Source organism: Oribacterium sp. oral taxon 078 str. F0262 (assembly GCF_000160135.1).
In the GTDB taxonomy this organism is placed as follows: Bacteria; Bacillota; Clostridia; order Lachnospirales; family Lachnospiraceae; genus Oribacterium.
In genome coordinates this window covers 1,121-58,791 of the sequence record NZ_GG729937.1, presented here as the reverse complement: position 1 = coordinate 58,791, position 57,671 = coordinate 1,121, and the positions used below count along the sequence as shown (strand labels likewise).

The 57,671-nt window shown below is 56.7% G+C and carries 41 protein-coding genes, 1 other RNA gene and 1 pseudogene (1 of these 43 cut by a window edge); 33 read left to right on the top strand and 10 right to left on the bottom strand.

Annotated features, from left to right (window positions below):
- The 6 genes in view from GCWU000341_RS11160 to GCWU000341_RS11135 are tightly spaced (at most 42 nt apart) and all read left to right on the top strand, a layout consistent with a single transcriptional unit that may run on beyond the window.
- Window positions 1–770: the 3' portion of a CotH kinase family protein gene (locus tag GCWU000341_RS11160; protein WP_009216135.1), read on the top strand. Its footprint begins 838 nt before the window's first position; only the last 770 of its 1,608 coding nucleotides appear in the window; its start codon lies beyond the left edge, outside the window; it ends in the stop codon at window positions 768–770.
- Window positions 771–3,041, top strand: coding sequence for a glycosyltransferase family 2 protein (locus tag GCWU000341_RS11155; protein WP_009216134.1), 2,271 nt, complete (start codon window positions 771–773; stop codon window positions 3,039–3,041).
- A 42-nt stretch (window positions 3,042–3,083) separates the two neighbouring features.
- Complete coding sequence (locus tag GCWU000341_RS11150; protein ID WP_009216133.1) at window positions 3,084–4,100, top strand: glycoside hydrolase family 5 protein; 1,017 nt, start codon at window positions 3,084–3,086, stop codon at window positions 4,098–4,100.
- Window positions 4,101–4,106: 6 nt separating this feature from the next.
- On the top strand, window positions 4,107–5,480 hold the full coding sequence (locus tag GCWU000341_RS11145; protein WP_009216132.1) for a serine hydrolase domain-containing protein: 1,374 nt from the start codon (window positions 4,107–4,109) through the stop codon (window positions 5,478–5,480).
- Window positions 5,481–5,512: 32 nt separating this feature from the next.
- Window positions 5,513–5,761 carry an acyl carrier protein gene (locus GCWU000341_RS11140; RefSeq protein ID WP_009216131.1) on the top strand — a complete coding sequence of 83 codons (249 nt, stop codon included), beginning with the start codon at window positions 5,513–5,515 and terminating at the stop codon, window positions 5,759–5,761.
- Window positions 5,758–7,281, top strand: coding sequence for a class I adenylate-forming enzyme family protein (locus GCWU000341_RS11135; protein ID WP_009216130.1), 1,524 nt, complete (start codon window positions 5,758–5,760; stop codon window positions 7,279–7,281). The genes GCWU000341_RS11140 and GCWU000341_RS11135 overlap by 4 nt, the downstream gene beginning before the upstream one ends.
- Window positions 7,282–7,537: 256 nt before the next feature.
- Here GCWU000341_RS11135 and GCWU000341_RS11130 read toward each other — a convergent pair whose 3' ends face one another.
- A complete protein-coding gene (locus GCWU000341_RS11130; protein WP_009216129.1) occupies window positions 7,538–8,890 on the bottom strand; it encodes a uracil-xanthine permease family protein in 1,353 nt (450 codons plus the stop codon).
- Window positions 8,891–9,408: 518 nt separating this feature from the next.
- On the opposite strand from GCWU000341_RS11130, the gene xdhA reads away from it, so the two are divergent.
- The 4 genes and pseudogenes from xdhA (at window position 9,409) to xdh (ending at window position 15,992) form a co-directional block, all read left to right on the top strand.
- Window positions 9,409–11,832, top strand: coding sequence for a xanthine dehydrogenase subunit XdhA (gene xdhA / locus GCWU000341_RS11125; RefSeq protein WP_040654311.1), 2,424 nt, complete (start codon window positions 9,409–9,411; stop codon window positions 11,830–11,832).
- 72 nt (window positions 11,833–11,904) lie between these two features.
- Window positions 11,905–12,795, top strand: coding sequence for a xanthine dehydrogenase subunit XdhB (gene xdhB / locus GCWU000341_RS11120; RefSeq protein ID WP_009216125.1), 891 nt, complete (start codon window positions 11,905–11,907; stop codon window positions 12,793–12,795).
- Window positions 12,788–13,273 carry a xanthine dehydrogenase subunit XdhC gene (gene xdhC / locus GCWU000341_RS11115; RefSeq protein ID WP_009216124.1) on the top strand — a complete coding sequence of 162 codons (486 nt, stop codon included), beginning with the start codon at window positions 12,788–12,790 and terminating at the stop codon, window positions 13,271–13,273. Before xdhB ends, xdhC begins: the two co-directional genes overlap by 8 nt.
- A 131-nt stretch (window positions 13,274–13,404) precedes the next feature.
- Window positions 13,405–15,992: pseudogene (gene xdh / locus GCWU000341_RS14390) on the top strand (selenium-dependent xanthine dehydrogenase).
- A gap of 337 nt (window positions 15,993–16,329) precedes the next feature.
- Here xdh and GCWU000341_RS11105 read toward each other — a convergent pair.
- Window positions 16,330–16,611, bottom strand: a complete 282-nt coding sequence (locus GCWU000341_RS11105) for a type II toxin-antitoxin system YafQ family toxin (protein ID WP_009216120.1) — start codon at window positions 16,609–16,611, stop codon at window positions 16,330–16,332.
- On the bottom strand, window positions 16,608–16,880 hold the full coding sequence (locus tag GCWU000341_RS11100; protein ID WP_040654309.1) for a type II toxin-antitoxin system RelB/DinJ family antitoxin: 273 nt from the start codon (window positions 16,878–16,880) through the stop codon (window positions 16,608–16,610). Before GCWU000341_RS11100 ends, GCWU000341_RS11105 begins: the two co-directional genes overlap by 4 nt.
- Window positions 16,881–17,658: 778 nt before the next feature.
- Here GCWU000341_RS11100 and GCWU000341_RS11090 point away from each other — a divergent pair.
- From GCWU000341_RS11090 to GCWU000341_RS11050, 9 genes are all read left to right on the top strand, one after another.
- A complete protein-coding gene (locus tag GCWU000341_RS11090) occupies window positions 17,659–18,705 on the top strand; it encodes a methionine ABC transporter ATP-binding protein (protein ID WP_040654349.1) in 1,047 nt (348 codons plus the stop codon).
- Window positions 18,686–19,366 (top strand): methionine ABC transporter permease, encoded by a 681-nt coding sequence (locus GCWU000341_RS11085; RefSeq protein ID WP_009216116.1) that lies wholly within the window; start codon window positions 18,686–18,688, stop codon window positions 19,364–19,366. Before GCWU000341_RS11090 ends, GCWU000341_RS11085 begins: the two co-directional genes overlap by 20 nt.
- A 31-nt stretch (window positions 19,367–19,397) precedes the next feature.
- Window positions 19,398–20,357 carry an L-lactate dehydrogenase gene (locus GCWU000341_RS11080; RefSeq protein ID WP_009216115.1) on the top strand — a complete coding sequence of 320 codons (960 nt, stop codon included), beginning with the start codon at window positions 19,398–19,400 and terminating at the stop codon, window positions 20,355–20,357.
- 21 nt (window positions 20,358–20,378) lie between these two features.
- Window positions 20,379–21,275, top strand: coding sequence for a MetQ/NlpA family ABC transporter substrate-binding protein (locus GCWU000341_RS11075; RefSeq protein ID WP_009216114.1), 897 nt, complete (start codon window positions 20,379–20,381; stop codon window positions 21,273–21,275).
- Window positions 21,276–21,350: 75 nt separating this feature from the next.
- Window positions 21,351–22,757, top strand: a complete 1,407-nt coding sequence (locus GCWU000341_RS11070) for an FAD-binding oxidoreductase (protein WP_040654308.1) — start codon at window positions 21,351–21,353, stop codon at window positions 22,755–22,757.
- On the top strand, window positions 22,741–23,916 hold the full coding sequence (locus tag GCWU000341_RS11065; RefSeq protein ID WP_040654305.1) for a pyridoxal phosphate-dependent aminotransferase: 1,176 nt from the start codon (window positions 22,741–22,743) through the stop codon (window positions 23,914–23,916). Before GCWU000341_RS11070 ends, GCWU000341_RS11065 begins: the two co-directional genes overlap by 17 nt.
- Before the next feature lie 340 nt (window positions 23,917–24,256).
- Entirely contained in the window at window positions 24,257–25,327 is a 1,071-nt protein-coding gene (locus GCWU000341_RS11060; protein WP_009216111.1) for a hypothetical protein, read from the top strand.
- A gap of 71 nt (window positions 25,328–25,398) precedes the next feature.
- Complete coding sequence (locus GCWU000341_RS11055; RefSeq protein ID WP_040654348.1) at window positions 25,399–25,893, top strand: methylated-DNA--[protein]-cysteine S-methyltransferase; 495 nt, start codon at window positions 25,399–25,401, stop codon at window positions 25,891–25,893.
- A gap of 22 nt (window positions 25,894–25,915) precedes the next feature.
- On the top strand, window positions 25,916–26,608 hold the full coding sequence (locus GCWU000341_RS11050) for a YggS family pyridoxal phosphate-dependent enzyme (protein ID WP_009216109.1): 693 nt from the start codon (window positions 25,916–25,918) through the stop codon (window positions 26,606–26,608).
- On the opposite strand, the gene malQ is transcribed toward GCWU000341_RS11050, so the two are convergent.
- Genes malQ through GCWU000341_RS11035 form a run of 3 tightly spaced genes read right to left on the bottom strand, consistent with a single transcriptional unit; the run spans window position 26,580 to window position 32,568 of the window.
- Complete coding sequence (gene malQ, locus GCWU000341_RS11045) at window positions 26,580–28,163, bottom strand: 4-alpha-glucanotransferase (protein WP_009216108.1); 1,584 nt, start codon at window positions 28,161–28,163, stop codon at window positions 26,580–26,582. The two genes, GCWU000341_RS11050 and malQ, sit on opposite strands and share 29 nt — an antisense overlap.
- Window positions 28,160–30,658 (bottom strand): 1,4-alpha-glucan branching protein GlgB, encoded by a 2,499-nt coding sequence (gene glgB, locus GCWU000341_RS11040; protein ID WP_009216107.1) that lies wholly within the window; start codon window positions 30,656–30,658, stop codon window positions 28,160–28,162. Before glgB ends, malQ begins: the two co-directional genes overlap by 4 nt.
- Complete coding sequence (locus GCWU000341_RS11035) at window positions 30,655–32,568, bottom strand: alpha-amylase family glycosyl hydrolase (protein ID WP_050762004.1); 1,914 nt, start codon at window positions 32,566–32,568, stop codon at window positions 30,655–30,657. Before GCWU000341_RS11035 ends, glgB begins: the two co-directional genes overlap by 4 nt.
- A gap of 807 nt (window positions 32,569–33,375) precedes the next feature.
- On the opposite strand from GCWU000341_RS11035, the gene GCWU000341_RS11030 reads away from it, so the two are divergent.
- The 5 genes from GCWU000341_RS11030 to GCWU000341_RS11010 all read left to right on the top strand — a co-directional run bounded on the left by GCWU000341_RS11030 (window position 33,376) and on the right by GCWU000341_RS11010 (window position 38,358).
- The gene (locus GCWU000341_RS11030; protein ID WP_009216103.1) at window positions 33,376–35,421 is read left to right on the top strand and encodes a DHH family phosphoesterase; all 2,046 of its coding nucleotides are present in this window, start codon (window positions 33,376–33,378) and stop codon (window positions 35,419–35,421) included.
- Entirely contained in the window at window positions 35,421–35,870 is a 450-nt protein-coding gene (gene rplI / locus GCWU000341_RS11025) for a 50S ribosomal protein L9 (RefSeq protein ID WP_009216102.1), read from the top strand. Before GCWU000341_RS11030 ends, rplI begins: the two co-directional genes overlap by 1 nt.
- Window positions 35,871–37,220, top strand: a complete 1,350-nt coding sequence (dnaB, locus tag GCWU000341_RS11020; protein WP_009216101.1) for a replicative DNA helicase — start codon at window positions 35,871–35,873, stop codon at window positions 37,218–37,220. It begins immediately after the preceding gene.
- A 137-nt stretch (window positions 37,221–37,357) separates the two neighbouring features.
- The gene (locus GCWU000341_RS11015) at window positions 37,358–38,074 is read left to right on the top strand and encodes an adaptor protein MecA (protein WP_009216100.1); all 717 of its coding nucleotides are present in this window, start codon (window positions 37,358–37,360) and stop codon (window positions 38,072–38,074) included.
- Window positions 38,075–38,112: 38 nt separating this feature from the next.
- Complete coding sequence (locus GCWU000341_RS11010; RefSeq protein WP_009216099.1) at window positions 38,113–38,358, top strand: DUF1858 domain-containing protein; 246 nt, start codon at window positions 38,113–38,115, stop codon at window positions 38,356–38,358.
- 653 nt (window positions 38,359–39,011) lie between these two features.
- On the opposite strand, the gene GCWU000341_RS11005 is transcribed toward GCWU000341_RS11010, so the two are convergent.
- Window positions 39,012–39,632 carry a TetR/AcrR family transcriptional regulator gene (locus GCWU000341_RS11005; RefSeq protein ID WP_242651677.1) on the bottom strand — a complete coding sequence of 207 codons (621 nt, stop codon included), beginning with the start codon at window positions 39,630–39,632 and terminating at the stop codon, window positions 39,012–39,014.
- Window positions 39,633–40,022: 390 nt separating this feature from the next.
- On the opposite strand from GCWU000341_RS11005, the gene GCWU000341_RS11000 reads away from it, so the two are divergent.
- From GCWU000341_RS11000 to GCWU000341_RS10990, 3 genes are all read left to right on the top strand, one after another.
- Entirely contained in the window at window positions 40,023–42,287 is a 2,265-nt protein-coding gene (locus GCWU000341_RS11000; protein ID WP_196794851.1) for an efflux RND transporter permease subunit, read from the top strand.
- A 100-nt stretch (window positions 42,288–42,387) separates the two neighbouring features.
- Window positions 42,388–44,889 carry a hypothetical protein gene (locus tag GCWU000341_RS10995; protein ID WP_207635072.1) on the top strand — a complete coding sequence of 834 codons (2,502 nt, stop codon included), beginning with the start codon at window positions 42,388–42,390 and terminating at the stop codon, window positions 44,887–44,889.
- A gap of 232 nt (window positions 44,890–45,121) precedes the next feature.
- Window positions 45,122–47,059, top strand: a complete 1,938-nt coding sequence (locus GCWU000341_RS10990; protein WP_009216093.1) for a hemoblobin-interacting domain-containing protein — start codon at window positions 45,122–45,124, stop codon at window positions 47,057–47,059.
- A gap of 173 nt (window positions 47,060–47,232) precedes the next feature.
- Here the strand turns inward: GCWU000341_RS10990 and rsmI are convergent, their stop codons facing one another.
- Window positions 47,233–48,108 (bottom strand): 16S rRNA (cytidine(1402)-2'-O)-methyltransferase, encoded by an 876-nt coding sequence (rsmI, locus tag GCWU000341_RS10985; RefSeq protein ID WP_040654338.1) that lies wholly within the window; start codon window positions 48,106–48,108, stop codon window positions 47,233–47,235.
- Between the two features lie 458 nt (window positions 48,109–48,566).
- On the opposite strand from rsmI, the gene GCWU000341_RS10975 reads away from it, so the two are divergent.
- From GCWU000341_RS10975 to GCWU000341_RS10960, 4 genes are all read left to right on the top strand, one after another.
- A complete protein-coding gene (locus tag GCWU000341_RS10975; RefSeq protein WP_155978807.1) occupies window positions 48,567–49,106 on the top strand; it encodes a hypothetical protein in 540 nt (179 codons plus the stop codon).
- A 13-nt stretch (window positions 49,107–49,119) separates the two neighbouring features.
- Entirely contained in the window at window positions 49,120–51,141 is a 2,022-nt protein-coding gene (gene metG / locus GCWU000341_RS10970; protein WP_009216089.1) for a methionine--tRNA ligase, read from the top strand.
- 72 nt (window positions 51,142–51,213) lie between these two features.
- The gene (locus GCWU000341_RS10965; RefSeq protein WP_242651676.1) at window positions 51,214–51,930 is read left to right on the top strand and encodes a TraX family protein; all 717 of its coding nucleotides are present in this window, start codon (window positions 51,214–51,216) and stop codon (window positions 51,928–51,930) included.
- 36 nt (window positions 51,931–51,966) lie between these two features.
- On the top strand, window positions 51,967–53,019 hold the full coding sequence (locus GCWU000341_RS10960; RefSeq protein ID WP_009216087.1) for a TatD family hydrolase: 1,053 nt from the start codon (window positions 51,967–51,969) through the stop codon (window positions 53,017–53,019).
- Between the two features lie 192 nt (window positions 53,020–53,211).
- On the opposite strand, the gene ffs is transcribed toward GCWU000341_RS10960, so the two are convergent.
- Window positions 53,212–53,341: signal recognition particle sRNA large type (gene ffs, locus GCWU000341_RS13235), an RNA gene on the bottom strand.
- Window positions 53,342–53,400: 59 nt separating this feature from the next.
- Here ffs and GCWU000341_RS12810 point away from each other — a divergent pair.
- Window positions 53,401–55,188, top strand: a complete 1,788-nt coding sequence (locus tag GCWU000341_RS12810) for an MBOAT family O-acyltransferase (RefSeq protein WP_009216086.1) — start codon at window positions 53,401–53,403, stop codon at window positions 55,186–55,188.
- A 57-nt stretch (window positions 55,189–55,245) separates the two neighbouring features.
- Window positions 55,246–56,649, top strand: coding sequence for a DHHW family protein (locus GCWU000341_RS10950; protein ID WP_009216085.1), 1,404 nt, complete (start codon window positions 55,246–55,248; stop codon window positions 56,647–56,649).
- A gap of 353 nt (window positions 56,650–57,002) precedes the next feature.
- Here the strand turns inward: GCWU000341_RS10950 and GCWU000341_RS10945 are convergent, their stop codons facing one another.
- Window positions 57,003–57,506 carry an IS30 family transposase gene (locus GCWU000341_RS10945; RefSeq protein WP_050762002.1) on the bottom strand — a complete coding sequence of 168 codons (504 nt, stop codon included), beginning with the start codon at window positions 57,504–57,506 and terminating at the stop codon, window positions 57,003–57,005.
- Window positions 57,507–57,671: the final 165 nt, after the last annotated feature.

Here is a 57,671-nt window from a genome sequence, read left to right as displayed (position 1 = left end):
TCAAATATCCGAAGGAATCCCTGCTCACGGAGAAGGCGATTCAACGGATTCAGGATGAGCTCTCGACGGTGGAGAAGACGCTCTACAGCGATGACTGGAGGATCTTTCGGAAGTATCCCCAGTACATCGACGTGGACTCCTTCGTGGATTACTTCGTGATCAATGAGTTTTTCATGAATTATGATTCGGGGAATAACTCCACCTATTATTATCAGGATCCCTCCCGGAAGCTCAGCATGGGGCCCCTCTGGGACTACGACAACTGCTGGGACAACTATAAGTTTGCGGCGGGAGGCGCGGAATATATGGTCATGCCGGAGCGGCCCTGGTTTGAGCGGCTCGTCCGGGATCCCGCCTTCGATGAGCGGGTCGTGCGCCGCTACCGGGAGCTTCGGAAGGGGATTTTCTCCGAGCAGAATGTCCTCTCCTTCATCGACAGCACGGTGGCCTATCTGGGCAATGCCTCGAAGAGAGATCGGAGCCGCTGGAGGGAGGTCTACAAGGAAAAGCATATGCTCGCGCCCGCAGAGGAGGGGCACGGCTATATCATTGACCGGAACCGGGAGACCTATGCGGAGGAGCTTGTGCGCTTAAAGGATATGGTCCGGGGACACGGGCTCTGGCTCGATCAGTATATGGACGACTACCTCTCCGGCTTCGTGACGGAGACCATGGAGGAGAGGGAGAGGAGGACCTATTCTGCGCTCGCGCTGGCCTTCGTGCTCTGCTTTGTCGCGTCGATCTATGTGATCGGCAAGAGGGTGAAATAGATGTCTGAGAAAAAAAGAGACGGGACGAAATCGCTTGGCCTTGGGATCTTCGTGGGTATTGTGATGCTTTGCTACAGCATCTGGAGGATCTTCTTCACGCTGCCCCTTCCCGGGAAGGAGGGCTGGCTCGCCTTTTTCGGGGGGCTTTTGCTCCTGATCGCGGAGATCTTCTCCTCCTATGAGGCCATGACGCATTATCTTGCGCAGAGGGATGTCTGGGAGCCGGAGATGCCGGAGATCCCGGAGGACTGGTACCCGGATGTCGATGTCTTTATCTCCACGCACAATGAGGATACGGAGCTTCTCTTTAAGACGGCGAATGCCTGTACGATGCTCCACTACCCGGATCCCTCGAAGGTCCATGTCTACCTCTGCGACGACACGGCGCGCCCGGAGGTGGAGGAGCTCGCGAAGAAGCTTGGAGTGGGGTATTTCGGGCTGAAGAACAATAAGTTCGCAAAGGCGGGGAATATCAATAACGCGCTCTCCAAGTCTCACTCCCCTCTGATCGCGACCTTCGATGCGGATATGATCCCAAAGAGCAATTTCCTGATGGAGACGATCCCCTACTTCTTCCTTCCCAGGATGAAGAGGGATGAGGAGGGAAACTGGCTTGAGAAGAGCCCGGAGGAGATCGATGAGAAGGAGGAGGTCGGCTTTATCCAGACGCCGCAGGCCTTCTATAATCCCGATCTCTTCCAGTACAATCTCTACGCGGAGAAGAGGGTCCCGAATGAGCAGGACTATTTCTTCCGCCAGGTGAATATCGGGAAGAACAGCACGAATTCCGTCCTCTACGCGGGCTCCAATACCGTGATCTCCCGGAAGGCCCTGGAGGAGGTCGGGGGGATCGCGACGGGGACGATCACGGAGGACTTTGAGACGGGGCTTCGGATCGAGGCCAGGGGCTACCGCTGCTACGCGGTCCGGAAGGTCGTCGCACAGGGCCTTGCGCCGATCACCATCTCCAGCCTGATCAAGCAGCGCGTCCGCTGGGGCAGGGGCTGCATTTACTCCCTTCGGAAGGTGCACCTTCTCACAAATAAGGAATTCAGCCCGCAGCTCAAGCTCTCCTACTATTCCTGCCGCATCTACTGGGAGAGCTTCTCCAGGAGACTCATCTATATCCTGTCCCCGGTCTTTTTCCTGCTCCTCGGGATTCCGCTCGTCGTCCTGAATCTCCGGCAGCTTCTCTTCATCTGGCTGCCCTACTACATCCTCTACTCCTTCCTCCTTCGGCATGTGTCCAGCGAGATCCGGGATGCCCGCTGGAGCAATACGATCGACACGATCATGTTCCCTTATCTGCTGATCCCGATCTGGGCGGAGGAGCTGCACATCAATGAAAAGAAGTTCAGCGTCACGGCGAAGTCCAGGGATCTGAACGAGCAAAATGAATTTTACCTTGCGATTCCGCATATCTGCCTGCTCGGGATCTCCCTGCTCTCTCTGCTCTTTGCGATGCGGGCGCTGATCCTGCACAGGGCCTTTGGCCTCATCATCATGACGGCGTGGATCGCCGTGAACTCCTTCAGCCTCCTCATGGCGATCTTCTTCATGAAGGGGCGGATCAATGAACGGGGATCGGAGCGCTTCCGCGCGGACATCCCGCTGGAGATCCTCGCGGGGGAAAAGCCGCTCGAAGGGCGGATTCAGGATATCTCCGAGGGGGGATTTGCCTTCTGGAGCAGCCGCGCGCTGGAGCTCGATACGGAGGGGGAGAAGGAGCTTTGCTTCCGGATCAAGGACAGAGACTATACTGCGCTTCTCTCCGGGGAGCTGATCTCCGTCAACCGCGAAAAGAAGGAGAAGCGCTGGGTCTACCGGGTGAAGCTCTCCGGGGAAATGGACTGGGAGACGAAGAGGCAGTACATGCAGATCGTCTACGACAGGGATAATCCGCTGCCGCAGAAGCTCAGCGAGGATACGAGCTACTTCGACGATGTCTTAAAGATCATGGACAACTCAACGAGGGAGAGAGAGGAGCAGAGGAGGCGGCTTCCGCGCTTTCGCGTGAGGGTGAAATGCAGGCTTGAAGACGGAACGGAGCTGATGCTGGAGGACTTCAATTACCGCTATCTCAGGCTGAGCCCCTTGAAGGGTGCGAGGCTTCCGAAGAGACTGGTGCTTTACAAAGGCACGGGCTATGAAGTAAACTGTCAACGTTCCGGACTCCGGAACGGCATCTATAAAATCACCAATTCGAAGGCGCTCCTGAAAAACCAAAGCTTCCTGGAGAAGCTCAGGGAATGGGAGAAAAAGCAGAAATAGGACAGCGGGAAAGAGGCGGAGGAGGGAACAGTGTTGAAAGGGATGAAGTTTTTTGCAGCGGCTGCGGCGGTGGGACTTGGCGTTCTCTCTCTCTCCTTTCTCCGGGGGAGCGCCATGGAGAACCGAAATTATGTCGCAGAGCACGGGAAGCTCTCGGTAAAGGATGGAACGTTGTGTGACGGGCGCGGGGAAAAGTTCCAGCTTCGGGGCGTGAGCAGTCACGGCCTGAACTGGTATCCGGAGTTTACCACGAGGGAGGCGATGCAGAGCATGAAGGGCTACGGCATCAATGTCTTCCGCGCGGCGATGTATACGGAGCAGGCGGGAAGCTACAGCGTCGATCCGAAGACCAATACAGAGCGGCTCTACAGTGCCGTCGACAATGCGCTCTCCGAGGGACTCTACGTGATTGCGGACTGGCATGTCTTAAGGGAGGAGACACCTCTTAAGTACAAGGAGCTTGCGAAGGACTTCTTTTCAAAGCTTTCGGAGCGCTATCGGGATCAGCCGGGCCTGATCTATGAGATCTGCAATGAGCCAAACGGTGCGACGAGCTGGGAGGATATCCGAAGCTACGCGGAAGAGATCATCCCGATCATCCGGAAGAATTCCCCGGATGCGCTGATCCTCGTCGGCACGCCGGAGTACTGCGCCAACCTGGACGGCCCTCTCCAGGCACCGCTGAATTTTCCGAATCTCATGTACAGCATGCATTTCTATTCGGACTGCTCCAAGGACAAGGACTATAAGTCCGTCTACCTGGAAAAGCTGATCCGGAGCGGGCTCCCGATCTTTGTGAGTGAGTGGGGGATCTCCTACGGCTCCCTGGATGATAAGCATATCTCGAGCAGTCAGGACAGCAGGCTCTCCTTCCGTGAGGCCTCCCAGTTTCTGGACATTTTGAAGAAAAACAATATCAGCTGGTGCTTTTGGTCTCTCTCGAATAAGCCGGAAGCACACAGTATGATTCTCCCCTCCTCCGGGAAAAAGAGCGGCTGGGAGAAGAAGGATATGACCCCGGGCGGAGCCTTTATCTGCGGGGAGCTCGAGAAGGGATGAAGCGAAATGAAGGAAGAACGGAACAAGAGGATATTTTCCGGACTGATTGCCGCGGCCTTTTTACTGGCAGCGCTCTTTGTGTTCCGGATGTATTCGGTGCGTTCCTACAGCAGCATGAAGAAGCATTATCAGAAGAAGCTGGAGGGGATCTTCCGAAGCTTCGGCTATCACGGCTCCTATCTCCTGTCTAAGGACGGGAAGATTCTCTTCTCCGGCGGGTACGGAAGGATCAGTGCGGAGGGGAAGGAGAAGATCGGGAGGGACAGCAGCCTTCCCATCAACTCCATCACGAAGCAGTTCACGGGAGCCGCGGTTTTTCGGCTGATCTCCGAGGGAAAGCTCTCGCAGGATGAGACGCTGCGCCGCTTCTTTCCGGACTGCGGCTATGCGGACAGGGTGACGGTCCGGCAGCTTCTCGAGATGAACTCCGGCATCCCAAACTATACCGATGATCAGGACTTTTTGTCCCGCTTTTCCGGGGGCACGGGGATAGTAGAGACAGCGGAGCTTGTGGATGCGATTCTCCAGTTCAAGCTGGACGGAAGCACCGGAGGAGAGTTTCACTACAGCAATTCGAACTATGTTCTCCTGGGCGCAATCATCGAGAAGCTCTCCGGGCAGAGCTACGGGGACTATATCGAGTCGGAGTTCTTAAAGCCGCTGGGGCTTTCGCATAGCAGCAGCTCCGCGCAGGACGCAGAGGTAAAGCCCTATGACGGAGAGACGAAGTCGGACGGGGAGGAATACTCCTCGAATTTCAGCTTCAGCGCGGGCGGGATGAGCTCCGATGTCATCGACCTCTATGAGTGGCAGAATGCGCTGTATAAGGGAGGGATTCCCGGAGTAAACCCGGATGAGATTTTTTCGGACGGGAAAAGCTATACCATGGGTCTCAGCAAGGAGGGCAGGGTTTTCCATCACAGCGGCGCGGGAAAATATTGCCGCTCCTATATCTTCTATGACGAAGAGACGGACGGGCAGATCATCCTCTTGAGCAATCGCTCGAATGCGGATCTTTCGAAGCTTGCGGAGAAGCTCTACAGCTTCGCAAAGCAATACTACGTGGCGGAGCGGAAGCTCCGGCATGGAATCGGGGGTGAGGAAGTCCGTGGGGACGGAAAATTCCGCTTTCTGGAATCCTCCTCCACGGAGCAGGAGAGCGCGGCGGAATCCTCGGCGCAGGGAAACGCGGCAGAATCTCCGGCACAGAGAGGCATGACAGGAGCCCCGGCACAGGGAAGCGCGGCAGAACCTACGGTACAGGGTGGCACAGAGCTATCCTCGGAGCGGGGAAAAGCCGCGAAGGATATGAGTCCGCCCTCCTCCTTGGAGGCGGGAGAAGCAAAGGAGACGGAAAAGGCAGAGGGCGCGGGAAGCTGAGGCGCTGTTTCGGGAAAGAGAGGTTTTAGAATATGGACAGAGAAGAGATTTTGGAGAAGCTGATCCCGATCATACGGGAGGTGATGGACTCTCAGGAAGAGATCGACGAGGAGACCTCCATGCAGGAGGATCTTGGGATCGATTCCCTGGATTTTTATAATCTTTTGGGGGCGCTGGAATCCGCCTTTCATATCCGGATGCCGGAGCGAGTCCTCGCGGAGACGGAGACCGTCGGAGATATCGCGGATGCCGTGATGAAAAGGATGGAAAAACAGGGATGACTCTGATCGGATTTTTAAAGCAGTATTTCTCGTCCTTCCGGGGGCGGACGGCCTTTTTCTACACGGATCCCGAGCAGGCAGAGCCCGCGAAGGTCACGACAGAGGAGCTGGAGAGAGATATCCGGAGGGCGGCGGCCTTTTGGGACTCGTGGGGAAGAGGGAGGAAGAGCCGGAGCGGAGGGCGCTTTCGGATCGGAATCGCCGCGGAGAATTCCTATGCTTATCTCGCCGAGTATCTCGGTATCATCGCCTCCGGCAATACCGTGATTCCGCTCAACCAGAGCTTTTCCCCGGAGAGAATCCTGGAGATCGCGGGGGAGATCGGTTTTGACGCGCTCCTCCTCGGGGAAAATCTCCGGGAGCTCCCCGAGCTTCCCGGAAAGGATTTTCCCGAGGAGGAGGGGAGAAGCTTCTCCTTGGAGAAGCTTTTTTCGGAGCACAGGCTCTCTTCCGAGGAGGCCCCGCTTTCCGACGGGGATCCGGATGCGGTCGTCCTCATGCTGCTTTCCTCCGGGACCAGCGGAAAGAGCAAGGTCGTGCAGCTCAGCAGTCAGAACCTCTCGGTCTATGCCTGGGAGCTCTTCCAAAGCGGGGAGGAGAAAAAGAGCACAGACCTCTCCCATATGATTTCTTCGATCCACATGCTCCCGCTCTATCATATCGGAGGCATTATCGGGATTCTGGACGAGATGGCGCGGGGGGACTGCTGCTATCTGAGCAGCGCAAAGCGCTTTCTGGGAGACCTCGAAAGAGGGGGCTTCGACCGCCTCATCACGGTCCCGGCGGTGATGAAGAAGCTGATCGAGAGAGCTCCCCGCTCCTCTGCTCTTTCAAAGAGCCTTAAGAGGGCGGAGGAAGCCCTCTGCCTCGGAGCGGGGATGAACGCCTCTCTCATAAGCGGGATGAGGAGCTTCGGGATCGAGCCAAGGACGTATTTCGGCATGACGGAGACGGCGGGAACCGTCACCTACCGCGGAGCCTACCGGGACGGCGCATGCGGAAAGCTCGCCTCCTACTGCGAGCTGAAGATCGAGGACGGAGAGATCCTCGTGCGCGGGAAAAATGTCATGAAGGCGTACTTGAACAATGAGGAGGAGAACCGGAAGGCCTTCCGGGACGGCTGGCTTCGGACCGGAGATCTGGGGAGGCTGGATGAGGACGGCTATCTCTATGTCACGGGCCGGATCAAGAATATCATCATTCTCTCAAACGGAGAGAATGTCTCCCCGGAGGAGCTGGAGGAGAAGCTCTACGCCTGTCCCCTCATCGACGAATGCCTCGTCTTCTCGGAGGGGGAGAAAATCGCCGCGAAGATATACAGCTCTGCCCTTTCGGAGAGGCCGGAGCTCGCAGGGGAGATTCGAGCCTATGTGAAGGAGATGAACCGGGGGCTTCCGATGGCGGAGCAGATCAAGGAGCTCTCGATCACGGAGGAAGAGCTCCCGAAAAATGCGATGGGAAAGCTCCTGAGAAGACAAAGCGCAGAAGTCTGCCATCAGGCAGACTCGGAGCGTCCTTGACCACTTCTTGAAGAGAAGTGTCTCCCGAAGGGAGATCGGCTGAAGCCTCCCGGGCGAAGCCGAGTCGCCGGGGCGGCAGACGGCCTGTGCGCGGACGGACAAAATGGCAGGGCGGCAGCTTGGTGCATCCCTGAGTCTTCTCAAAGAGAATTGTCTCCCGGGGAGAGAAGGGACAGCTGGGAAAAGGGGGAGTCGGCCTTCCTGCGAAAGCCGACTCCCCCTTTCCTTGGCTGTACACCGCGTTTTCCCGGAGAAGCTATTCCTGAACCGGAAGCCTTCCGCTCTCCATGTTCTTTGGCAGGATGCCGTTTAAAAGGAGGGCGACGACAAAGACCACGGCGACGACGTTTCCCCCGAAGACCGTCTGGATGAGAGGCGGGAAATTCTTCCAGATCTCACTCTCCGGGCTCGTCGTAAAGCCGATTCCGACCGCGAGGGAGAGGGAGGTGATGATGATGTTCCTCTGGCTGAAGCCGCAGGCGGAGATCATCTGGATGCCGGAGCTCACGATGCTTCCGAACATCATGATCGTGCAGCCCCCGAGGACGCACTGCGGGAGGGAGGCGAAGAAGTTTCCGACGGGGGGCAGAAGGCCCGCGAGCAGCATGGCCGCGGCTCCGGTCGCGATCGTGAAGCGGTTTACGACCTTTGTCATCGCGATGAGCCCCACATTCTGGGAGAAGGAGGTCACGGGAGGACAGCCGAAGAGGGCGGAGATGCTGGAGGCGAAGCCGTCACAGCCCAGGGAACCGGAGACCTCCTGTTCCGTGATCTCCCGGTTTAAACCGGAGGAGACCATGGCGGAGGTATCTCCGATCGTCTCTGCGGCGGAGACCAGGAAGATGATGCAGACGGAGAAGATCGCCCCGGGGTGGAAGACCGGACGGAAGGGAAGGAGATGCGGGAGTGAGAGGAGACCGCCGGAGAAGATCCCGCTGAAATCCACCATCCCGAGGACAGCGGAGAGGATATAGCCGACGATGAGTCCCGCGAGGACGGAGAGCTGCTTTAAGTATCCCTTCGCAAAGATGCTCCAGAGAATGCAGGTGAGAAGCGTGATGCCCGCGACAGAGAGATTCTGAAGAGAGCCGAAATCATCATTGTAGCCGCCTCCGAAGGAACGGGCCCCCACGGTGAAGAGGGAGAAGCCGATCGCGGTCACGACGGTCGCGGAGACGATCGGAGCGATGAAGTGCTTCCAGTAGCGGGCGAGCAGGCCGAGACTGCCCTCGAAGATCCCTCCCACGAGCACGGCGCCGATCATGCTCGGATAGCCGTAGTTTGCCGCGATACTGCTTAGAATTGTCACGAAGGTGAAGCTCACACCCATGACGATCGGGAGTCTGGCCCCGATCTTCCAGAGGGGAAAGAGCTGGATCATGGTCGCGATTCCCGCGACAAACATCGCGTTTTGCAGGAGCATTGCAAGCTGTCCCGGCAAAAGGGCAGGCTGCGCGGCTCCGGCGATGATCGTGATCGGCGCCAGATTGGAGACGAACATTGCGAGCACATGCTGCAGACCGAAGGGGATCGCCTTTCCGATCGGAACCCTGCCGTCCAGCTGGTAGATGTTTTCCATGCGGGCCGCCCCGCTGCTTTTCTGACTCATGGTAAAAGGCCCCTCCTAAAGCCGGTACCGCGAAAATGAAAGCCTTCTGTCTGAGATTGCCTGAGCTTTGGCTGTCTTTTCCCGGTGTTTTTCTCATCCTTTATGAATAAAAGTCATGCGCAGGGAGCGGGAGCTTCCTGTGCCCTCCGGGCGGACAGAAGGCAAGAAGACAAAGACTAATATAAAGACTAATATACTGAAAGTGCAGCATGATGTCCACCGGGCGGAGATGCGGAAAAGGGCAGGCTTTTTTCTCAAATGACAAAAATATGACAAAAAATATTTTAGGCTCCATTGACGAAAAGATAGGATTTACGCGGCCCGTTTTGATTCACAGATCGGGCTCTCAAAGAGATTTTTAGCGATATCGGAGAGAGAGGGGGAAGGGATCTAAAAAAGTTTTTTGTCGCTTGTCCACAGAAACGAAGAGAGATTATTAGAAAGAACTGTTAATGGACGCCCGCTTTCGTATTTTTTATAATGAGATGAGGGAACAGGAAGGATCAGGAGGTATAAGCATGGAAGTGGGTCAGGGAAAGGTCAGGGTCGACGCGTATGCGAAGGTGTGCGGGGAAGCGAAGTATACTGCGGACCTGGAGCCGAAGAATATCTTGCATGGGAAGGTACTGCACTCGGAAATCGCAAATGGTCTGGTGAAAAGCATGGATATCTCCGAGGCGGAGAAGGTGCCGGGAGTCGTAAAGGTACTGACCTGCTTCGATGTGCCGGACTGCCAGTTTCCGACTGCGGGGCATCCCTGGAGTGTGGAGGAGAAGCATCAGGATATCTGCGACAGGAGGCTCCTGAACCGGCGCGTGCGCTTCTATGGGGACGACATCGCCTGCGTCATCGCGGAGGATGAGGTCGCGGCGCAGCAGGCCCTCCGAAAGATCAAGGTGGAGTATGAGGAGTATCCTGCGATCCCGACGGTGGAGCAGGCGATGGCGGAGGGGGCCACGCCGCTTCATCCGGATCTCCGTAAGGACAATGTGATCGTGCACAGCCATATGACGATGGGAAAGGCGGACTTTTCCTTCGAGAAGGCCCTCGAGGAGGCGAAGAAAGAGTACGGAGAGGAAGAGCTCGTCTATGTAGAGGAGGAGCTGGATACGCCGAGGATCTCCCACTGCCACATCGAGCTTCCGGTCTCCTGGGCCTATGTGGACAATAACGGGAAGGTCACTGTGACCTGCTCCACGCAGATCCCCGCGATCGTGAAGCTGTACACGGCCATGGCTCTGGGGATCCCCACGGGGAAGGTCCGGATCATAAAGCCCTACATCGGGGGAGGCTTCGGAAACAAGCAGGATGTACTCTATGAGCCGCTCAACGCCTTTATGAGCATGCAGGTCGGCGGACGGCCGGTGCGTCTTGAGATCTCCCGGGAGGAGACCATCATCTCTACGAGAACCCGGCACAAGATCACGGGCTATGTGAGAGGTCTTGCGAAAAGGGATGGCACGATCCTCGCGAGGAGTCTTGACGCCTATGCGAACAACGGCGCCTACGCCTCCCATGGGCACGCGATCTGCGCGAACTGCTGCACGGTGTTTAAGGATCTCTACCGGGACCGCATGGGGACGGAAGCGGATGGCTGGACAGTCTATACGAGCTCCCCGACGGCGGGGGCGATGCGGGCCTACGGCATCCCGCAGTCGATCTGGTTCACGGAGTGTCTGGTGGATGATCTTGCGAAAAAGCTCGGCATGGATCCCTATGAGCTCCGCATGAAAAACTGCATGGAGGAAGGCTTCCGTGATCCGGGGAACGGCATCACCTTTCGCTCCTATGGCTTAAAGCAGTGCATGGAGAAGGGGGCGGAGCTCTTTCACTGGACGGAGAAGAGGGAAAAGTACGGGCATGAGAGCGGCATGAAGCGCCGCGGCGTCGGAATGGCGATCTTTTGCTATAAGACGGGCGTGCATCCCATCTCCCTGGAGACCGCCTCTGCCCGCATGGTGCTGAATCAGGACGGCTCCGCGCAGCTCATCATGGGGGCGACGGAGATCGGACAGGGCGCGGATACGGTATTCACCCAGATGGCGGCGGATACGAGCGGCCTTCGCTTTGATGAGATCTACATCGTCTCCACGCAGGACACGGATGTGACGCCCTTTGATACCGGGGCCTACGCCTCCCGCCAGACCTATGTCTCCGGCATGGCGTGCAAGAAGGTCGCGGAGGAATTCCGGAGCCGCATCCTCGATTATGCCGCCTATATGCTGAACAACAGCGTGGAGGATATCTCGAAGACGATCTATGCGAAGGAGGTCAGCAGGGCGGAGGAGAAGCTCCGCTCTCAGCTCTCCCTCTCTCCCAAGGAGAAGATCCTGCCGGAGATGCTTGAGATCGTGGATTCCCGCGTCGTCCTGAAGGAAGGGGGAGAAGCTCTCTTTCCTCTCTCGATCCTGGCGGACACCGCCTTTTACTCTCTGGACCGCGCGGTCCACATCACGGCGGAGGTCTCGAACCAGTGCAAGGACAATACCTTCTCCTCCGGCGTCTGCTTCGCGGAGGTCGAGGTGGATCTTCCCCTCGGACTGGTGAAGATTCTGGATCTCGTGGAGCTCCATGACTCCGGCATCATCATCAATCGGAAGACCGCGGAGGGCCAGGTGCACGGAGGAATCGCGCAGAGCATAGGATATGCGCTCTCGGAGGATCTCCTTGTGGATGAGAAGACGGGCCGTGTCCTGAATGACAACTTGCTGGACTTCAAGATCCCGACCGCGATGGACGTGCCGGATATGAGGATCGACTTCGTGGAGCTTGAGGATCCCACGGGCCCCTACGGCAACAAATCCCTGGGAGAGCCGCCGACGATCGCCGCGGCTCCGGCGATCCGAAACGCCGTTTTGCAGGCCACAGGCATCGGCATGAAGGTCGCCCCGATGACCAGTCAGAGACTGATTGAGGCTTTCCAGGAAGGAGGGCTTCTGTAGACGCTTTAGGACATGACCGCGCTTCCCTCTCTGGATGGGGCTGGCAGAGGATAGATAGAAGGAGTTCAGGAGATGTTTGATATCGCAGGCTTTTATGAGGCACGCAGTGTAGACGATGCTGTCAGGGCGCTCTCGGAGGATGAAAATGCCGAGCTGATTAACGGAGGAACGGATGTCCTGATCCGTGTAAGGGCGGGAAAGGATGCGGGAAGAGCCCTCGTATCTGTGAAAAATATCCCGGAGATCAAGGGGGTGAAGCTGCTTCCGGACGAATCGATCTGGATCGGAGCCGGCACGAGCTTTACCCATATTACGAATGATCCTCTGATCATGGAGCATCTTCCGATGCTGGGAGAGGCCGTGGATATGGTCGGCGGCCCGCAGATCCGAAACATGGGAACCATGGGGGGGAATATATGCAACGGCGCGACCTCCGCGGACTCCGCGGCGAGCGCGGTCTCCCTCAATACAGAGCTTTTGCTCACGGGACCGGAGGGGGAGAGGAGGATCTCGATCCATGACTTTTATACCGGACCGGGCCGAACGGTCCGAAGACGGGAGGAGGTCTGCACCGGCTTTTTGATCCGAAAAGAGGACTATGAGGGCTGGACGGGAAAGTATATCAAGTACGGAAAGCGCCGGGCGATGGAGATCGCCACACTCGGCTGTGCGGTCCGCGTGAAGCTGAATGGGGACAGAAGCAGGATCGAAGAGGCGCGCCTTGCCTACGGCGTCGCGGCGCCCACGCCGATCCGCTGCAGGAAGGCGGAGGAGAAGCTTAAGAATCGGAGCCTCTCGGACCCCGGGCTTCTCTCCGATTTCTCAGAGACAGCTCTTACGGAGGTGAATCCGCGGAGCTCCTGGAGAGCCTCCAGGGAGTTTCGCATGCAGTTGATTTCGGAGCTCGCAAAGCGCGCGCTGTCAGAGGCCGTGAAGCTGTCAGGAGGTGAAATCCATGCTTAAGATCATTCATGTCACAGTGAACGGCCGGGAGAGAGAGATCGCGGTCGATGAGCGGGAATCCCTCCTCGATACTCTGAGAAATCGCCTGGACCTAAGCTCCGTGAAGAAGGGATGCGAGGTCGGGGAGTGCGGGGCCTGCACCGTGCTTGTGGACGGAGAGGCCATCGACAGCTGCATCTACCTCGCGATGTGGGCGGACGGAAAGTCCGTCATGACGGTGGAGGGCCTGAAGAGCAGGGAGGGTGATCTCTCTCCGATCCAGAAGGCCTTCATCGAGGAGGCGGCGGTGCAGTGCGGCTTCTGCACGCCGGGCATTATCATGAGCGCGGTGGAGATCGTCGGGACCGGGAAGCGCTACACGAGGGAGGAGCTTCGGAAGCTGATCTCCGGGCACCTCTGCCGCTGCACCGGCTACGAGAAGATTCTGGACGCTGTCGCGCGGTCGGTGGAGGAGCATCTTCGCGGGGCCGCGGACTGAGCTTCCGGCAATGCGATGGGGATTTGTCACAATGCCCATCAGCCCGCTGTGACTGTGGCCGTTTTTGTATTGTGCCGCGGATTCCTGCATGGGGCAGGGAGAACCGGGATAGAGAGTATCAGGGAGGAAAGATGGAGGAGATTTTTCGCTTTACGGTGAACGGGGAGGAGAGAGAATGCAGGACAGAGCAGCCGCTGCTCCGCTATCTCAGAGATGAGCTCAGGCTCACCTCGGTGAAGGACGGCTGCAGCGAGGGCGCCTGCGGAACCTGCACCATCATTATCGATGGGAAGGCCGTGCGCTCCTGCATCATGAGCACGAAGAAGGCCGCGGGAAAGAATATCATCACGACGGAGGGGCTCAGTCTCCGGGAGAAGGAGGCCTTCGTCTATGCCTTCGGAAGGGCCGGGGCGGTGCAGTGCGGCTTCTGCATCCCCGGAATGGTGATGTCCGCGAAGGCTCTGATCGACCAAAATCCCGCTCCGACAGAGGAGGAGATCAAGAAGGCGATCCGGGGCAATATCTGCCGCTGTACCGGCTATAAGAAGATTATCGAGGGGATCGACCTTGCGGCCCGGATCCTCCGAGGAGAGCTCGAGATCGACGAGGCGGTCGAGGAGGGGGAGAGAGGCTATGCGGTCGGGGACTCCGCCTTCCGCGTGGATGTCAGAGAGAAGGTGCTGGGAGAAGGGGAATACGTGGACGATGTTGTCATGCCGGGCATGCTCTACGGAGGAGCTGTGAGGACGGAGTACCCGAGAGCCCGCATCGTAAAGATCGACACCGAAGGGGCAAGGGCTCTGCCCGGCGTAGTCTGCATCCTGAAGGCGGAGGATGTCCCGAGAAACAAGGTCGGCCATATCCAGCAGGACTGGGATGTCATGATCGCGGAGGGCGATATCACAAGGTGTATCGGCGATGCGCTCTGCCTGATCGCCGCGGAGTCCCCGCTGATCCTGGAGGAGGCGAAGAAGCTCGTGAAGGTGGAGTATGAGGTCCTTCCGCTGGTCCATAATATTCATGAGGCCATGGCGGAGGGCGCGCCCAGAATCCACGAAAACGGAAACCTCTGCCAGAAAAGGCATGTCACAAGGGGAGACGCGAAGAAGGCGCTTGCGGAATCGAAGTATAAGGTCACGGAGAGCTTCACGACACCCTTTACGGAGCACGCCTTCATGGAGCCGGAGTGCGGTCTTGCCTTCCCCTATAAGGACGGGGTGAAGGTCCTGACGAGCGATCAGGGGGTTTACGATACCAGGAAGGAAATCGCCTACATGCTGGAGTGGGACCCGGATAGGATCGTCGTCGAGAACAAGCTGGTCGGAGGCGGCTTTGGCGGAAAGGAGGATGTGACGGTTCAGCACACCTCCGTGCTGCTCGCCTTAAAGACGGGCCGCCCGGTCAAGGTGAAGTTTTCCCGGCAGGAGTCCATCAATTTCCATCCGAAGCGCCACGCGATGGAGGGGACCTTTACCCTCGGCTGTGATGAAAACGGCATCTTTACCGGCCTGGACTGTGAGATCTACTTCGATACCGGAGCCTATGCCTCCCTCTGCGGACCGGTGCTGGAGAGGGCCTGTACGCATTCCGTGGGACCCTACTGCTATCAGAACACGGACATCCGGGGCTTTGGCTATTACACCAACAATCCCCCGCGGGGGCCTTCCGGGGCTTCGGCGTATGCCAGAGCGAATTTGCCCTCGAGATGATTATCAATAAGCTCGCGGAGAAGGTCGGCATCAGCCCCTGGGAGATCCGCTTCCGGAATGCGATCGAGCCGGGAAAGGTCCTTCCAAACGGGCAGATCGCGGATGAGTCCACCGCCCTGAAGGAATCCCTCCTCGCGGTGAAGGAGGTCTATGAGAGCAACCGGGGTCATGCGGGCATCGCCTGCGCGATGAAGAACGCCGGAGTCGGCGTCGGGCTTCCCGACAAGGGAAGAGCCAGGCTGGTCGTGGAGAACGGCCTCCCCGTGCTCTATACGGCGGCTTCCGATATCGGTCAGGGCTGCCGGACTGTCTTCCTCCAGATGCTGAGCAGTGGGACGGGGCTTCCCCTCGAGAAGCTCAGGGTCGGCTCCGGCAGCACGGAATTTGCCCCGGATTCCGGGACGACCTCCGGCTCCCGGCAGACTCTGATCACCGGGGAGGCGGTGAAGGAGGTCGCGAAGCTCTTCCGAAAGGAGCTGGATCTGCATGGGGGAAGGATCTCGGAGCTCGAGGGAAGAGAGTTTTTCTATGAGTTCTTTGATCCGACCGACAAGCTCGGGGCGGAGAAGGAATTCCCGAAGAGCCATGTGGCCTATGCCTACGCGACCAATGTGGTGATCCTCGACCCGGAGGGGAAAGTCACCGATGTCTACGCGGCGCACGATGCCGGAAAGGTCGTGAATCCGATCTCCATCCAGGGGCAGATCGAGGGCGGCGTCCTGATGGGAATGGGCTATGCCCTGACGGAGGACTTTCCTCTGAAGGACTGCATCCCCGCGGCAAAGCTCGGGACCCTGGGACTGCTCCGGGCGAATCAGATCCCGGATATCCATGCGACCTATGTGGAGAGAGAGACGCAGCTTCCCTTTGCCTACGGCGCAAAGGGAGTCGGAGAGATCTCCTCGATCCCCATCGCGCCCGCGATCGCCGGAGCCTACTATGCGCTGGACGGGATCTTCCGGACGAAGCTTCCGATGGACAACACCTATTACCGGAAGAAAAAATCCTGAGGAAGGACCCGCATCGCCGACGGGACTGATATCTGAGTGCTGACACAAAAATAAACATAGAAAAAAGGGTTAGAGCCTGCATTGTTGGCTCTAACCCTTTCCATCTAATTCACGATTCAAATAATTTTCCTAAATTGCAATAACAAGTTCCTTAACCACAGAGTGAGGATTCTCATGTCCGGACGGTAGTTAAGCTTTTCGGATATTTCCGGCTTTTCGGCTTTCCCGATTACCCCCATCATGAACGTTACATCTTCCTGTAGTGTTTCTTTGCTCCACGGCATTCAGCCTGATAATATTACTCATAATCCCTATTCACAAGCTCCGATTTCTCGGATTATTTCTTAAACAGTTCCGAATGCGTTCCGAGACGATATAGCATGAGCACCAGCACCTCATCGCGGATTTCATACACCAGGAGCCAGTCCGGCTCAATGTGGCATTCCCTTGTTCCTTTATAGCTGCCGGACAGATCATGGTCGCGATATCTTGCATCCAGCGTGCCCCCGTCTGCAAGAATATTTACGACCTCAAACAATTTATTCAGATCCTTGTTCTGTTTCTTTGCCAGCTTCAGATCCTTCTTGAACTGGTTTGTAAACTTTACCTCGTACTTCATACTTCCAGCGCCGCCTTAAGGTCATCCATATTGGTGCAGCCCTTCACGCTGCTGTCGGAAGCGATACGCCTGCCCTCTTCAATTGCAGCGGCGGTTGTTTCATTCGGCACATCCAGCTTAAGTGCAAAAGGAATTCCATTTTCCCGGATCGTCGTTCTGAGGAACATATTGATAGCCGTGGTCATGTTCAGACCCAGCTCGGAAAAAATTCTGTCGGCCTGGTCTTTTATTTCCTTATCGGTTCTGATATTCAGATTCGTAGTAGCCATGATATACACCTCCATTCTATCTATATCATATACATTTATTCGTCTACTATCAACATATTGTCATTATATTTTGTATCGACACAAAGAATCCCAACCGGACCCCAGATGAAATCTTCGAGGAGGAAATCGACCGAATCTACCAGGCTACTGCCTAGCGGAGGATGTCCAACTTGTTATTGCAATTTAGGATCCAAATGCAGATACATGGTGGTAAGCAGTTTTGATAAGGCAGAACAAGCGGCGCATATGTTTTGCTGACGGAGGGCTTCCTCCAATGCCCAAAAGGCGGCAATACTGAGACGCACGGAAACGGACTGCATAAAAGCTTCTGTGAAGAAAATGTGTCAAGTAATCTTCTTGCGCTTCGGCGCCCGAGCATGTGTAAGCGCCGCGGAGGAAGCAGGGCAAAGCGATGAATTTCCATTTGCGAAGCGATTATGCTTTAGAGAAGACGACGGACTTTGTGAAATTGATGAAGTTCTGATTGACATTGCGGGGAACAAGCAGTACCATCTAAGCCACAATACAGGAAATACAGGATTTTAAAGGAAAGGGGCATGAGCATGTTTTATCGTAATTCTCGAATGATGAGCTGCATGGATATGGACATGGCTATGCTGATGCCGATGCCCACAGTTTCGTGTGCTCATTTGCTGCCTTTCCGGAAGATCCGGACTCGAATGTGTCTCTGCTAAGCAAGGATAAGCGGAGTTGATGGACGCATTTGAAGCGGGGAGCCTTTGGGCCCCCCGCTTTTTTCGTTGAAGGGAGAATGGATTTGATTGAGTTGACGCATATTTCCAAGGATTTCGGGAAAGATCAGCAGCAGGTTCACGCGCTGCGCGATGTTTCATTGTCCATCGATAAAGCGGAGATTTTCGGGATTATCGGTTTTTCCGGAGCGGGAAAATCTACACTGCTTCGATGCATCAATCTTCTGGAGCGGCCTGCAAGAGGCACGGTCACGGTAGACGGGAAAGAGCTCACGGCTTTGAACGCGCGTGAACTTCGGAGGACACGAAAGAAGATCGGAATGATCTTCCAGCATTTTAATCTGATGCCGTCCCGCACAGTCGCGGGAAATGTAGCCTATCCGCTGCGGGGAAGCGGGCTCGGCAAAAAAGAGACAGAGGACAGGGTGACAGACTTGCTGGAGCTTGTGGGTATTAAGGATAAGGCGAATGCCTATCCCTCTCAGCTCTCCGGCGGACAGAAACAGCGCGTGGCGATTGCGAGAGCCTTGGCCAATGAGCCGAATGTGCTGCTCTGCGATGAGGCCACTTCCGCATTGGATCCCCAGACCACAAAGTCTATTCTTCGGCTTCTGAAGCATCTGAATGAAAAACTCGGCATTACGATTGTGATGATCACACATGAGATGGCAGTGGTCAGGGAAATCTGTCACCGCGTCGCTGTCATGGAGCACGGGCGTGTGGTGGAGCAGGGCGAGGTATTTCATGTATTTTCCAAGCCTGAACAGGAGATCACGAAAAACTTCATCCAGACAACTTCGAATCTTCGGAAGATTGAGGAGCTGCTTTCTGAAAATTCCCCGGTGGTTCAGCTTCAGCCGGGGGAGCTGATCGTTCGGCTCTCCTATTTACAGAGAAATGTCTCCGAGCCGCTGATCTCCACGGTATCACAGAAGTTTGGCCTTTCCCTGAATATCATCTTTGCGGATATCAGCATCGTAGAGGATGCACCCATTGGCGGAACGGTGGCGATCATCAGCGGAGAGCGGGAACGGATTGAAGAAGCGATGAAATATCTCATTGAGAAGAAGGTAGGCCTGGAGGTGATCAAGGATGCAAGAATTTCTGAATAACTGGATTCCCAATGTCATGGCGAAGCTGCCGGACTTTTATGCCGCAATCGGTGACACCCTTTTGATGCTCATCTGGTCAGGCGCTATCTCCTTTGTCCTCGGCCTGATCCTTGGTGTGCTGCTCACGGTCACGAAGCCGGACGGCATTTTGGAAAATAAAATCGTCTATCAGATCCTGGACAAGCTGGTCAGCCTGTTCCGTTCCATCCCCTTTATTATCCTCTTGACATGGGTCATGCCGCTGTCTCGTGCCATCATGGGGACGGCGATTTATGTGCGCGGGGCCATTGTTCCGCTGGTGTTCGGCTGTGTTCCTTTTTTCACCCGGCAGGTGCAGACCGCCTTGGCCGAGTTGGATCCCGGGCTCATTGAGGCGGCGCTCTCCATGGGCTCCAGTCCCGCAGAAATCATCTTTCGTGTCTACTTGAGGGAAAGCATAGCGGCTATCGCACGGAGTACCACGATCACAGCCATCAGTCTTCTGAACCTGACCGCTATGGCCGGTGTGGTCGGTGCAGGCGGCCTCGGTGATTTCGCCGTCCGCTACGGGCATGACAGAAATATGTCGGATGTGACCAATGTGACCGTGATCGTTCTGCTCATCCTCGTCTGTATGATGGAATGCATCGGCGCTCATATTGTCAGAAAGAGCAGGCATTAAGGAGAAAGAGCAGGCATTAAGGAGGAAAAAAATGAATTTGCAAAAGAGAAAAATCGGTATTATCGGAGCGGGACACGTCGGATCGCACGCCGGCTATTCCCTGATTTCACAGGGCCTGGCCGAGGAGATCGTCTACATTGACGTCGATGAGAAGAAGGCCGCCGCGCAGGCCCTGGACCTCTCCGATGCGGTAAAGTATCTTCCGAGCAGAGCGAAGGTGCATGCGGGAGATTACACGGAGATCGCGGATGCCCAGCTTTTGATCACGGCGGCCGGCCCTCTGCCGGATATCAGCAAGGGGCAGACCAGGATGGACACGCTTCGGCAGACGATCGTCATTATGAAGGAGGTCACGGAGTCGATACGAATGTCCGGCTTTGCCGGAATCATAATAAATATTTCAAATCCTGCCGATGTCATCACCCATTATATCCAGCATCAGCTGAATTGGCCTCCCAGACGCATCCTGTCTACCGGCACGACGCTGGACTCCGCCCGCCTCTGCCGGGCATTGGCCGAGGCGACCGGCGTGGATCAGAAATCCATCCATGCCTACGCGCTGGGAGAACACGGAGAGAGCCAAATGGTCGCGTGGTCCGCCGTTACACTTGGCGGAAAAGCCCTGGCTCAGCTTCAAAAGGAAAGGCCGGACAGCTATGGCATGCTCGATCCGGATGCCATCGCAGAGGAAGGAAAAGCGGGCGGCTGGAAGATCCTCGGAGGCAAGGGATCCACAGAATTTGGCATCGCCGCATCCATTGCAGAGGTGGTTCGAGCCATTTTTCATGACGAAAATCGAATCCTTCCCGTATCCGTTCTCTTAGAGGGGCAGTACGGACAGAAGGATGTGTATGCCAGCGTCCCCGCAGTATTAAATCGGGATGGGATCGCTGATATCATCGAGTTAAAGCTCAGCCCTGAGGAAGAGGAAAAATTCAGCGCATCCTGCAAAACCATGAGCGAAAACTACAAGCTGGCTTTGACTTTGTAAAATTATCCGGAGGGAATCAGAATGAAAAGGAATAAGATTATCGCTGTTTTACTGTCTGCCGCGCTTTTTGCACTGGCACTTAGCGCCTGCGGCTCTAAGAGCCATGCATCAAAGGGGGATTCATCCTCGGAAAGCGGACAGAAGACGGAATCCGCCGCCCGGGTCACAGTAAAGCTTGGCGTCGTCGGAAGCATCTATGAGGATCTTTGGAAGCCTGCAAAAGAGGCACTGAAGGGTGAGGGCATCGACCTTGAGCTGGTGCAGTTCTCCGACTATGTGACACCAAATAATGCCCTGGCAAACGGGGAGATCGATCTGAACTCTTTCCAGCACCGCATCTATCTTCAGAACGAGATCGACAGCCATGGCTATAAGATCCAGAATATCGGAAACACCTTTATCATTCCGCTGAATCTGTATTCCCGGAAGATCTCCTCCGTGAAGGAGCTGAAGGACGGAGATACCGTGGCGATCCCGGACGACCTGACAAACGGCGGCCGTGCGCTGAAGGTGCTGGAGGCGGCAGGCTTGATTGAGCTGGATCCCAATGCAGCGTTTAACCCCACGATAGATAATATCGTAAAGTATGATGTCGGCATCAAGATCGAGGAGCTGAAGGCCAATGTAATCCCCTCCGCTCTGTCCGATGTGACTGCCGCCGTGGTCAACGGAAACTATGCGCTGGACTTTGGGCTGAAAAGCGACGAAGCGATCTATAAGGACAGCGTTTTGGATGTGGAGGAGTACTGGAACCTGATCGCCGCCCGCACTGCGGATCTGGAGGACCCGGACAAGGCGGCTGTCTACGAAAAAGTCGTGAAGGCCTTTCAGTCTCCCGAGACGGAAAAGGTATTCAAGGATACCTACGGCGGATATTTCATCAAGGTCGGCTGGGATCAGAATCTTTTGGCAAAGTAAACGGTCTTTAGCCATAGTGCCGCCGGTATTTCTTTCGATTACCGGCGGCACTTAGCGATAATGGAGGAACGATTTATGAGTATCGACAGGCAGATACTGAAAGACCTTGTTGCGGATAAGACTCGCTTGATCTTCAACACAGATATCCCGAAGGAATATCTCAGCGATGCATTGGGGCGGCGGAAGGGCACGGCAGATGCTCTGATCTTTCCGCTGTCGACAGAAGAGATCAGCGACGTGCTGCGTTACGCCTGTGAAAACCGTATCCCGGTCACGCCGCGCGGCGCGGGGACGAATCTGGTAGCTTCCACGGTGCCCGTCAAGGGAGGTATTATCCTTGATTTTTCCCGCATGAATCGCGTGTTGGAGCTGGATGAGGACAGCATGACGCTGACCGTAGAGCCCGGCATCCTGCTGCAGGATGTGCAGACCTATGTGGAAGCCAGGGGTTTCTTTTATCCGCCGGACCCCGGCGAGAAGGCGTCCAGCATCGGCGGCAACATCAGTACCAATGCCGGAGGGATGCGGGCGGTAAAGTACGGTGTCACCCGCGACTATGTGAGGGGGCTGGAGGTCGTGCTGGCGGACGGAACGATTTTGCGGCTTGGCGGCAAGCAGGTCAAGGATGCCAGCGGGCTGTCGCTTAAGCATCTGCTGATCGGCTCCGAGGGGACACTTGGACTTATCAGTAAATGTATGCTGCGGCTGCTGCCGAAGCCGGAGACCTCCGTCAGTGTCCTTGTTCCCTATCCTGATCTGAATACCGGCCTCCGGAGCGTACTGAGGATTCTGCGCGCGAATGCGAACCCCACTGCAGTGGAATTCATGGAGCGGAAGGTCGTGGCACTGGGCGAGGACTTCTCCGGTCTGCGTTATCCCAGGCCCGACGCAGGCTCCTATATTCTTCTGACCTTTGACGGATACCGGAGCGAGGTGGAATTCAATACCGCGCGGGTGCGCGGGCTGGCTTTGGAAAACGGCGCACTGGATTATATCGTGCTCACCGATCCGGCGCAGGCGGCGGAGATATGGAAGGTCCGCGGAGCATTGGTCAAGGCGGTGGAAGCCGTTTCCGAACAAGAGCCTGTGGACATCGTGGTGCCCATCAGCCATACAGTGGATTTCATCCGCTTCATCAACGATCTGGAGGTGTCATCCGGCATGCGGATGATCAGTTTCGGCCATGCCGGCGACGGGAATGTGCATCTGTGTGTTGTCCGGGGTGAGCGTGATGAGGACAGATGGCGGCGCGAACTGCACGCCAATATGGACTCCGCCTATGCAAAAGCCTACAGCCTGGGCGGCGTGGCATCCGGCGAGCACGGCATCGGCCTGTCCAAACGGCGGTATTTTCTGCGGGAGACAGCGGCGGAGAACCTCGCCGTGATGAACGAGATCAAGGATGCTTTAGACCCGCTGCATATTCTCAATGACCAAAAATCTTATATCGAAGGAGGAAAAGATCATGCAGAGTCTTTCTGAGCGAAGCTCTGGTTTTACGGATTCCGTTATTCGCAGGATGACGCGCATTTCCCTTCAATATGGCGCCGTCAATCTGTCTCAGGGCTTTCCGGATTTTGAACCGCCAAAGGAGATCCTCGATCGTCTGGCACAGGTGGCCTACGAGGATTATCACCAGTATTCCATCACCTGGGGAGCACAGAATTTCCGGGAAGCGCTGGCTGCCAAGCAGTCCCGCTTTATGGGCCGCAGCATCGATCCGGACAGCGAGATTGTCACTACCTGCGGAAGCACGGAGGCCATGATGGCTGCCATGATGACTATCGTAAACCCCGGGGACAAGGTCGTTATCTTCTCCCCGTTCTACGAAAACTACGCTGCCGACAGCATTCTCTCCGGAGCGGAACCCATTTATGTGCCGCTGACGCCGCCGGATTTTCATTTTGACCCCAATGTGCTGGAGGATGCCTTCCGCTCTCACCCAAAGGCGCTGGTGCTCTGCAACCCCTCCAATCCCTGCGGCAAGGTCTTCAGCCGCGGGGAACTGGAGATTATCGCGGAGCTGGCCGCGAAGTACGATCTCTATGTCATCACGGACGAGGTCTATGAGCACATCGTCTATGCGCCCCATAGGCATTGCTATTTTACCGCGCTTCCCGAAATGTGGGAACGCACGATCTCCTGCTCGTCTCTTTCCAAGACCTACTCTGTTACCGGCTGGCGGCTGGGCTACATCATTGCCCCGCCAAGGATCATTGAGCGCGCAAAAAAGGTGCATGATTTTCTGACGGTCGGTGCGGCGGCTCCCCTGCAGGAGGCTGTGATTCCGGGATTGAAATTCACTCAGGACTACTATGATGGGCTGCTGGCCCAATATACCCACAAGAAGGAGCTCTTCCTCAAGGGCCTGGATGAGCTGCATATTATCCACAATGATCCGGAAGGAGCGTACTATGTCTTACTGGATATCTCCGAATTCGGCTATGACAGCGATTTGAAATTCTGCGAGGATCTTGCTCGGCTGGTGGGAGTCGGAGCAGTGCCCGGCTCCAGCTTCTTCCGGGAGCCGGTGCAGCACCTCATCCGCTTCCACTTCGCGAAAAGGGACGAGACACTTCTGGAGGCCCTGAACCGTCTGGAGAGCCTGAGGAGAAAAATCCCCGCCAAAAAGCGCGCCTGAAGGGATAAGCTCCTGATCGAGCTCGAGAAAAAGTCCCGAGGGAAAATCTGCGGGAGCCGAAAGGAGGATTTTCGGCTGTCGGATCCATTAAGATGATGATATAGTGAATAACAAAAAAAGCGGCCTCTGGCTTATGGCAAACAGGCAAAGCAAGGTGTTGGAAGGCCGCTCCTATGAGAATCAGGAATGGGAGATTCCTTAATCCTGAGCTCAGGATAGCGTGAAAGAGGGCAAAGATCAAGAAATATGGGGAATATATAGAAACAAAATATCAGAATAGATGTTTATCGCAGGGACCTATAGGGTTAGGGCCCGCTGAGGAAAAGAAGGGGTCGGGAGGATGGAGTATTTTATCGGAGCGGCGGGCTTTTGTCTCATCACAGTATGTTCCCTTTGCTTTAGCATATATCTATACTGGATCCTGCAAAATGCGGTTCGGAAAGGGAGAGAGGTCCCCGGATGGATGTATCGGATCGGTCACGCGATCATCGGAAGGGGAGGCGATTCCTATGAGGATATCACGGATCATTCGGCGCTCAGAGAGCTGAACCTCTTTCTTTTGGGACTGGCTGCGGCCAATCTTCTCTTTTTTCTGTATATGCGTCTATATAAGGGGCTCAATGCGAACGCGGCGCTGTATTCCTGTCTGAAGGCGGAATTCTTTCTGATTCTCAGCGTCAGAATGCTCTGGACCGCTGTAAAAATCGGGATAGAGATCGTGCTTTGCTTTGGGAAAAAGGCGGGGAGGACGCTTCGGAACTATGCGTCCGGAAACGCGGTTTTCGGCATGATCTTTATGAGCGGATTTTTTCTTCTTCTGTCCCTGATGCTCAGCGGAGTTCCGGAGAGAGCACCTGAGCTTCGGATTGAAAAAAGCCGGATCGTCATCGGGAGCACGAGGGCGTCAGAGCTCCTTCGGGTGGGCTTTCGTTTTTATGAGGAGAGCGAGGAGAACGAGGAAAGCGGGGAGAGGGGAGCGGAGGATGAGATCCGAAAGCCGGAGGACCGCCATTTTTATTATGATGGAGAGCTGGCGGAGCTTCGATGCGGCGGGAATTCCTATGGGACAGTTTGCCTGACGCCGCCCTGGGGCGGAAGCGAGAAATTAAAGGACTGCATCATCAGCTTCTACCGCATTTCATCGGAGAATCCCCGTTTCCCGGAGATCGCAGTCTGCGGGAGAGAGCTCTCCGATCTTCGATGGGAGGAGATAAGAGAGCGGCCGCTTTCTGACATTTTCTCGCTCTCCCCCGCGAATTACCGGGAAGACAAATGGGAGGGAAACTGCAAATTGCAGCTGCAGATGCAGCCGTACATGCTCTGGAAAAGATATACGATAGAGCTTCGCTTCCACGAGGATGGGACAGCGGCCGAGTGCAGTCTCAGAGCGCAGCACACGCTCTGGGAATGAGGAGGGAGCTTTCCTTTCTGGAAATATGCGATATAATCGAGGCAGAATCAAGCGGCGGGAGGCCTTATCGCATGGAATACAGCTATCATTACGATTCTCCGCTCGGAGGCATCACGATCGCAAGTGACGGCAGAGCGCTGAACGGGCTTTGGTTTGACGGACAGAAATATTTTGGTGATACTCTGGATGAGGAGCACGAGGAGAGGATGCTTCCCGTATTCGAGGAGGCCGAGCGCTGGCTAAGGCTTTATTTTAGCGGGAGGGAACCGGATTTTACGCCGCCTCTTTCCATGAAGACGACGGAATTCAGGAGAGCGGTCTGGAGGATCATGCTGGAAATTCCCTACGGAGAGACCATGAGCTACGGGGAGATCGCGGAGCGCATCGGGGGAAGGAGCGGAGGAAGAGCCCTTTCTCGGGCGGTCGGAGGCGCGGTCTCCCATAATGCGATCTCGCTTTTCATCCCCTGTCACCGCGTGATCGCAGAAGACGGCAGCCTGAGGGGCTACGCCGGGGGGATCTGGCGAAAGAGGAGGCTCCTCGCGATGGAGAGAGGGGAGAATTAAGAGAGGGAGAAAGGAAGGGGCTATGAGCAATATTTCTGAAAATCTCGAGAGGATTTCCGAGAGGATCTTTGCAGCCTGCGAAAGGGCGGGGAGGAAACGGGAGAGCGTAGAGCTCATCGCGGTCTCAAAGACGAAGCCGGTTTCCGACATCCGGGAGGCGATGCGCCTTGGGATCCGCTGCTTTGGGGAGAACAGGGTGCAGGAGCTTCGGCAAAAGACAGCGGAGATCCCGGAGAAGCTCCACTGGCACATGATCGGAGTGCTTCAGAAAAATAAGGTGAAGTATCTCCCCGGCATGGTGGAGATGATCCACTCCGTCGACAGTCTGGGACTCGCGCAGGAGATCGAGAAGGAGTGTAAAAAGCATGGGATTTCGATGGACGTCCTCTGCGAGGTCAATGTGGGGAGGGAGGAGTCCAAGGGAGGAGTGCTGCCGGAGGAGCTTCCCGGCTTTCTCTCCGAGGCCGTAAAGCTTTCCCATCTCCGCATCCGGGGTCTTATGACGGTCGCCCCCATTGCCTCGGAGGCAGAGGAGAGCCGTCCGATCTTTCGCTCTCTCCGGGAGCTTCTTGAATCCATGAACCGGGAAATCCCCGCCCTCTCCATGGATCAGCTCTCCATGGGAATGAGCGGGGACTTCGAGGTCGCGATCGAGGAGGGGGCGACCCTCGTCCGGATCGGAAGCGCTATTTTTGGGGATCGGCACTATTCTTAAGTCCCTCCTCTTCCGCTTCCTCCTTTGCTTCCTCCTTTACTTCCGGCTTTGCCCCGGCCTGGCGGTAGCGACCGTAGGTTCCGAGGATCCTCGCGATGGAAAGCTTTTTTTCCTCGGAGAAGGAATTCTCCGGCATTCTCCAGACCCAGTTTCCCCCGGTCGTTCCGGGCTCGTTGATCCGGGCCTCCCCGGAGAGATTCAGGTAGTCCGCCGCGGGGATAACCACGGTATCCGCGACAGAGGACATGGCGAGCTTTATGAGGAGCTCCGGCATGAGCTCGCGCTCCGCTTCTGAGCGAGAGCAGTACTGGAAGATATAGCCCCGGACTCCGTCCGGAAGAGTCTCAAACCAGTGGGAGAGCGTGTCATTGTCATGGGTTCCGGTGTAGCAGATGCAGTTTCTCGTCTCGAAGTTGTGCGGGAGATAGCAATTGTCCGCGTCGGAGCCGAAGGCAAACTGCAGGACCTTCATGCCGGGAAAGCCGGTCTCCTTCATGAGGCTTCGGACCTCATCCGTGATGACGCCGAGATCTTCCGCGATGATCGGGAGCTCCCTTTTCCCGAAGTGGCGGTACATCGCGTCAAAGAGCGCCATCCCGGGACCGGGGAGCCACTCCCCCTGCTCCGCTGTCTTTGCGCCGAAGGGGACGGAGTAGTAGGCTTCAAAGCCCCGGAAATGATCGACCCTCAGGACGTCATAGAGGGAGAGGCAGTAGTCCATGCGGGAGAGCCACCATTCGAAGCGGCTCTCCTCATGCTTCTCCCAGCGGTAGAGAGGATTCCCCCAGAGTTGGCCGGTGGCGGAGAAGGAATCCGGCGGTACTCCCGCGACACTCTCCGGATCGCCTCCGTCTGAGAACTGGAAGAGCTCCCGCCTCGCCCAGACATCCGCGCTGTCCATCGCGCAGTAAATCGGGATATCCCCGATCATCTGGATCCCGCGGAGTCCGGCATAATGCTTCAGCTCCCGCCACTGCTCCTCGAAAATCCCCTGCACAAAGGCCTGATAGGAGATCTCCGGGAGGAGCTCCCTGCGGGCTCTCTCCATCGCGGAATCCTCCCTCTCCCGGAGCTCCTTCTCCCAGAGTGTCCAGCTCTTTCCGTCCTGCGCCTTCTTGATCGCCATGAACTCGCAGTAGTCCAGTGTCTCCTTCCGAAGGCCCTGGAGGAGAGCCCCGCTCTTTTCCTCCCCCTCCTTTTCGAGGAAGTGTCGGTAGGCTGTCCTCAGGGCATGGTCCTTTGCAAGATAGAGCTTTCCGTAATCCACTTTCTCCGGCTCGCTGCCGAAGTCCTCCGCGGAGAGCTCCTCTTCCGTGAGAAGCCCCCGGGAGATCAGAGTCTCAAGATCGATAAAGTAAGGATTTCCCGCAAAGGCAGAGAAGGATTGGTAGGGAGAATCCCCGAAGCCGGTCGGCCCCATGGGAAGGAGCTGCCAGAAGCGGTTCCCGCTCTCTGCCAGCAGATCGACGAATTTCAGGGCTTCCCTTCCGAATGTTCCGATCCCGTATCTCCCCGGAAGGGAGAAGATGGGGAGCAATATCCCGGCCTGTCTCATGATTTTTCCTCCTGAAGCGGCTTTTTTCCTGCTGCCTTTTGACTTTCCCTCTCCGCGCTTTCTTCGCCCGGATGCCGCTTCTCGCCTTGGCTTTTTTCCGCTTTCTTTTCCTTATTTACTTTCTTTCCCTTTATACTGCTGCTTCTATTGCTGCTTCTATTGCTGCTTCCCCGCTTCCCCTTCTTCGCCGTTTTCTTCGCTCTTTCCTCTTTTCTTCCGCGGGCGGAGCGGAGCTCCAGCTCTTCCTTACTCAGGGGCGTGAGCTGATAGATGGTCGTGGAGAGGGGCGGGATCCGGATCGCCGCGCTCTCCGCTCTCTCGTCCCACTCGATGGGCTCCGAGTGGTGCAGGATCTTTCGGACAGCGCCGCTTCCCCCGTATTTCCTGTCCTCCGAGGAGAGGATCGATCGGAGCGTGCAGGGGAAGGGGAGTCCCACGCGAAAGCCCGCGTGGTCCATCGTGTCGAAGTTTGTGACGATGAGGAGGTTGTCCTCCGCTTTCTCCGCCTTTCGGAGGAAAAAGAGCAGGGAGAGCTCGGGATAGGAGCAGTTGATCCACTCGAAGCCCTCCGGGGAGTAATCCCTTTGGCTTAGGGCCGGTTTTTCCCGGAGAAGCTGATTCAGGTCCCGCACGAGCTCATGGATGCCCTTGTGCAGAGGGTATTTCAGGATCTCCCAGGGCAGCTCTCTTTCCTCGGACCACTCCTCGACCTCTCCGAAATCCTGCCCCATGAAGAGAAGCTTCTTTCCCGGATAGCTGAAGAAATAGCCGTAGGCCGCGCGGAGGTTCTGCGCCTTTTTCTCGAGGCTGTCCCCCGGCATCTTCTGGAGGAGGCTTCCCTTTCCGTGAACCACCTCGTCGTGCGAGAGCACGAGCTGGAAGTCCTCCGAATAGTTGTAGAGCATGGAGAAGGTGAGGGAGCGGTAGTTTTGCTTCCGAAAGAAGGGATCCGTCTGCATGTAGGAGAGGAAGTCGTTCATCCAGCCCATGTTCCACTTTAAGTCAAAGCCGAGTCCCCCCTCCTCCACCGGGAGAGTGACATTTTCCCAGGCGGTGGACTCCTCCGCGATCAAAAGCGTCCCCGGAAAGGCAATCCGGAACTGACTGTTCAGATGCTTCAGGAATTCGACGGCCTCCAGATTCTCATTGCCGCCGTACATGTTCCTCGGCGCGTTTCCGCCCTGTCTCCCGTAGTCCAGGTAGAGCATGGAGGCCACCGCGTCCATCCGGATGCCGTCCGCGTGATATTTCTCCGCCCAGAAGAAGGCATTTGCGATCAGGAAATTGCTGACCTCGTGCCGCGCATAGTGGAAGATGAGGGATCCCCAGTGCGGATGGCTTCCCCGCACCGGGTCCGGATCCTCATAGAGAGCCCCTCCGTCAAAGGAGGCGAGCCCCCAGCTGTCCCGCGGAAAATGTGCGGGCGCCCAGTCCAGGATGACGCCGATCCCCTCCTGGTGAAGGCGGTCGACGAGGTACTGGAAATCCTCCGGACTCCCGAAGCGGGAGCTCGGCGCGTAATAGCCGGTGATCTGGTAGCCCCAGGACTGATCGAGGGGGTGTTCCATCACCGGCATGAGCTCCACATGGGTATAGCCCTCGGCCTTCACATAGGATGCGATCTTCTCCGCAAGCTCCCGGTAATTGTAAAATTCAGAGCCGGGAACCGGACTTCCGTCCTCATTGACCGTGAGCTTTTTTCGAAAGACGGAGCCCAGATGGAGCTCGTAGACAGACATCGGCTGCGTCTTCTGTCCCCCCCTCTTCTTTCTTTCCTGCCAGGCCCTGTCCTCCCAGTGAAAGCGGCGGAGATCGGAGACGACGGAGGCTGTATTCGGGCGGAGCTCGAAGGAAAAGCCGTAGGGATCTGTCTTCAGAAAGGGCTCCTGCCCGTGGCGGAGAATTTCGTATTTGTAGATCGTGCCCTCGGAAAGACCGGGGAGAAAGAGCTCAAAGATGCCGTTGTCCGATATTTTCTGCATCATATTGCGGCGTCCGTCCCAGAGATTGAAGTCCCCGATCACGGAGACGCGGAGCGCCCCGGGGGCCCAGACGGAGAAAACGACGCCGGAAGTTCCGCCTAGGCTTATGGGATGTGCCCCCATCTTTTCATAGATCCGGTAGTGGATTCCGGCTTCGAACTTTCGGATATCCTCCTCCGTGTAGATCGAAGGAAAGCGGTAGGGGTCCTGGAGCGTCTCCTCCGTATCGTTGTCATAGATGAGGCGGAAGCGGTAATCCGGAAGCTTTTCCCGGAAGCGCTTCTCCTCCGGCAGAAGCACTGCGAAAAAGCCCGCCTCGTCCGCCCTCTCCATCGGCCAGGCCTTCCCGGAGAGCATTACGGAAACCTCCTTTGCAGTAGGAAAGAAGGCCTGGATCAGGAGTCCCTCCGGGAGAAGCCTCGCGCCCAGGATCCGCTTTGGGTTCGAGCATTCAAGATAGCAGACCTCTTCCACATCCGCCCAGTTCATAAGCTCATATAATTTGTCCGTCATGGCAAGACCTCCTGTTTCTCCTGCACTGCTCTTTGTCCGGCTTCGGAACTCTTCTTCCTCCGCTGTCCGCTCCTCCGCCTTCGCTTTTTCGGGATCTCCCCGCAGCCCTCCGCCTGCAGGAGTACAATGCTCCGGGGGAGAAGCTTCTTCTCCCCATCGGGAAGCAGGGGATGCTCCCCCTTCGGATAGATCCCGTTTTGCTCCTCCCGGCAGCTGTCGATCACCATAGCCCAGTTTGTCCCCGCGGGCGGATGCGGCAGGAGAAAGCGGTGCTCCTCCCAGTGGAAATTGCAAAGGAGCAGGAAGGTCTCATCCTCCGCGTAGAGCCCGGAGAACATCACGCCGAGCTGCCTCCGGTAGGGCTCCCTGTCCGGCTGCCAGGCGCTCTCCCCGTGGAAGCTCAGATCCGGGATCCCCAGCCCCCGGCTGTCGAGAAGCGTGAGCTCCTCCTTTTGGTGAAAGACGGGATGCTCCCTTCGGAAGTGGATCAGATATTTCATAAATTCATAGAGATCCCGGTTTTTCTTCAGGAGCCTCCAGTCCAGCCAGTTCAGCTCATTATCCTGGCACCAGGCATTATTGTTTCCGCGCCGGCTCGCCCCGAACTCATCGCCCGCCTGGATGAGCGGAGTTCCCTGGGCGAGGAAGAGCAGCAGGCAGGCATTCCGAAACATCTTTTTTCGGAGAAGGCGCACGCTCTTTCTGCGGCTGGGTCCCTCCTCTCCGCAGTTCCAGGAGTAATTCTGCTCACAGCCGTCGGCTCCCCTCTCACCGTTCTCCTCATTGTGCTTTCGGTCATAGGAAAAGCAGTCCATGAGGCTCAGACCTGTGACATTCGAAAGATACTGAATCTCCCCCCGGTCCGACGGATTCTTCCGGATCCGTTCCATCAGGCTCCCCACCATGCTCTCGTCCCCCTTCAGAGCGCATCGGATCTCCGTCTGGAAGCCGTCGTTGTAATCCGCCAGGTACTTCTCCCCGTCGGAGGACCTGGGAAGCGTCCCCTCCCAGTGCTCTGCCCAGAGCTTAAAGCGCGAGAGGAAGGGATCTCTCCGAAGGAGCTCGAGCGGCGCTGTGCCGATGATGTGGGCGCCGTCGATCTGATAGCGGACTCTCCAGAAGCGGAGGACCTCGCTGATCCGTTCCGGGAGCTCCCGGCCGCCGTCGTAGTTAAAGTAAAAGTCGAGAACGAGCTCCATCCCCTGTTCGTGTACGGCCCGGACAAGCGCGCGGAAGCTCTCGGAGGGGTCCTGACCGCTCTGCGTAAAAGAGTGCTTGGGCGAATAGTAGAGAGCATCCTCCGTGAAGCCCCAGTAATTGATCCGGCCGTCCGGACAGCGCTCCCGGGCCTTCGGGGAGAGGGGCTCGAAGCGCTCGAACATCAGCTCCTGAAACTCATAGGGGGGCATGAGCTCCAGGACATTGACGCCGAGCTCTTTGAGATAAGGGAGCTTTTCGATGATTCCGGAGAAGCTGCCTCTTTTTGCGGCGGGCAGGCCGGAGGAGCTGTGCTTTGTGAAGCCCCGGACATGGAGGCGGTAGACGATGCAGTCCCGGTAGGGAATCCCCGGGCGGAGCGGCAGGGCCTTCGCCTCAAAGAGCTCCGCGTTTTCGCGAAACGGGCTCTTCAGGACCTCTCCGGCTCCCCGGAGCTCTCCAAAGCGCGTTCCGCCGAGAAAGTCTCTTCCCTCCGGATCGGAAAACTCTCTCCCGTCCGCCTCGAGGCAATAGAGGAGAGTCCGATACCGTTCCGGGAGAAAGAGCCGCCACACATCGCCGATCCGCTCCTCCTGCGGGAAGGGAAGCCGTGAAACCCGCCGCTTTCCCCGGTAGAGATTCAGATAGAGCTGCTCCGTCCGCGCCGCAGCGAGAAATACATAACCGCCCTGCACCTTCCTCAGTCCCAGCATTTTTCCCCCTTCCCCGTCGAAATACACTCTTGTTCGCAATATCGGTTCCCGCCGCCCCGCGGCTTTGCCTCTTGTCCCGTCAGATGCCGGAATGTCCGCTCATGCAAGCATGGTCATCCATCGTGCATAAGTCTCCGCGCTGCTTCGCTTCTTCGAAGCTCAGGACTCGGCTTCGCCCGGGAGGCATCAGCCGATCTCCCTTCGGGAGACACTTCTCTCTTTCGAAGCTTCCGCTTCACCAACGGCTGTCCGCACTTTGTCGCCCTGCCGCTTTGCCGGTCCATAAGCAGGCCGTCTGCCGCCCCGGCGCTTTGCGATTTGGTTTTTTAAATCGCTTACGCGCCGCTGGACGCGGCAGCCGGAGCGAGAGCGTCCTGCGTTGGACCGACATGGCGGCAGGAAAGGCGGCAAAGATCAGCCGTCTGAGAGCTGTCTAAGACTCAACTTCTCTCCGAGAAGTGGTCAAGGACGCTCCGAGTCTGCCTGATGGCAGACTTCTGCGCTTTCGCATCGCTGACAGATATTCGCATTTCGGGCTATCGCCCTGCATGCTCATATCTGTTGTCCCGTCAAATATCCAAATGCTCGCGCAAGCGAGCTTGCCTCGCATTTGTCTGCTTGACGGAGACTTATGCACTTAGTATAGCACAGTCCGGCGGGAAGCCGAAGGGAAAAGCGAGGTCTTTTCCGCTTTGGCGGGGCGATTTTTTGCGCGGAATTCCGGAGGGGAGCCCCGCTTCCCATTTTCCGCTTTAGCGGTTATAATAATTAAATTGTAAAAGAGCATTCAGGAAGGGAAGAGGGAGCATGAAAGAGCGGAAAAAACAAGCGAGCATGATGGATCTTTATCTGCGCTGGCCGATCTGGCTTTCGGCGCTCTTTTTGCCACTCGCCCTCATCGGGAGTTTTTTTTCGCGTGCCGCGGCCCTTTTGATCCTGATCGCGGGGCTCATTCACCTTCTGATCGCGCTCCGGCTCTATTTTACGAGGCGGAGCGGGCTGATCTCCGCCCTTTTGAATTTTTCCCTTTCTACCGGGGAGGAGCAGCTTCGCCGTATCTGGGAGATGCCCTTTCCCTATGCGATTGTGAACGACAGGGGGACGGTGCTCTGGAAGAACAGCGCCTTTTCGGAGATCGCGCGGAAGGAGAAGAACCTGTCCGGAAATCTCCTCAGCATGTTTCCGAATATCACGGAGGAGATGCTTCTCAGGGAGGACGCGATGCTGGAGATCCACTCCTCCTTTCAGGGGAGAAAATACTGCATCGACTTTCGGAGGGCCGCTCTGATATCGGGAGAGAGCGCGGAGCAGCCGTCGTTTTATGACGGGGAGAGCGAGGTGGTCTCCGTCTACCTCCGGGATGAGACGGACGAGCTTCGCCTCGCAAAGGAGCTCTCCGACGAACGCATCGTCTGCGGTCTCATCTACATCGACAACTACGAGGAGGTCCTGGATCAGATCGAGGAGGTGAGGAGATCGCTGCTCACGGCCCTTGTGGACCGGAAGATCAATCGCTATATCTCCTCTGTGAACGGACTGATCAAGAAGATCGAGAAGGACAAATATTTCTTTGTCATGAAGCGGGAGTATTTGCAGCGGATGCTGGACGACCGCTTTTCGATCCTGGATGAGGTGAGGCAGGTCAGCATCGGAAATGAGCTCTCTGTGACGCTCAGCATCGGGGTGGGCTACGGGGCCGCGGAGTATGCGCAGAATTATGAGTATGCGAGGGTCTCCATCGACATGGCGCTCGGCCGGGGAGGAGATCAGGCGATCGCGAAGTCTCAGGACAGTCTGAGCTACTTCGGCGGGAAGTCCAAGAGCACGGAGCGGGTCACGAGGGTGAAGGCGAGAGTGAAGGCGCAGGCTTTTGAGGAGCTTTTGGAGAATAAGGACCGCCTGTTGATCATGGGGCATGCGAACGGGGATATGGACTGCCTCGGCGCCTCCGTCGGCGTCTTCCGCATGGCTGCCGAGCTCGGAAAGCGGGCGAGCATCGTGCAGAACCGGGTGACTCCTCCGATCCTTCCCTTAAAGGCGCGCTTTCTGAACAATGAGGACTACCCGGACGACATGTTCATCTCCGGAGAGGATGCGAAGGAGATGGTGGACGGCAATACGGTCCTGGTGGTCGTCGACTGTGACCGCCCCTCGATATTGGATGAGCCGGATCTCCTGGAGCTTTGCAAAACCATCGTGGTCTTTGACCACCACAGGCAGAGCTCGGAGACGATACAGGGCGCGGTCTTGAGCTACTGTGAGCCCTATGCCTCCTCGGCCTCGGAGATGATCGCGGAGATGATGCAGTATATCGGAGACGGGATCAAGGTCCGTCCGATCGAGGCGGACTGTCTCTACGGCGGCATCGTCATTGATACCCAGGAGTTTACGAGCCAGACGGGGGTCAGGACCTTTGAGGCGGCGGCCTACTTAAGGAGGTGCGGCGCGGACATCACGAGGATCCGGAAGAATTTCCGCGAGGATCTGAAGGATTACCAGGCGAAGGCCGAGGCGATCAGCGGAGCGGAGATCTATAGGGATGCCTATGCGATCAGCTCTCTCAAGGCGCAGGGGCTGGAGAGCCCGACCGTCGTCTGTGCGCAGGCCGCCAACGAGCTTTTGAATATCCGGGGGATCAAGGCCAGTGTCGTCATGACCTCCTGGAACGGCAAGGTCTACGTCAGCGCGCGCTCCATCGACGAGATGAACGTGCAGGTGCTCATGGAGAAGCTCGGAGGAGGCGGGCACCGCACCGTGGCGGGGGCGCAGTTTAAGGCGGGGAAGATCCCCGAGATCATCGCGCAGGTAAAAAAGGCGATTGATCAGATGATTGAGGAAGGAGAGGTGTCCTGATGAAGCTTATCTTGTTAAAGGATGTGAAGTCGCTGGGAAAGAAGGGGGATGTCGTGGAGGTCAATGAGGGCTATGGCCGGAATTTCATCATCCCCTCAAAGGCGGGGATTCTCGCCGACGCGAAGAACCTGAACAGCTTAAAGCTGCAGAAAAAGAAGGAGGAGAAGCTCGCGGCGGAGAAGCTTGCGGAGGCGCAGGACCTCAAGGGGAGACTTGAGGAGGCGAAGATCGTTCTGAAAATGAAGGCCGGAAAGGAGGGCAGGACCTTCGGGGCGATTTCCACGAAGGAGATCGCGGAGGCCCTGAAGGAGCAGACCGGCATCGAGGTCGATAAGAAGAAAATTGAGAGCGATGTCCCGATCCGAAATCTCGGCGGCTATGAGCTTCGCATCCGGCTTCACCGGGATGTCGAGGCGAAGCTTCACCTGAGCGTTCAGGCGGCGGAATAGATGGCGGAGCTTTCGGAAAAGCTGATCCAGAGGGTGATTCCGCACTCTCAGGAGGCGGAGCAGAGCGTCATCGGCTCCATGCTCCGGGACAAGGAGGCGGTCGCCGCCGCGACAGAGCTTCTCAGCGAGGAGGACTTCTACCAGCGGCAGTACGCCATACTCTTTCGGGTGATGCGGGAGCTCTATAATGAGGCGAAGCCGGTGGACCTCGTGACGGTGCAGGAGAAGCTCCGGGGGAAGGATATCCCGCCGGAGCTCTCGGAGATCGCCTTTTTGAAGGAGGTCATGCAGTCCGTCGCGACCAGCGTGAATGTGCGCTCCTACTGCTCGATCGTAAAGGAGAAGTCCGTCCTCCGCGCTCTGATCCGCGCGAATGAGGAGATCGCGGAGCTCTGCTATTCCGGGGGGGAGGAGCTGGAGGAGGTGCTCTCCATCGCGGAGAAGAAGATCTTTGATCTCCTCCAGAAAAGAAGCGCGAGAGAATTCACTCCGATCGAGGATGTCGCGATGACCGTCCTCCACAATATCGAGAAGGCCTCCCGGCAGAAGGACCCGATCACCGGAGTGCCCACGGGCTTTCTGGATCTCGACTACAGAACGGCGGGGCTTCAGCCCTCGGATCTCATCCTGGTCGCGGCGCGCCCCTCCATGGGAAAGACGGCCTTTGTCCTGAATATCCTGGATTATGTGGGAGTCCGGAAAAATATGCCGGCCATGGTATTTTCCCTCGAAATGTCGAAGGAGCAGCTGGTAAACCGCATGCTCTCCCTGGAGACCCTGATCGACGCGGACAAGCTTAGGAAGGGAACGCTCACGGACGAGGACTGGGCGACGCTCATTGAGGGGATCGATCGCGTCGTCGCCTCCAATATCATTATTGACGACACGCCGGGGATCTCGGTATCGGAGCTCCGTTCAAAGTGCAGGAAGGCGAAGCTTGAGAGGGGACTCAGCCTCATTATGATCGACTATCTCCAGCTCATGACCGGCTCCGCCGGGAAGAGGGCGGAGAACCGGCAGCAGGAGATCACGGAGATCTCGCGCTCTCTGAAGGCGCTGGCACGGGAGATGAACTGCCCGGTGATCGCGCTCTCCCAGCTCTCCAGAGCCTGCGAGCAGCGCCCGGACCACCGCCCGATGCTTTCGGACCTGAGGGACTCCGGCGCGATCGAACAGGATGCGGACATCGTCATGTTCCTCTATCGGGATGACTACTACAATAAAGATACCGAGCATCCGAACGAGGCGGAGATCATCATCGCGAAGCAGAGGAACGGTCCGATCGGCACCGTGACTCTGCTCTGGCAGCCGGAATATACCCGATTTGTCAATGCGGAGCGCGGGAGCTGAGACAGGCTTATTAACTTTCTATAAATTTTTATCAAAGTGCTTTGCAAACGGGAAGATTCGTTATATGATACGGTATCCAGAGGGACAGAAGGCGGCGGACAGAGCCTCTTTCGTCCGGGCAGAGAGGGGGAGGAGCCATGAAATTGGAAAAAATTGATGACAACTCCATCAGGTGCACGCTGAGCAGTCTGGATCTTTCTTCCAGGAATCTGAATCTCCGTGATATGACGTATGGTTCTCAGGCGGCGAAGCAGCTGTTCAATGAGATGATGCAAAAGGCGCGGGTGGAACTCGGCTTTATACTGGACAATACGCCGCTCATGATTGAGGCGATTCCGCTGCAGGGAGGATCCGTGCAGCTCATCATCTCCAAGGTGGAGGATCCGGAGGAGCTGGACACGCGCTTTTCGAAGTTTACCCAGAGGGGAGACGGGCAGGGGAGTATTTTCTCCCGCCTCGCAAGCCAGATCCTGGAGGGAGCGCAGGGACTTTTGAAGCAGGCACAGGAGACGGAGGACGCGGCCGCGGGAGGCGGAAAGAACGCTGCGGAAGAGGAGGAATCCGGGATGCGGATCTTCCGCTTTGACAGCCTGGACCGTGTCATGGATGCCGCCGCCGCGGCCGGGGACAGCTTCCGCGGCGGAAGCACACTGTATAAGGACGAAGACCGGCGGCGCTATTACCTTACGCTTCATCCCGAAAGCGGAAAGGGGGAGGATATCTCCCGACTTTCCAATCTGCTTTCGGAGTACGGTGAAAAGGTGGAGGGGGATGAACTGAACGAGGCCTATTATGAGGAGCATTTCGAGACTCTGATGGGAAAGGATGCGATGCGGAAGCTCGCATTGATCTAAAGAGCTCCCGGCGCGGAGAAAGGATAAGGGTGATCCGGATGGCAGAGGTTACAAAGGATATGAGAATCGGGGATATTCTGGCAATCAATGAATTGATCGCCCCCTTCCTGATGCAAAACGGCATGGGCTGTGTCTACTGCCCGGCGTCTCAGGAGGAATCCCTGGAGGAGGCCTGCGAGGTCCACGGCATTGACCCGGATGCGCTGGCTGAGGATTTAAATGATGTGATCCGGGAGTATGCGGAGGCGCAGAAAGAGGCGGAGGCAGGGGGAAAGACAGATTAGAGGACCCCCTCTCCCGGAGGAAAGCGTGTTATAATGAAAGGAAGAGGGCTGCCGCTTGCATGGTGGTGGCCCTCTTTTTGTGCTTTTGTGCAGGGAAAAGATATATTTTTCGCCAAGTTTATTATTGTAAAACCAGCTAAAGTCCGTATAATAAAAAACAACAGGACTCCCCGCACCTCTCAACGATGTGTCCCAAGGGGAGACATTTTATTTTGCGGGAATCATGCCGCAAGCGCTCATTTTCCGGGGCCCTGAAATTTTTTCGAGAAATTTTAAAATTCCTATTGACAACTGGGATTTTATGTTGTATCCTTTCTGCAGTTAGTTAGATATAACTAACCTGTGGGGCTGCAGAATTCCTGATCTGCAATCACCATAACGCGCCGGGTGTTCGTGTCCTCCTGACCATAAGCACGTTCACTTGGAAATCTCCTGAAATAGATAGACTCAACTTAAGTGACCGCCAGCAGTGATGCGGCGGGAAACGCGAAAAAGCGAGAGCCCCATCTCTCGCTTTTTTCGCGTTTATTTTTATGGAATATTCTCCCATTAGCTGTTAAGGCGGCTGCGTTCCTGTCCCGGCCTTTTTCGCATTGGGGGGCTGTACGCCCCTGCCCCGGTCTTCTTTTTGTACTCTGGAGCGCCGGGGCTTATCACATATGGTGCGCGAGGAAGACTCCGGTGATTTCCGCGAGCTCCTCCGGGCTTTCTATCATGCCGCCGTGGAACCAGTACTGGAGAAGACTGAGACAGCCGCCGACGATGAAGGAGAAGTAGGCGTCGAAGTGCTGGATCCCCTGCCTTCTCAGGATGGCGCTCCAGTCGTTCAGGCACTTCTCCCGGAGGAAGGTCTTGAGCTGATTCAGAAAATTGATGTCCCCGTTTTCGCCGATCAGGATGCTGACCAGATCCGCGTTGTCCCGGCAGAGCTCATAGACGCCGCAAAAGAGCGGCACCGGATTTCCGCTCATGAAGTCTTCGCTGTGAAGCTCGACGGCTTCCCGGAGCTTTGCGAAGAAGTCTCCCTCCGACTGCGAGAGGAGATCAAAGACGTCCTCATAATGAAGGTAGAAGGTGCCGCGGTTTACGTCGGCGATATCTGTGAGCTCCTTTACGGTGATATCCTTGATGGTTTTTTTCTGCATGAGCACGGTGAGAGCGTGCTTCAGGGCGTTTGTGGTCTTTCTCACCCTGCGGTCCCGCCTCGGGGTGTCCATCTTCACGCTTCGCTCCCGGCTTTTCTCCAGCTTTCCCGGTTTCCCCTTCACAGCCATAATTTCCCCTCCTTCATAAGCTCCTGATTTCTCCTGCTTCTTTCTCTGCGGCATGCTTTTCTTCGCGCCTATCCTTATAGAGGAGGATAAACGGGCATAAAGTGTAAATATGATGATAAACGAACTTAGGATTGATTATTGGGTATTGCGTTACTCGACTCCGAATCCTATAATGAACACTACTACATAAATAGACAGATGTCAATTATCAAAATGCTGACGAAAATTGAACAAAGAGAGCAGGAAGGGAAATACAGGATAAAAGGGCATTCGGAGCTTCGGCGATACCGTTGATTTCGGAATGCTCCCGGCAAGGGAGAGCTATGGCAAAAGACGAAAGCAAAGCGGCCGGGATCCTTCGGCGGCAGAATGGAAAAGAGGAGTGCTTTCATGGCAGAGGAAAAAAGGGAAGAGAAGAAAAAGCATCATAATCTTGCGGACTTTATCGTGGATCACAATAAGGGGATCCGGGATATCGTCTTCTTTTTTGTGATCCTGAGTGCGGTCTGCTACTTCTTCGTCGGGGTAAACTATGATCTCACCTCCTATCTTCCGGATTATGTCCCCTCGAAGGTGGCGATCAATAAGATGAAGGAGGTCTTCGGCTACCCGGGGACCGGGCGTCTCATGCTGAAGGATGTGACGCTCTATGAGGCGAAGCAGTATAAAAATCAGATCGAAAAGGTAGAGGGCGTCGATCAGGTCGTCTGGTGCGATACGAAGACGCAGATCTACAGCTCCTCGGACTTTATCGATGCGAAGGATATCTCCGATTATTATAAGGATGGAGACGCCGTTATGGATATCACCTTTGTGAAGGGGGATACCCATAAGCTCACGCACCGGGCGATCGATGAGATCGAAGAGATCGTCGGGGACAGGGGAAGCCTGGTGGGGATGTCGCCGACCAACAAATTCATTGAGGAGAATGTCCAGGAGCAGATGAAGATGATCATGGCCGTCGCCGTGGTCTTCATCTTCCTGATCCTCCTTCTGACGACGACCTCCTGGTTTGAGCCCGTGCTCTTTTTGACCGTCATCGGCTGCGCGATCGTCATCAACAAGGGGACGAATATCTTCCTCGGGACGATCTCCTATATCACGAATAATATCTCCGATGTCCTGCAGCTTGCGACCTCGATGGATTACTCCGTCTTCCTGCTCCACGCCTATGAGCGGGAGCGGGAGAGGGGGCTTGGGAAGGAGGAGGCCCTGAAGGCCGGGCTCATGAGCACGATCACGACGATACTGGCGTCCTCCATGACGACCTTCTTCGGCTTCATCGTTCTCGTCTTCATGCGCTTTCGAATGGGCTTTGACATGGGGGTCGTCATGTCGAAGAGCATTATATGCTCCCTTCTCATGGTGATCTTCCTGATGCCCTCGCTCCTTCTGTCCTGGTCGGATCGGATCGATCGGACGAGGCACCGCCCCTTCCTGCCGAAATTTCAGAAGAGCTCGAAGCTCATCGCGAGGCTGAGTCCGGCGGTTCTCGCGCTCTCTCTTCTCCTCGCCGCTCCGATCTATGTCGCACAGGGGATGAATCACTTCCTCTATGGCTCGGACGCGACGGGGGCCGGGCCCGGGACGAAGATCTACGAGGAGGCGGCGGAGATCGACCGGAAGTTCGGCCGCTCCAATCTCCTCGTCGCTATCTTCCCGGATACGGAGCCGGAGAAAGAGAGGACGCTCGTGGATGAGCTGAAGGAGCAGGACTATGTGAAGAAGGTGATGGGGCTTTCCGCCTATCTGCCGGACGGCATACCGGATGATTTTCTGCCTGAGAGCGTCACGGAGCTCTTTCATAAGAGCGGCTATACGAGGCTCCTCATCTATATCAAGACAAAGCCGGAGAGCAGGACGGCCTATAAGGACACGGAGCTTGTCAGCGAGAGGATACGAAAATATTACCCGGAGGAGAGCTATATCACCGGGAACACGCCGACGACGGAGGATATGGAGAAGATCCTGATCCCGGATTATACCCTCGTGAACAATCTCGCAATGCTGAGCATCTTCATCGTCGTGGCGCTCTCCTTCCACTCCCCGCTCATGCCGATCGCGGCGATGATCCCGATCATGATGGCGATTTATGTGAATATGGCCTTCCCCTATGTGGGAGGACAGAAGCTCATCTTCATCGCCTACGCCGTGGTCTCCTGCATCCAGCTCGGCTCGACCATCGACTATGCGATCTCCTCCACGGAGAATTATCTCCAGATCCGGCAGAGCGAGAAGGATAAACAAAGGGCGGCGGAGCTCATGACGGAGCGCTCGCTTCCCTCTATCCTGACCTCGGGGACGATCCTCGTGGTCTGCGGCTATGCGATCAGCTTCCTCTCCTCGATCCCCGCGATCAGTGAGGTCGGGCATCTCGTCGGGCGCGGCGCGATTCTGTCGGTCTCATTCGTGGTTCTGATGATGCCCTTCCTTTTGCAGCTGATCGATCCCTTTATCACGACGCCGGCCGCGGAAAAGAAGGCGAGACGCCGGGCCGCGATCAAGGAGGCCGCGATGAATGCGAGAAATACCAGAAGGAAGCTCCGCCGTAAGATACAGGAAATCCTGAGCGGAGGAGGGGAGGAGGTCCTCAGGGCCGGGACGGAGAGGGTCCGGGCAAAACAGAGGGGCAGAGAAGAAGAGAGAAAAGAATAGAGATAGGAATGGATATAGCCAGGCTATGGGACGCAGGACGGCGGCGTGCTGCTTTTCGGCCGCGATAGAGGATAAGGGGTGCAGGATGTCCGGAGGGAGTTTGGAAAAGATGAGAAAGCAATGGATCAGAGAATTTAAGAGGAAAAGCGCGTGCGGCCTCGCGGCGCTCTGCTTTTTGACGGAGGCGCTGTGCCCGATCGTGAGTGCTGCGGGCCCCGCTGAGGCATCCGTCGAGGAGACGATGTATCTCAATCTGAATCACTACGGTCAGATTTCGAAGGCCAATGTCGTAAAATCCGTGAATTTCAATTCCCAGCCGAGCTATACGGACCACGGGAATTACACAGAGCTCATCAATATGTCCGGTACGGAGAAGCCGGAGCAAAACGGGGACAGTGTGACCTGGAAGGCACCGGAGAAGCCGGGGAAGTTCTTCTTTGAGGGGAGACTTGATCCGGAGAGAGCCGTCTCCCCCTGGAAATTCGATATAAGCTATAAGCTGAACGGCGTCCCCGTGAACGCGGAGGAGCTCGCCGGGGCCTCCGGCCTTGTGGAGATGAATATCGACGCCTGGCCGAATGAAGCGGCCTCCGATTACATGAAGAATAATTTCATGCTGATCCTGGCCCTTCCGATCGACAGCAATAAGATTTACTCGATCGATGCGCCGGATTCTCAGACCATGTCCCTCGGGCAGTACAGCGGCGTCGTCTTTGCGGCGCTTCCCGGGCAGGAGGGACATTTCACCGTCCGCATGGGGACAGACAGCTTCGAGACTGTGGGGGCGGTCATGATCATGAGCCCCGGCACGCTGGGCGGCCTTTCGGAGATAAAGGATATCAAGGAATTAAAGGATAAGTTCCGGGGAAATACCAACGATATGATGGATGATGCGGATGCACTCCTCGACAATGTCGCGAATATGTCCTCGCAGCTGGATCTTAGCAGCGAGATGATCCGGGAGCTCAGGGCGGGGAAGGACAAGCTCCACAGCGCGAAGGACTCGATCTTTGCGGGAAATGATCTCGCGATCCGGGATATCCGGGAGCTCTCCGACAGCCTGAGCCCGCTCCGGAATTCCCTGAAGGATACGCAGTGGATGGTCTACGATATCAACCGGAATTTAAACAGTCTGAATCAGGATCTCATCAACGGAAATGATAAGCTGGATCAGCTGAAGATCCGCCTTCAAAATCTCGGCTCCTCCTTAAACGGCGTGGAGGGAGTGGATACATCGGAGCTTCGCTCGAGTCTGGAGAGTACCAATGAGGCACTTCGGAGGATAAGGGGCGGAATCGCGGGAGGACAAAGGGCGGCCGGAAATCTGAATTATATCGCAAGGGGAGCGCTCAGCGACGGCGCGGAGATCATCGCGACCGCCTCCAATATCACGAAGTCCGCGGCACTCTCTCAGGCGAGCTACGATGAGGCCTACCTTCCGGAGTCTGTCATCGAGCTCATAGAGCAGCAGATCTCATCCGGCGGGAAGGATATCGGCTCCTATTCCGAGGAGGAGCTCTCCTCGATGAAGCAGACGCTCACGGCCCTTCTCTATACGCACGATCAGCTTTTGTCGCAGCTTGCCGCGGCGGGACAAAACCGCGCGGTGAGCGCTCAGGATATCCGGGAGGCGGCGGCCCGCGCCGCAGCGGCTGCGGGCGGGAATCCGGCCGCGGCGACGGAGGGGGCGGTACGGCTTGCGACGGCCGCGCAGAAGGAGAATGCCTCCCGCTTTCTCGGGAGACTGCGTTCCCTCCGTCAGCAAAACAGCCGAATCGAGGAGCTCTCCCAAAAGGCAGCGCAGAGGGGCAGCGCGGTTCAGAGCGCGGCGGCGGGGAATCTGAAGGGGCTGAGCGATGCCCTTTCCGAGCTCGCCGCGGGGGCCGCCCAGGCCTACGGCAGCGTGAACGCGGAGAATCTCATCGCGCAGATCGATCAGCTCTCTGCGGATATCGAGAGCGTGAGCCTGGAGGCGGGCTCCGTTTCGAAGCAGAGCGCAAAGCTCGTCGATCAGCTCGTGCTCTTAAATGGGGACGTGAATACCCTGATCGGGACCATGAATCTCTATTATCCGGATGTCCAGACCGCTCTCACGAATTCGGGGAACACCCTCCAGTCGGTGCAGAAGGCCTCCAATGATATCTCGGGGACTCTTCAGCTCGCGAACGATACGCTCCGCTCCGCCTCCGGGAATTTCGGAAGCGCCGCGGACGCCGGGCTTGCCGCCGGGCAGAAGGCGGTGGACAATGGCAAAGATATGATCGAGAACACGAAGAAATTCAAAGAATCCGGCTCCGAGCTCCGAAAATCCATCAACGATGAGCTGGATGAGCAGGAGGCGGACAATAATTTCCTCAATATGGATCCGGAGGCCCCGAAGGTCTCCTTTACCAGCGAGGAAAATCCGGAGCCCTCGAGTCTCGCGATCGTCTGCCGCACGGAGGAGATCTCGAAAAAGGAGGATTCCGCGGAGAGCCTGGACAGTGAGGAGGCCGAGGAGCAGCAGAGCCCCTGGCAGAGGATCGCCCGGGTATTCCGAAAGATCTGGGAGGGGATGAGGAGCGTCCTCGGAATTGGAAAGAAGAAGGGAAAGACGAGCTAGCCTTTAAAGGTCTCCGGGAGGAATTCCTCCCGGGGACTTTTTCGGTATCTGAGACGGAAAACTTACATTTATAATAAGATTTTATCATGGACTTGACGAACTTTCGCTCTTTTCGCTATACTATGGCTGTTAGCTTGCTCTAACTAAAGGCTTCCGCCGATCATTTCGGCAGTATCGAAGTTATCCGTCCCTGCGGTACAGGGACGATGCATTTCCCAAACAGGAGGTAAGAATGAGCGAAAGGCAGGTTTTCCGGTCGGCATCCGTGCTCGCGCTGCTCGCGGCACTTTTTGTCTTTGCGGCGCCGCTCTCGGCATACGCCGGGGCGTCCCCCTCTTCCGATGCGGATTTTAAGCCCTTTAAAAGCGGAAACGATGTATATGCGCAGCTGGATGTGGATTATGCGGACTTTTTCTACGGCGAATTAAAGGATCCTCAGGAAAATCCGACGATGGAGCTGAATGCGCAGGACCCGGCAGCGGCACTTCGGGCGGAGGGCTACTACGATGCGGTGTCGAGCGCCACAGTCGGAAAGGCGGCGAAATGGGAGCAGGTGAAATCCGATACCTCCTCCGGAAAGACGGTTGCGACGGGGATCCGCAAGGTCACGGTGCGGATTCCGGAGAGCCTCTATAACAGCGCGAAGGCCGCGCAGGCGGGGAACGCGCAGTGCAGCAACGAGCTTCTCAACATCGTCGGAAGCCTTCCGGAGATCGCGACATCCTCGACGATTCCGGTGCCGGACGAATACAAGACGCTGAACGGAGACGGCTCCCTTACGAAGATGAAGACGGATACGGAGACGGTCGAAGCCAAGGCGGCGGAGATCGTGACGGGGAAGCGCTTTGGGAACTATACGCTGGAGCTCAATCTGGAGAATGCCCCGAAGTCCGCGGACATCATGGGAGCGATCCTGGAGACCGAGGACGGAGCAAAGTACGGCATGAAGCCGATGGACAATATCTTCCTTCGCTCCGATGAGATGGCGTTCTCCGTCCGCTCCTACACCGAGCCGCACGGAAATACGCCGGGCTATCAGCGCTTCCAGGATATGCAGGGGAAGACGATCCGAAGGATCACCTATCTCCTGAAAGGGAAGAAGGATGTTGTGATCGACACGAAGCTGAAGGTGAAGACTCTTCTCGACGACAGCTCGAAGATCACGGCGAAGGATAATGTCTATGGGAAGGAGAGCTCCGATGTTTCCCTCAGCTTTTCCGTCCCGTCGGACTCCTCCTATCAGCTGAAGAGCGTAAGCTTCAAGCAAAAGGAGCTCGCAAAGGATGCGGATTACAGCTATGACAGTGCTTCGAAGCTTCTTAAGGTAAAGACGAACGCCAATACCGGAATCGGACTCTATACTCTGGTATTCACAGACGAGAAGTATGAGGATATCAAGGTGGAGTTCAGGCTGAGTTCGGGACATCCGGACGGTAGTGTGAGGTTCTCCGGAAATACCCTGCAGCTTCCCTACGGCATCACGACGGCCGCCTACATCGGAAATATCTCCGCGGTCAAGGTGAGCAAGCTGGATGCGGCCGGAAAGGTCGTTGCGGGCTCCGAGCTCTCCTTCTCGGACCCGAAGCTGACTTTGGGAAAGATCTTCTTCGACGAGAACGGAAAGCTCAAGCTGGACGCGGTGGTGCCGGGACGCCATAACACAAAGACCGTGGCCTTCCCGGACGACGGAAATTACCAGATCGAAATCACATCGGACGGCTATCCCTCGGTCAAGGCTTCGGTTTCCAAGCCAGAGAAGGCGAACAATGGCGGAAGCGGAAGCGGCTCCGGTGGTTCCGGCGGCTCCGGCGGAGGATCGGGACGGAGATCCGGGAGATCCGGCGGGGGCAGTGTGACGACGAATACGGCCGGAAGCTTCAAGGAGTGGGTGCAGGATGCCAAGGGCTGGTGGGTCAGGCTGAATAACGGCTCCTGGCCGGCCTCCGTATGGCAGCGCTACAGCTGGAACGGCGGACAGTACTGGTACTATTTCGGTGCCGACGGCTATGTCATGAGCGGCTGGCAGTGGATCAACGGAAAGTGCTATTATCTGGAGCCGACAGCCGGGAAGAACTTCGGACATATGTATGAGAATACCACGACGCCGGACGGCTATACGGTCAACGCGAACGGCGAGTGGACGGTGAACGGCGCGGTACAGACAAAATAAAAGCCGCGGACAGAAGTCCCAAAAGCCAGAAAGGAAAGAGCCGGCCTCCCATCGGAGGTCCGGCTCTTTCCTTTCTGCTGTCATGGATGAACAATCTTATGCAGGGAATCCTTCCGATTTTCCCCGCATATCCGGAGAAGGCCGGCAGCGGGCGTACTTTGGAAATCCGCGCTTTACGGGCTGCCCTTTTCGCTTTCCCGCCCGTCTCCCTTCAGGGCGCGGTAGATCTCCCGCTTTCCGATTCCGCGGTCTCTCGCGGCCTTTTTCATCGCCTCCTTTTCGCTCAATCCCTCCTTTAGGTAGAGCGAGAGATGCTCCTCCAGGCTGAGCGATTCCCAGCGGGAGGCCGCCTCCCGAAGAAGCTCCCGCCGCGGCTTTCCCTCGATCACAAGGACGTATTCTCCCCGCGGGTCCTCGCTCTCATATCGGAGAAGAGCCTCGGAGAGATCTGTCCGGAGGATCTCCTCGTGGAGCTTTGTGAGCTCCCGGCAGAGGGAGATTCTGCGCTTTTCTCCGAGCGCGGTGCAAAGCTCCGATAGGGTCTTCCGGAGCCGGTGGGGGGCCTCATAGAGGATCAGAGTCCTGGGCTCCTCCGCGATCTCCCGGAGGCGTTCCTGCCTTTCCTTTTTATCTCTGGGGAGAAAGCCCTCGAAGGAGAAGCGCCCGGAGGGAAGTCCGGAGAGGCTGAGCGCTGTGAGGACGGCGGAGGGACCGGGCAGGCTTGTGACGGAGATCCCGGCCATAGCGGCCTCCCGGACCAGCTCCTCCCCCGGATCCGAGATGCAGGGCATGCCCGCGTCGGTGATGAGCGCGATGCTTTTCCCCTTCAGAAGCTCCTGCAATAGAAGCTTCGCCTTATCATATTTATTAAATTCATGATAGGAGGTCATCGGCGTCCGGATCCCGAAGTGAGCGAGCAGGCGGGCGGAATTTCTGGTATCCTCCGCCGCGATCAGATCCGCCTCCCGAAGACAGCGGAGCACCCGGAGGCTGATGTCCTCCAGATTCCCGATCGGCGTCGCGCAAAGACAGAGCCTTCCCTTTTCCATGCTGTTTTCCCCTCCTGAGCCTTTTCCCGATTCCGCTGCCAAAATCCCGCCGCTTTGCCGCCTCTCCATTCCGCGCTGCCGGAGCGGCATTTTCCCGGATTCCAGTATACTTCATCGCCGTTTTTTTGTCATAGCGTTTTTGAGAGGGCGCACAGAAGGAAGCTTCCGGATATAGGGGGATTGACAGAGCGGCCAAGACTTGAAAAAGAGGGGGGCTTTCGATATACTAAGGAAGCGCTGATCCCGGCGTTGATTCCCGGGGCGGAAAGCGCTTAAGGCAGGGGATTTTCGGATGGCTCCCCGCTCCGGGAGAGCGGCGGAGCTCCGGAGGAAGCGCGCGGGGGAGCCGCCGGATCGGCAAAATGACTGCGGCAGAGGATTCCCGGCGGCCCCGGTTCAGGAAGGGGAGCTTTCCCTCCTCTTTCGGAAGGGCAGAAGAAAAATCAGAGGTGAAGACGATGAAGAAATGCTTTTGGATGATATTGCTTTTGACGGCGGCACTGCTTTCAGCCTGCGGGGGGAAGGAGGGCGGAAAGAGAAAGGCCCCCGATGCCGCGGCTATGCCCAGCGCGGCGCCGAGCACGCCGGAGGAGACGAATCCGGAGAACGGGCTTCCGCTCTCCAAGCAGCCGGACCCCACCGCTCCGGTGCTCGAATCCATCGTGATCTACGCTCCGGACGGGCAGGGGAAGATCATAGAGAAGATGGAGGCCGCGGAGAAGCTCACGGAGGAGGCGATCGTGAAGCTCCTCGTCGAGAACGGCACGCTGAAGGAGGGCGCGAAGTTTGTCAGCATGGAGCAGACGGACAGCGCGGAGACCAGGATGGCGGGGCCCGGCGTGAAGGACAGCGGCGGAAGCAAGGTAAAGAACGCCACCGTCACGATCTCCGGCTTTGCCCCGGGAAAGGGGCTCGACGAGGAGACGGCAAAGCAGGCGGTCTCGGACAGCTTCCGGGAGAACTACCAGCTGAACGAGGTTGAGCTCGTCCTTAAGTAGGGAGAGGCGGAGGATGGAGAAGAAAGCTTATTATATCACGACCGCGATCGCCTATGCTTCCGGAAAGCCGCACATCGGAAATACCTATGAGATTGTGCTCGCGGACGCGATCGCGCGTTTCAAGCGCTTCGAGGGCTATGACGTCTTCTTTCAGACCGGGACGGATGAGCACGGGCAGAAGATCGAGCAGAAGGCGAGGGAGGCCGGGATGGAGCCCGGGCAGTATGTGGACGGAGTCGTCGGGGAGATCCGGGCGATCTGGGATCTCATGAACACCTCCTATGACAAGTTCATGAGGACCACGGACCCCTACCATGAGAAGCAGGTTCAGAAGATGTTCCGGAAGATGTACGAGAAGGGGGACATCTATAAGGGAGTCTATGAGGGCTGGTACTGTACCCCCTGCGAGTCCTTCTGGACGGATTCGCAGCTTGTGGACGGGAAATGCCCGGACTGCGGACGGCCGGTGGAGAGGGCCAGTGAGTCCTCCTATTTTTTCCGGATGTCAAAGTATGCGGACCGCCTGATGAAGCATATCGAGGAGCACCCGGAATTCATCCAGCCGGTATCCCGGAAAAACGAGATGGTAAATAACTTTCTGAAGCCGGGACTGCAGGATCTGAGTGTCTCACGGACCGTATTCAAGTGGGGCATCCCCGTGGATTTCGATCCGGAGAACGTCATCTACGTCTGGCTGGATGCGCTCACGAACTATATCACCGGCCTCGGCTACGATGTGGACGGGAATTCCTCGGAGCGCTTCCATAGATACTGGCCCGCGGATCTCCATCTGATCGGGAAGGATATCATACGCTTTCACACGCTCTACTGGCCCATCTTTCTGATGAGTCTGGAGCTCCCTCTTCCGAAGCAGGTCTTCGGCCATCCCTGGCTCCTCACCGCGGCCGGAAAGTCGGAGGAGGGGGTGAAGATGTCAAAGTCCCGCGGTAATGTGATCTATGCGGATGAGCTGGTGCGGCTCTTCGGCGTCGACGCAGTCCGCTTCTTCGTGATCCACGAGATGCCCTTCGAGAACGACGGCGTCATTTCCTGGGAGCTCATGGCGGAGCGCTACAACGGCATGCTCGCCAATATCCTCGGAAATCTCGTAAAAAGAAGCATCGCGATGAGCAATAAGTACTTCGGAGGCATCGTGCGGGACAGCGGGGCCGCGGAGCCGGTCGATGAGGATCTGAAGGAGACCGTCCTGAAAAATGTGCGGGCCATCGTCGCGAAGATGGATGAGCTCCGCATTGCGGATGCCCTGGACCTGCTCTTTGACATCTTCCGCCGCTCGAACAAATATATCGATGAGACGGAGCCCTGGCTTCTCGCAAAGGAGGAGGGGAAATCCGCTCGTCTCGAGACCGTACTCTACAATCTCACGGAGGCGATCGTGATCGGGGCCTCTGTCCTGGAAAGCTTTATGCCAAGGACCGCGGAGGAGATCCTCCGGCAGCTGAATACAGAGGCCAGGCCCTTGGAGCAGATGGACCGCTTCGGTCTCTATCCCTCCGGGACCCGCGTCACCGGGGATCCGAAGACGCTCTTTGAGAGAAAGGATCTGAAGCAGCTTCTCTCCGAGGTGGAGAAGCTCTCCAGGGAGAGCGGGGCCTTCGGAGGAGAGAAAGGGAAAAGCGGCGCGGGAGAGGGAGAGACGCCGGAGAGCGCTTCCGAAGGGGAGAGTCCCATTCTCGCAGAGAAGAAGGCCGAGATCGGCTATGAGGACTTTGAGAAGCTTCAGTTCCGCGTGGGGGAGATCCTCTCCGCAGAGGAGGTGAAGAAGTCGAAGAAGCTCCTCCGCTTCGAGGTCTTGGTCGGAGAGGAGAAGCTGCAGATCCTCTCCGGCATCAAATCCTTCTACCGCCCGGAGGAGCTCGTCGGGAAAAAGGTCATGGTGCTTTGCAATCTGAAGTCCAGAATGATCGCAGGCTATGAGTCCCAGGGGATGATCCTCTCTGCAGAGGGGCACGGCGGAGAGCTCGCTCTTATGACGCCGATGCGGGATATGCCCTCCGGCGCCGGGATCTGCTGAGCTATGGGAGCTCACAGCGCGCAGAAGGCCCTGGATATGCTCCGAAAGCGGGCCGGCTTCTCGGGAGGGCTTTTGAAGACGATTGCTCTCCTCTCCATGACGCTGGACCACTTCGCGGTGATTATCATTCGGAATGGAAAGCTCTATGGCTATTCCCCGGAGTACTATCAGATGGCGATCGCGACTCCGGCGGGACAGCGCTGGCTTGCGCTCTACCGGGTCTTCCGTCTGCTCGGACGGCTCGCGTTTCCGATCTTTGCCTTTCTCCTGGTGGAGGGCTTCATCCACACCGGAGATTTCTGGAAATATTTCAGAAGGGTCTTTTTGATGGCGCTTCTATCGGAGCTTCCCTACGACCTCGCCTTTTTTAACGCGATCTATCATTTCGAGAGGCAGAATACGGGCTTTACGCTCGCCTGCGGACTGCTCATGCTGTACGGCATGAAGCGCTTCCGGAAGAAGCCTCTCTATAAGTGGCTGGGCGTGGTCCTATCCTGCGCTATGGCAGAGCTTCTGCGCTTTGACTACGGGGCGGTCGCCATTCTTTCCATCGCCCTGATGTATAACTTTCGGAAGGAGAAGGCCCTCCAGACCTTTTCCGGAGCGCTTTGCTCCGCTGTGAACTCCTATGAGAGCTTCTGCCTCGGGGCGGCGGCCTTTCTCCCGATTTTTCTCTATAACGGAGAACGGGGCCGCTTTCACTCCCGCTGGCTCTTCTATATCTACTATCCGCTGCATCTGATCGTCATGTACCTGATGATCTATGCGGGCTCGATGATTACCTCCTAGGATGAGTCCGCCGCGCGGCAATGCGAAAGGTGAGATATGATCTTTGACAGCCATGCGCATCTTCTGGACCCGGCCTTCGACAGGGATCGGGAAGCTCTTCTCTCCCGCCTTCCCGGGGAGGGGGTCTGCGCTGTGACGGAGATCGGCTTTGATCTTGAGAGCTCCCGGAGGGCGGCGGAGTTTTCGGAAAAGCAGTTATCCCTCCGGCAGGGTCCGGAGGGAGGAAGCGGCGTGGAGGCGGGGCCGGAGATCTATGCCGCCGTCGGACTTCACCCGGATCATGCGGCGGACTGCTCCGATGAAGTCGTGCGGGAGCTCTCGGAGCTCTCTCTCAGGAAGGGCGTCGCTGCGATCGGAGAGGTCGGGCTCGACTACTATCACCTCGATAAAAGAAGCCCCTCTCAGAGGGAGGAGGCAGTCCGGGCAAAGGGGGAATTTCTCAGGCTGCAAAGAGAGCTTCTTTTGAGAAGGGAGGAGAGAGAGCAGCTTCTCCGGGAGAAGGAGCCGGGCGAAGAGGAGCTCCTTTCCTTTGTGCCAAGGGGAGAGGAGCTCTCCGCCCTCTCCCTTTCCAAGAAGAGCTACCGCGCCTTAAAGGAGCTCTCGGAATCGGTGGATTTCTCCTATGCGCCGGAGCCGGAAATCCAGAAGAGCTGCTATCTTCGGATGATTGAGCTTGCCCTCTTTCGGGGGCTTCCGATCGTCATCCACTCGAGGGAAAGCGCGCGGGACAGCTACGAGCTTCTTCGGGACAGCGGAGGATACAAAAACAGCGGCATCGTCCATTGCTTTTCCTATCCGCTCGAGGTCGCGAGGCAGTTTGCGGAGCTTGGCATGTACCTCGGGATCGGAGGGGTTCTGACATTTCCGAACGCAAAAAAGCTCCGCAGACTTGTCGCAGAGCTTCCCCTTTCCATGATGGTTTTGGAGACGGACAGTCCTTACCTTTCTCCCCTGCCTCACAGGGGAGAGCGGAACAATCCGGCTCATCTTCGCTATGTCGTGAGAGCGCTGTCGGAAATCAAAGGAATCCGGGAGGAGGAAGTGATACGGATCACGGCGGAGAACGCGAGAGCGGTCTATCGGATCTAAGCCGTTCTCCTTCGTCTCTTCGTCCTTTCCCTGCCCGCCGGGAACGGGGCTTTCCGCTTCGACCGCCGCACTTATCGGAGCGGGGGACCGATATTATAAGGAGAAGAAGCGCCGGGGCGATGGATCGTCACAGCGGCGCGCGAGATTTATAGCAGTGCTGAGAATTGAGAATTTGACGCATTTCAGCGAAAGCTTCGGGGCGGCTCCGCCCAGGAGAATCCACGGCACATGAAAGTGTCCCCTTAGTGCTGCTATGTTCCCATCCTGACACGGTTCGAGGTCTCTCATTGCGTGGGGCCCGGACTTCATCGCCGCCCCGAAGTGGAATCATTATACCGAAAGAAGAGAGAAAATACAAGGGGAGAGGGAGAAGAGGTAAAGATGAGCTTTTCCAGTCTGTTTTTTACAGCGGGCTTTCTGCCGCTTTTTTTGCTGATTTATACTGCGCTGCCCGGCGTCCGGCGGAAAAACCGGGTGCTTTTGTGTTTTTCTCTCCTTTTCTACCTCGCGGGGGGGCTCCACTATCTCCTTCTCCTCCTCCTTATGACGGCGCTGAGCTTCGGCTTCGGATATCTCATCGAGGAGCGCCGGGGGGAGAGGAGGTGGTTCGTGATCGGGATCTCCCTCCTCCTTCTGAACCTCGCGTTTTTTAAGTACAGCGCATTTTTCCTAAGGCCGCTTCTTCCGCTCCTTCCCTTCCATCTTCCGGAAGCCCTTCTTCCCCTGGGCATCTCCTTTTACAGCTTCCGGCTGATCTCCTATCTTTCGGATATCCAAAGCGGCAGGCTCCGCGCGCAGAGCTTCGAGAGTCTGCTTCTCTATACGGCAGACTTCCACATCATCTCTCAGGGGCCGATCGTCCGTTTCCGGGAGATGGAGGCCGCCCTCAGAGAGCGGAGGATGAGCCCGGAGGATTTCTGTGAGGGCATGTTCCGTTTCTGTCTCGGACTTTCGAAGAAGACGCTGCTCGCGGACCACGCGGGGAAGCTTGCGGGGCAGTTTCTGCCGCTCGACTTCCTGCACGCGGCCTCCCAGGGGAATCCGCCCTCCGTCCTCGCCTCCTGGCTCGGCGGGATCTTTTATATGCTCCAGATCTACCTGGATTTTTCCGCCTACTCCGATATGGCGCTCGGCCTCGGGAGAGTATGCGGCTTTGACTATCCGGAGAATTTCGACTATCCTTACGCCGCGCACTCCGTGCGGGATTTCTGGAGGAGGTGGCATATTTCGCTCTCCTCCTTCTTCCGGGATTATGTCTATATCCCGCTTGGCGGAAGTCATGTCAGCCTGCCAAAGCTTTGCCGGAATCTTCTTCTGGTCTGGGCTCTCACGGGCCTTTGGCACGGCGCGAGCTGGAATTTCGTCCTCTGGGGGCTCTACTACTTTTTCTTTATCATGATAGAGAATCTGAGGAGAAGGAGGGAGAGAGAGGAGCTGGAGGAAGAGAGAGTCGGAACAGGGGAAGAAGGGGAGAGAAAAGAAGAGGAGAAAGATAGAGACAGAGAAGAGAAGCCGGAGGAGAAGGCGGCGGAGAGCTCCGGAGGGAAGGAAGGAAGAGGCTTTCCGGGCTTTAGGAGACAGAGCGCCGGAGAGAGAGGAAAGCGCGGGAGAGAGATCCGGGGGAGGAGGCTCCTCTCTCATCTTTATACTCTGCTCGTCGTCTACTTCGGCTGGATCCTCTTTCGCTTTTCGGATTTTCACGCGCTTATCGCCGCGCTGAAGCTTCAATTTGGCATCGGGGCATCCGCCCTTTGGGATCCGATCACCGCCTTAAGCCTTTGGAACAATCTTATCTTCTTCTTCGCCTGTCTCCTCGCTTCTACCCCGCTCTTTCATTACATCGGGATTTCCATGCAGAACGGCCTTCAGCAGAGCCTCTCCCTTCGGAGGAAGGAGGAGAGGAGGAGCGAGCGGATCAGGGACAACGAGAGCTTCGGGGACGACAGCCTCCAGCTTTTCGACCGGGAGTCGGAGGCAGAGGCGGAGAATGAGCACGAGATTGCCCTCAGGCGGATTCAGCTTCGGGCGCGCCGCAGGAAAAGGGCTCTCCGAAGAGCCGCGTTTTTCTATTATCTCGAGAGGGGAGCCGCCGCCCTGCTCTTCCTCGCACTCTCTGTGATGGCGATGGTGGGGAGCAGCTATATGCCGTTTTTATATAATCAATTTTGAGAAGGCAGTTTTGAGAAGGCAGTTTTGGGAAAGCAGCCGGGGAAAGCGAGGGGGAATATGAGCGAGAGGAGAGAAAATGCGCGGGAGCGCGGGAGGAAGAGGCAGAGCTCGCGCGGAGCATACGGGATGTGCCTTGCGCTCTCCCTTTCGCTGCTCTTCCTCCTGATCCTCGGCCTCCTCCTGCCGCTTCGCCCCTCGTATTCCGAGTCGGAGAAGCGGAAGCTCGCGGAGCTCCCCGCGCCGAGCCTTCGCACTCTTTCCGACGGAAGCTGGTTCCGCGATTTCTCCAGCTGGTACTCCGATACCTTTCCCTTCCGGGAGGAGCTCCTCTCCTGGGAGGCCTCGCTGGAGAAATACTATGGCTTCCAGGGGGAGGCGATCTATTCCAAAGGGGAGAGAAAGAAGGAGAGCATCCCGGAGACCGCGGGAGAGACCGCGCCGACGCTGGCGCTCTCCGCGCCGGAGACAGAGAGCGTAGAGGAGAGCAGGGAGGCGGAGACCGCGCCGGAGACGGATGCCGAGGGAAATCTCATCCTGAAAAAGCAGGATACGAAGGGAGTCCACGTGCAGGGGGAGCAGGCAGGCACGGTCTATGTCACGGGAAACTGCGGCTATGAGCTCTATTATTTCAGCCAGGAGAACATGAGGTCTCACGCCTCTCTCATGAATACGGTCCGGAGCCTGCTCCCGGAGGATATCAGCCTCTATTCCATGATCGTGCCGAATTCCTTCGGCATTAAGCTGAGCCCCGCCGTGCAGGAAAAGCTCGCGAGCTCGGGCATGGATCAGGCGATCAGCTACAGCTACAGCCTCATGGGAGAGAAGGTAAAGCGCGTATCCATCTATGAGGAGCTTCTCTCTCACAAGGAGGAGTATATCTATTTCCATACGGATCATCACTGGACGCAGAGGGGAGCGTACTACGCCTATCTCGTATTCTGTAAAGAAAAGGGCTTTACGCCGCATGCGCTCTCAGAATATCAGAAGAGGGAATATCCCGGCTTCTACGGGAGCTTTTACTTTGCGACAAAGCGCGCGGAGGCACTCAAGGTGAATCCGGACACCGTGCGGGCCTATCTTCCGCTTGCGACAAACAAGATGCATTTCCGGGACCCGAAGGGGCAGGAGGGGGACGCGCTTGTGATCAACGACGCGAATGCGATGAGCGCGGGGAATCGCTACAGCTGCTTTTTGATGGGAGACAATGCGTTCACGGAGATCGACAATCCGAATCGAAACGACGGATCCGCGATCGCCCTTGTGAAGGATTCCTACGGGAATGCCTTCGCGCCCTTCCTCGTGGATCACTACCAGCATGTCTATGTCTTCGACTACCGCTACTACCGGGAGGATTTCGTCGCCTTCCTCCGGGAGCATCAGGTGAAGGATGTTCTCTTCCTGAATAATATCATGTCGCTCGGCGCAAACAGCGCGAAGGAGATGATGGGGATGTTTCATTGAGCGGCCAGGGGACTAAAATAAGATAGGCAAGATAAGATTGGATAAGATAAATAAGAGGCGCGGAGGGGAGGCTTCCTGCGCCAAAACGGTCGGTTGAAATCCGAGGTTCCAGTTTGAAGGGGTAACTTCCAGTTTCGTCCGGATTGCAATCAAAAGTTCAATTTTTTCGCCTCGCAACACTGTACAATGAGTCCGAAAACGGCTATAACTGAGACATAGGAACGGTCGTTCCTGAAAAACGCGTATCCTAACCGGAGGTCGAACTGAAACCGAAAATTCGGAGCTTTTAAGTTCCACCCCTGAAAAAGGTGCATGGGATGGTCCTCAAGGTCTGATGCTCCGGCCGATATGCGTTAGTTAAAAAGCTTCGGACTCAAGATGATTTCGTCGGGCGGAATTTTCCTGAGCCCGAATTTTTTGAGTATGTCCTCTCCATACTGGAATGCAAACATTTCGTATGGACTTTTATTACCGAGTGTCTTCCTTCGGTAAGAATTAATGTGGCTCATCATGGTGTTGATCTGCTCCTGTGAATAAGGGGTGATGTCAACGCCTTTGGGGATGATTCTGCGAATCATTTCATGACGGACCTCACAGCTCCCTTTCTGATAAGGCGCAGAGGCATTGCAGTAAAACAGCCATGTGCGGCGGTTCCCATTGGCATCAAATTCAATGCTCTTCGGATCAGAAAACTCGCTGCCGTTGTCCGCCAGAAGTACCGGGAACAGATCGGGAAACGTGTTCGGGCCAAGTTCCAGATACAGCCTGCGGAAGAGATCGGTTACCGACTGAGAATCGTTATGCTCCCGTCGGACAGCGAGCTGCAGGCCGTCTGTCACGAAGGTGATCGTAAGCATGACAGTCCCTCCTTTTGTGCCCTCTACCGAATCGAGCTCGACCACAGGGGTGTCCGGATTCTCAGCCATAAAGACCTTGAAATCTTTCAGAGTGCGCCCTTCACGTCACCTGGGATCGACTTTTACGGTATCCGGCCTTTTGCGGCGGGGATGCATCCTCACCTT

Bases quoted from the DNA above. Each gene is read 5' to 3' on its own strand.
- GCWU000341_RS11155 (WP_009216134.1), top strand. From the start codon at position 771: ATGTCTGAGAAAAAAAGAGACGGGACGAAATCGCTTGGCCTTGGGATC.
- GCWU000341_RS11150 (WP_009216133.1), top strand. From the start codon at position 3,084: ATGAAGTTTTTTGCAGCGGCTGCGGCGGTGGGACTTGGCGTTCTCTCT.
- GCWU000341_RS11145 (WP_009216132.1), top strand. From the start codon at position 4,107: ATGAAGGAAGAACGGAACAAGAGGATATTTTCCGGACTGATTGCCGCG.
- GCWU000341_RS11140 (WP_009216131.1), top strand. From the start codon at position 5,513: ATGGACAGAGAAGAGATTTTGGAGAAGCTGATCCCGATCATACGGGAG.
- GCWU000341_RS11135 (WP_009216130.1), top strand. From the start codon at position 5,758: ATGACTCTGATCGGATTTTTAAAGCAGTATTTCTCGTCCTTCCGGGGG.
- GCWU000341_RS11130 (WP_009216129.1), bottom strand. From the start codon at position 8,890: ATGAGTCAGAAAAGCAGCGGGGCGGCCCGCATGGAAAACATCTACCAG.
- xdhA (WP_040654311.1), top strand. From the start codon at position 9,409: ATGGAAGTGGGTCAGGGAAAGGTCAGGGTCGACGCGTATGCGAAGGTG.
- xdhB (WP_009216125.1), top strand. From the start codon at position 11,905: ATGTTTGATATCGCAGGCTTTTATGAGGCACGCAGTGTAGACGATGCT.
- xdhC (WP_009216124.1), top strand. From the start codon at position 12,788: ATGCTTAAGATCATTCATGTCACAGTGAACGGCCGGGAGAGAGAGATC.
- GCWU000341_RS11105 (WP_009216120.1), bottom strand. From the start codon at position 16,611: ATGAAGTACGAGGTAAAGTTTACAAACCAGTTCAAGAAGGATCTGAAG.
- GCWU000341_RS11100 (WP_040654309.1), bottom strand. From the start codon at position 16,880: ATGGCTACTACGAATCTGAATATCAGAACCGATAAGGAAATAAAAGAC.
- GCWU000341_RS11085 (WP_009216116.1), top strand. From the start codon at position 18,686: ATGCAAGAATTTCTGAATAACTGGATTCCCAATGTCATGGCGAAGCTG.
- GCWU000341_RS11080 (WP_009216115.1), top strand. From the start codon at position 19,398: ATGAATTTGCAAAAGAGAAAAATCGGTATTATCGGAGCGGGACACGTC.
- GCWU000341_RS11075 (WP_009216114.1), top strand. From the start codon at position 20,379: ATGAAAAGGAATAAGATTATCGCTGTTTTACTGTCTGCCGCGCTTTTT.
- GCWU000341_RS11070 (WP_040654308.1), top strand. From the start codon at position 21,351: ATGAGTATCGACAGGCAGATACTGAAAGACCTTGTTGCGGATAAGACT.
- GCWU000341_RS11065 (WP_040654305.1), top strand. From the start codon at position 22,741: ATGCAGAGTCTTTCTGAGCGAAGCTCTGGTTTTACGGATTCCGTTATT.
- GCWU000341_RS11060 (WP_009216111.1), top strand. From the start codon at position 24,257: ATGGAGTATTTTATCGGAGCGGCGGGCTTTTGTCTCATCACAGTATGT.
- GCWU000341_RS11055 (WP_040654348.1), top strand. From the start codon at position 25,399: ATGGAATACAGCTATCATTACGATTCTCCGCTCGGAGGCATCACGATC.
- GCWU000341_RS11050 (WP_009216109.1), top strand. From the start codon at position 25,916: ATGAGCAATATTTCTGAAAATCTCGAGAGGATTTCCGAGAGGATCTTT.
- malQ (WP_009216108.1), bottom strand. From the start codon at position 28,163: ATGAGACAGGCCGGGATATTGCTCCCCATCTTCTCCCTTCCGGGGAGA.
- glgB (WP_009216107.1), bottom strand. From the start codon at position 30,658: ATGACGGACAAATTATATGAGCTTATGAACTGGGCGGATGTGGAAGAG.
- GCWU000341_RS11035 (WP_050762004.1), bottom strand. From the start codon at position 32,568: ATGCTGGGACTGAGGAAGGTGCAGGGCGGTTATGTATTTCTCGCTGCG.
- GCWU000341_RS11030 (WP_009216103.1), top strand. From the start codon at position 33,376: ATGAAAGAGCGGAAAAAACAAGCGAGCATGATGGATCTTTATCTGCGC.
- rplI (WP_009216102.1), top strand. From the start codon at position 35,421: ATGAAGCTTATCTTGTTAAAGGATGTGAAGTCGCTGGGAAAGAAGGGG.
- dnaB (WP_009216101.1), top strand. From the start codon at position 35,871: ATGGCGGAGCTTTCGGAAAAGCTGATCCAGAGGGTGATTCCGCACTCT.
- GCWU000341_RS11015 (WP_009216100.1), top strand. From the start codon at position 37,358: ATGAAATTGGAAAAAATTGATGACAACTCCATCAGGTGCACGCTGAGC.
- GCWU000341_RS11010 (WP_009216099.1), top strand. From the start codon at position 38,113: ATGGCAGAGGTTACAAAGGATATGAGAATCGGGGATATTCTGGCAATC.
- GCWU000341_RS11005 (WP_242651677.1), bottom strand. From the start codon at position 39,632: ATGGCTGTGAAGGGGAAACCGGGAAAGCTGGAGAAAAGCCGGGAGCGA.
- GCWU000341_RS11000 (WP_196794851.1), top strand. From the start codon at position 40,023: ATGGCAGAGGAAAAAAGGGAAGAGAAGAAAAAGCATCATAATCTTGCG.
- GCWU000341_RS10990 (WP_009216093.1), top strand. From the start codon at position 45,122: ATGAGCGAAAGGCAGGTTTTCCGGTCGGCATCCGTGCTCGCGCTGCTC.
- rsmI (WP_040654338.1), bottom strand. From the start codon at position 48,108: ATGGAAAAGGGAAGGCTCTGTCTTTGCGCGACGCCGATCGGGAATCTG.
- GCWU000341_RS10975 (WP_155978807.1), top strand. From the start codon at position 48,567: ATGAAGAAATGCTTTTGGATGATATTGCTTTTGACGGCGGCACTGCTT.
- metG (WP_009216089.1), top strand. From the start codon at position 49,120: ATGGAGAAGAAAGCTTATTATATCACGACCGCGATCGCCTATGCTTCC.
- GCWU000341_RS10960 (WP_009216087.1), top strand. From the start codon at position 51,967: ATGATCTTTGACAGCCATGCGCATCTTCTGGACCCGGCCTTCGACAGG.
- GCWU000341_RS12810 (WP_009216086.1), top strand. From the start codon at position 53,401: ATGAGCTTTTCCAGTCTGTTTTTTACAGCGGGCTTTCTGCCGCTTTTT.
- GCWU000341_RS10950 (WP_009216085.1), top strand. From the start codon at position 55,246: ATGAGCGAGAGGAGAGAAAATGCGCGGGAGCGCGGGAGGAAGAGGCAG.
- GCWU000341_RS10945 (WP_050762002.1), bottom strand. From the start codon at position 57,506: ATGCTTACGATCACCTTCGTGACAGACGGCCTGCAGCTCGCTGTCCGA.